Raw genomic sequence first — 50,822 nt, forward strand, 5'->3', positions numbered from 1 at the left:
GATCAGGCCGGTCCCGGCCTTGAGGACCAGCATCTTCTTGGCCGAGGTGAGCACCGGAGCCGGTGCGTCGAGCAGCCGGCTGCTGTTCATCTTCGACGCGATCGTCGTCGAGTCGAGCAGTTGCTGCTGGACGAACTTCACCTTGTCCTGCGCGGCGTTCAGCCGGGTCATCTCCGGGCTGCCCGGCCGCTTGGGCTCGACCGGGTCGTCGCCGGCGGCCACCACGGCCTGCCGGGCCAGCGTGGCCTCGTTCTGTGCGGCCGTGAGGTCGCGCCGCAGCGGCACGTCCTGCAGCGCGATCTGCTCGCGCCGGAACTTCAGGAAGGTCTGGGCGATCGAGGAGGCCAGCGCCGTGGCCTCGACGTCGGACTTCGCGCCGGCCTTGATCTCGAGGATCCGGCTGGTGACCGGTACGACGGTGTACCGCTTCAGCAGCACGTCGGGAGTATCGGTCAGCTGCAGCGAATCGATCACTCGGTTCGCCACGGTCCGGGTGGTGGCCAGACTGACCTCGGTGGCCATCGCCTTCGCCGGGTCCTCACCTTCGCGGGTGGTGACCAGGATCCGGGCGGTGGCGGAGTGCGCCGAGGGCAGGCCGAACTGCACCGCCACGCCGCCGATCAGGCCGAGAACCGCGAGCAGCAGCCACACCCAGCGGTGCCGGACGAGCGCGTCCCGCAGGAAGCGGAAGGTGACGAGGCTGTCGGGTGGGTACGCCGCCGAGTGCTCGCCGTCGAACAGGCCGTCCTGGTCGTCCCACGTGCTGGCGGGGCTGGTTCGCTCCTGGAACTGCTGGTTCGTCATCGAGTCCGCCTTGCCGTTCCGGTGAGCAGCGTCGGGAACCGGGATCCGGAACGGCGCTGAGACTGTGCAACCCGCCCGATGGTCCGGTCGAGAGGATCGGGATCGGTGACCACGATGCCGTCGATGGTGCGGTCGTCCGCGGTGGTCGCGACCGCCAGCCGGGCCAGTTCCTCGGCCGTCACGGTGCCCGCGGAGAGCGCGATGATCGTGCGGGTGGTTCGTTGGTCGCCGGCCAGCTGCGGGTCCTCGCGGTCGACCAGGTTCAGATGGATGTCCAGGGTGGCCGAGCCGTGGATGTCGGAGCGGATCTGGTCGATCACCAGCGAGCTGGCGACACCGAACGTCGACGCGAACGCGGCGAGTTGCGGGCCGAGCGACCGCGCCTTGGTGTCGTCGGCGAACGAGATGACGGTCAGCGAGGTGGCCTGGCCGCCCTTCTGGTCCAGCTCCAGGTGATGCAGCGTCTTCCGCAGGCTCCACGCATCGACAGCCGTCGGGTGGTAGTTCTCCAGTAGCTCGGCCCAGTCGGAGGGATCGCGGGCCGGGTACGACGAGACTGACGCGAGCACGGGCAGTCCGACGGCGTCCGCGATCTCGTCGCGCAGCCGCAGGCGGCGGTCGCCGCGTGCGCGGGCCAGCACGAAGATCGCTCCGCCGATAGCTCCGAGCAGCGCGCCCAGGCCGCCGTACGTGCCGGCGTGCAGGAGCATGCTCCCGCCGTGCGCCTCGGTGGCGCCCTCGAGCAGCCGGGCGCCGGTGCGCTTGCCGAGGTCACCGGGCAGCTGCTTGTCGGTGGTGACGAAGACCAGGTAGACCTGCGCGACCGCGTTGGCCAGCTGGACCGACTGCTTGGCCGACGTGCCCTTGGCATCGATCCGGATCACGTCGTCGGTGACCGCGCTGGCCTTCACCCGGTCGCGCACCACCTCGGTGGTCAGGGTCGGCTGCAGGTTCTGGCCGGCGCTGTGCAGGACCGGACCGCTCTCGGCGATGTAGACCTGGGTCTCGATGCTCTGCGAACCGGACGTTGTTCCGGCCACCACTGGCGGCGGCGGAAGCACGACCAACGCACCGGCGGTGTACATCGGCGGCTGCACGAAGGCGTAGGCGACGCCGAGCAGCAGGCCGATGGCGGCGCCGATGATCACTAGTAGCCGGTGCCGCCGAATTGCCTGCCAAGACTTCTTCACGTCGAGCTGCTGCGCGCTCATGCCGTTACGGCCCCCCTCAAGCGAACGTCGTACAGGTGTTCGCAGTAATAGAGGCGCTAGGACGTGACCTGATACACCGGTCAGCGGAAACGGAACGTGCTGACGGCCGGCGTGCCCGGGCCGATCTGCCCGGCGCCGATCAGTGTGGTGACCGGGACCTTACGGCCGAATCGCGGGGAGTACCACCCCAGTAGCGGATCGTCACTTCCACGGTGCGCGGTCCACGTCAGTCCCGTCGGCAGCTCGGCGCTCGCCGTACCGTCAGGCCACGTCAGGAGAGCTGTCGATCCGTCGAGTTCGGCGGTGACGTCCGGACCGAGATGCCACGCGATCCGTACGTCGGCCGCCGTGTCGAGGTGGTCCTCGACCTTGAGCGTTCCGGCCTCCAGTACGGCGTTCCGCCGGTGCGTGACCGGGGTGTCGCCGACTCGGTACCCGTCGTGTTCGGCATCCCAGGTACCCGTGGAGGCGTCGTACTGGCGGACCTGTCCGGTGGCGCCGCGCAGCCAGAGGAATGCGCCGCCCCAGATGGACTGCTCGGCGCCGTTCACCTCGACAGTGTTGTGGCCGATCGTGGAGCGGAAGTAGTTCCGCCACTCCTCTTCACCGTGGTAGCAGTACGTGCCCGGGTCGGCGAGGACGTCGATGCCGCCGACGCGAACCTCGAGCGAAAGGGCGTCGCAGTGGGCGTGCGCGGCGATCGAGAGGAAGCCGTGCGGGCCGGCGTCGCCGCGGACCCAGATCTCCGGGCCTTCGTCATGGCTGCGCAGGATCGTCAGGCCGGCGTCGTTGAAGTGGCCGGGGCGTTCGGCTGGGCGGTCGCCTTGGGCGCCTTGGAGCAGTGCGCTGACCAGAGTGGACGTAGCGGTGGCTGGGACCTCAGGCCACCAGTCCGCTGGGCCGACTGCTGCTGCGCTGAGTGCGAGGTAGGCGGACCAGCTGTGGATGTTGGGCGGGTCGAGTACCAGGACCATGCCCTCGTCGTCGTCACCTTGGCGGGGCGGTCTGAGCGTGCTGTCCACGATCGCTGCCGAGACGTCGGCGGTGCGGGTCAGCAGTGCCCACGTGGAGGGCGTGAGCGGGTGTCCGGCGAGGTCTGCCTCCAGAGCGGCGTACAGGCCGAGCTCTGAGACGAAGCGGTGGTAGTCGGTCGCTAGCTCGCGGTTGACGCCGGAGGGGAAGGTGTTGGCGTCTAGCTCGCGCTCCAGGAGCGCAGCGGCGTCGGTGCGCCATTTGGGGCTCTCGCGGAACCACGGGAACGCGCTGGCGCCGACGAGTTGGCCGGCTGCTTCGGCGATGACGTGGTTGTTGGCTGACGAGCCGCGGCTCTGGAAGGCGGCGAGGTAGCGCTGGTGCCAGTAGAGCTGGTTCAGCGCGAGTTCGTTGTGCTCGAACAGGTCGGTGATGTCCGGCCAGTCGTTGAGCAGCCGACGGATCCAGGTCCAGCTGATCAGCCGGATGCCGACCTCGATCCCACTGGCCCAGTGCACGCCGGACAGGAACGGGTTCGTCCGCCACCAGTCGGTGAGCTGCTCCGCGACGCGGTCGGCGTACTTGTCGTCGTGCGTCAGGTACCAGGCGGCGGCGAGCTGGGTCAGGTGGTGGTGGCGGGACAGCTCCCACACCTGCTTGATGTTGCCGACCAGGTCCTCGTTGCGGTGGTTCAGCTTGAACGTGTACTGCGCCGGATCGGAGCGGCGACCGGTGATCGGGTCGCGGAACCAGTCCGGTGCGCCCAGGTCGGTGCGGTCGGTGCCGAGCACCTCGAGGTTGCCGGCCAGGATCGCGTCGGCGGTCTCGATGACCGCCGTACGTGCCACCTCCGGTACGGCGCAGGCCGCGTGCGGCGGGAGCGTCGTACCGAAGGTGCGGTCCTTGCGCAGGCTTGACGGCGCTTCGGGGTGCTGCCCGGGCTTCACTTGCTGGTAAGCCCAGGCAGTACGTCGTGCGTGGTCGGTGCTGCGCCAGATCAGTTCGGTGGGGGACATCCGGCGGAGCCTCCGGACGTACCACCCGAGGGGCTGACGGCTCATACCTTTTCCGGCGAACCGGAGGCGAGGCTGCGGTCGACGGCGATGGTGGCGCGGGTGGTGGCGATGATCGAGTCGAAGGAGATCGGCATCCTGGTGCCGTTCTTGACGGCGCTGACGAAGGCCTCAAGCTCGGCGCGCTGACCCTTGTCGGTACCGCGGGCCTTCTGGGTGGACGGCTTGCGGCCGGTCCAGACCGACGCGCTCGCGAAGTTGTCGAGACGACCGTTGCGGCCGCCGCCGGTGATGTCGATCGTCTCCTTCGGGAACCGTGAGTTGCCGCCGGCAACATAGTTGATGCTGCCGACCGAACCGTTGGCGAACTTGAGCGTGACGATCACGTCGCCGGCGTCCGGTCCCGGTACGGCGTACACATCGGTCGGAAGGCTGTCGAGCCACCAGCTCAGGGTGTCGATGAAGTGGCCGCCCTCACCCGCGAACCGGCTGCCCTCCTTGCCCTGGTCCAGGTACCAGCTCGACGGATCGAGCTTGCCCGCGTTCACCAGGTAGCGCAGCGACTGGGCACCCTGCTGCCCGAACCGGGTCTTGAGGTCGGTGAGCAGCGGTGCGAAGCGACGGTTGAACCCAACCATCAACCGGTCGTTGCCGGTCGCCTCGACCGTGGCGACGATCCGGTCCACCTCGTCGTACGTGAGTGCGAGCGGCTTCTCGACGAAGACCGCCTTGCCTGCCTCAAGCGCCTGGCAGGTGAGGTCCGCGTGGGAGCTGTGGCGCGTCACCACGAAGATCGCGTCAAGCGTGTCGTCGTCCAGCACCTCCTGCGAGCTGGTCGAGATGTTCTCAAACCCGAACTTCCGCTGAGCATTCGCCGCGGACAGCGACTTGTTGGTCGCCACCCGGGCCAGCTTCGCGTCCCCGTTGTTCTGCAAGTGCGGCAGCAGCATGCTCGACGCGTAATTGCCCGCACCAATAAACCCAAGCCGAGCCGCGCCACTCGTACTTGATGCCTGCGAGGCGACGTGCGGCGCGACCTGCTTCAGCTCTTCAGTGGGTACCTCGGGGTATTCGAAGAGGAAACCTACGCCGGGGAGGGAGCCGGTGCTGAGTTTGGCGTAGGCGTCGGTGGCGTCGGCGATGGGGAAGGTGCCGGCGATGAGGGAGGCGATGTCGATCTGTTCGCGGGCGATGAGGTCGACGAAGCACTCGAGGTTGCGGCGTTCGGTCCAGCGGACGTAGCCGGCGGGGTAGTCGATACCTTGGAGTTCGTAGCGGTCGTCGTACCGGCCGGGGCCGTAGGAGCGGGAGAAGCGGACGTCGAGTTCTTTGTCGTAGTAGGCGTTCCAGGGCAGGTCGAGGCGGGTCTTGCCGATGTCGACGACGCGGGCGCGGTCGCGGGCCAGGCGGGCGGCGGTTTCGACGGGGCCGTTGGAGTGGCCGCCGGCGGCGAGCAGGATGTGGTCGGCGCCGAGGCCGTTGGATGCCTCGAGCAACGAACGCTCCAGCGACGCGACGCCGGCTTCGTCGGGGGAGGAGCAGGCGAGAGCGCCGGCCTTCTCCGCCATCCGGCAGCGGTCCTCGACGGTGTCGATGCCGAAGACGCGGACGCCGGCCGCGACCAGCAGCCGCACGCAGAGCTGACCGACCAGGCCGAGTCCGATCACCACGGCGGTCTCGCCGAGCTGGACCTCCGCCTGGCGCACACCCTGCATCGCGATCGCACCGACGGTCGAGAAGGCGGCCTGCTCCGGCTGCACCCCATCGGGTACGGGCACGCACAGATTCACGGGGACCCAGTTGTACTCCGCGTGCAGCGCGAACTCGTTGCCTGCGGCAGCGACCAGCTGCCCGACGCTGAACTCCTCGGCCCCGGCGCCGACCTCGACGACGACACCACACAGCGAGTAGCCGAGCGGCGTGTAGGAGTCGAGCTTGTTCATCACCTTCTGGTAGGTGCTCCGCAGACCCTGCTGGGCAACGGTGTCGAGGACCTTCTTCACCTGGTCCGGCCGGGCCTTCGCCTTGCCGACCAGGGAGAGCTTGGCCTCGCCGACCTTCATCAGCTCGGTACCGGTCGAGATCAGCGAGTACAGCGACCGCACCAGCACCCCACCGGGCTGGCAGCCGGGCGGCGGTACGTCGAGCACCGCCAGCTCACCGGACTTGTAGTTCTGCGCAACCTGCTTCATATGTTCAAGTCCTTAAGAGGTGATCGAGACGCCCAGCGTCCGCATGTTGCGGGTCCAGGTCTCCAGGGTCAGCAACTGCCAGATCTGCTTGGAGTAGTCCTCGCGCCCGGCCCGCTCGTCGTCCACGAGCCGTTGTACGGCGGCCTGCTGCAGGAATCCGCTCCCGACGAGCTCACCGCGGAGCAGTGTGTCGTCGACCAGCTCCCGCAGGTCGTTGCGGATCCAGGCCCGCAGGGGAGCGCTGAACGACGCCTTCGGGCGGTAGATGATCTCCTTCGGCAACCAGGCCTCGGCCGCCTTCTTCAGCGCCAGCTTGCTGACCCGCCGATGGATCTTCTGACTCCCCGGGATCGAGAACGCCGCCCGCGCGACGATCGGATCCACGAACGGCGTCCGCACCTCGGTCGACGCGGCCATGCTGGCGCGGTCGGTGTAGGCGAGGTTCAGCCCCGGCAGGAACATCCGCGAGTCGGCCAGACACATCCGGTTCACGTGTTCGTCGAGGGTGGTGTCGTGGTAGATGTCGCTGTGCTCGCCGAGCAGCTTGCCGACGTACGGCTCCAGGTCCGGACTCAAGAGCCCGGCCAGCTGGTCCCCGTCGTACATGGTGTAGCTGCGCCGGAACGCTTCTTCCTCGGGGAGGTTCGCGAACGTCTCGAACCGTTTCGCCCACCGCGCGTACCGCAGGCCGCGACCGCGCACGGTCACCGGCAACCGCCGTACCGTCGGGCCGATCAGGCCGTTGCGCAGGACGCCGGGAAGCGACTGGTACTGCGCTCCCATCACGCACGCGAGGTGTTTGCGATAGCCACCGAACAGCTCGTCGGCGCCCATCCCGGACAGCAGCACCTTGACCCCGGCATCGCGCGCGGTGTCGCACATCAGCAGCGTGTTGATCGCGGCCGGGTCACCGATCGGTTCGTCCAGAATGTCCACGACCCGCGGCAGCAGGTCGACCACGTCCGGAGCGATCTCGATCTCGTGCAGGTCGATGCCGAACTGCTTGGCCACCTTGCGCGCGTAGATCGCGTCGTCCGGCATCGCTTCGAGCTTCTGGTCCTCGGACCGGAAGGTGATCGTGTACGAGTCGACGGCCGAGTCCATCTGCTTGGCAAGCACGGTCACCAGGCTGGAGTCCAGCCCACCGCTCAGGAACGTCGACACCGGTACGTCGGCCACCATGTGCGCGGCGACCGACTCCTCGATCACCTGACGCAGGTCAGCCGGGGGACCCGCCGCGGCCTCGGTCGCGACGTCCGTCACCCGCCAGTACGTGTCCTGCCGGCTACTGCCGTCCGGCCGGAACTCGGCCCACGACCCCGGCGGCAACTTCTCCACGCCATCGATCGAGCAGCGCTGTTCCGGCAGCCAGTAATAGAGCATCGACGAGATCAACGCGCCCGGCTCGGTTCGCAGCTCAGATCCGAGAGCCGTGACCAGCGCCTTCAGCTCGGACGCGAAGACCACACCACCCTGGCGGCGCAGGAAGAACAGCGGCTTGATGCCGAGCGGATCGCGGGCCAGGAACAGGCTCCCGCTCTCCTCGTCGAGCATCGCGAACGCGAACATGCCGCGGAAACGCTGTAGTGCGTCCGGACCCCAACGACGCCAGGCCTCCAGCACCACCTCGGTGTCGGAGTTGGTCCGGAACGAGACGCCCGACTTCGCCAGCTCGGACCGCAGTTCCTTGTAGTTGTAGAGCTCGCCGTTGTAGCAAAGCGTCAGTCCACGCTTGCTGAACGGCTGGTCCGCGCTGGACGACAGGTCGATGATGGAGAGCCGTCGATGCGCCAGTACGGCGAAGACGTCGTCCTCCTGGAACCGGTACGTCGCCGTCGCGTCCGGACCGCGATGAGCGATCCGATCGCTCATCGCCTCGGCGAGCGCCGTACCGTCGTGCTGCTGGTAGCAGCCGGCGATCCCGCACACGTCAGGACCCCGTGGCCCGGACGACGCTGATCGGCGTCACATGACCGGTCAGCTGCCCGAACACTCCGAGGTACGCCTTCTGCTGGTGCTTCCAGGCGAGCACCTGCTCGACCCGCTCGCGGCCGAACCGGCCCATCCGGCGCCGGGCGACCTCGTCGTCGAGCAGGTCGACGATCGCCTGCCCGTACTTCGTGACGTCGTTCGGCTCGACGTAGACGGCGGCCTCGGCGGCCGACACCCTGGTCTCGATCAGGTCGAAGGCGACGACCGGCAGCTCGAACGCCATGTACTCCATCGTCTTGTTCATCGTGGAGACGTCGTTCAGCGGGTTCTTCGGGTCCGGCGACAGGCCGAGGTCGGCGGTCGACATCACCGCGCGCACGGTCTCGTCCGGCACCCGGCCGGTGAACTCGATGTGCTGCTGCAGCCCGAGCTCGTCGCGCAGGGCAACGACCTCGTCGAACGAGTCGCCACCGCCCATCAAGGTGAACTTGATGTCGGTGCGGCCGAGCTGGTTGACGATGTGGTCGGCCGCGCGGACGACGATGTCGACGCCGTCCTGCGGGCCCATCACGCCGATGTAGGTGACCAGGTAGCGGTGACCGTCGCGGAGCGAGTCGTCGGCCTGGACGCGCTGCAGCTTCTCCGGGTCCGGCCCGGTGCGGACCACGGTCACGTCGTGGTTGGCCTTGCCGCTGCGGGTGATCGCGATCCGCCGGTACGAGTCGTTGGTCGACGTCACGTGGTCGGCGGTCCGGTGCGTCATCTTCTCCAGGAACCGCAGTCCCTTGTACGGGAGCGACGTCGTACCGCCGAAGCGTGACTGGAACAGCTCGGGGCACAGGTCGTGGTGGTCGAAGACGAACTTCGTCCGGTCCAGCCGGCGCAGCAGGATCGCGATCGGCCAGAAGATGTCCGGCGGGTTGCAGGCCTGCATGACCTTGAACTTGCCGGCCTTACGAGCGCGCAGGACCAGCATCAGGGTCATCAGGAACGAGTAGGCGTACTCGACGATGAAGCCGAGCTTGCTGCCGCCGGGTGCGTACGCCTTGTACTGGTGGACGGCGACGCCGTCGATCACCTGGTACGACGGATCGCCCGGTCCCTTGGGGCAGACGACCGTGACGTCGTACCCGGCGCCCTTGAGCGCTTTGCACTCCTCCCAGACCCGGCGGTCGAACGGGACCCACAGGTTCTGGATGATGATCAGAACGCGGGTGGCGCTCACCAGCCGACTCCTTCGTATCCGTGCAACGCCTCGACGGCGCCGCCGAGGCGGCCGCTGAGGTCGATGGTCCTGGCGGGTGGGGTGGCCAGCAGGGCCTCGATCGCCGCGGGGTCCGTGGCACTGACCAGCGCGACGTCGGCGCCACGCAGGGCCTGGGCCGGGTCGTCGGTCAGCACGCGCTGCAGGTGCGGCAGCTTGGACTCGACGTGCCGCAGGTTCGCGCCGACCAGGCGGCTCGGGTTCACGATCGCGTCGTAGATGCGCAGGTTGTAGCCCTTGCCGATCAACCGCTCGGCGAGCTCGACGTTCGGGCTCTCGCGCAGGTCGTCGGTGGAGACCTTGAAGCTCAGCCCGAGCAGTGCGACCTCGCGGCCGGGACCGGCAATGACCCGGTCGACCACGTCACTGACGGCGCGCTCGTTGGTGGCCAATGTCCCGGACAGTAGCGGCAGCTCGGTGTCGTTGACCCGGGCCAGGTGCAGCAGCGAGCGCAGGTCCTTCGGCAGGCAGGAGCCGCCGAACGCGAACCCGGGCTTCAAGTAGTACGGCGAGATGTTCAGGCTGGTGTCCTGGACGAACAGCCGCATCACCTCACGCGAGTCCACGTCGTAGTGGCGGAAGATCCGGCCCATCTCGTTCGCGAACGAGACCTTGGTCGCGTGGAACGCGTTACAGGCGAACTTGAGCGCCTCCGCGGTCCGCACGTCGACCACCTGAACCTCCTGCCCGAGGAACCCGAGTAGCTCGGCCAGTTGCTTGCCGACGGTCGGGAACTGGGTGCCCACCACGACGAATGGCGGCTCGTAGAAGTCGGCCAGTCCGGACCCTTCCCGCAGGAACTCCGGACACATCGCCGTACCGAACGTCAATCCAGCCGGCGGCGGTACGTCGGCCAGCACCTTCGCGACCACCTCGTCCACCGTCCCCGGCGGCACGGTCGACCGGATCACGATGCTGTGGAACCCCGACTCCGGCGGTACGACGACATGCGCGGCCTCCGCGATGTCGCGGACCGCGCGCTTGATGTACGTCAGGTCGGTACTACCGGCCGGAGTGGACGGCGTACCGACACAGATCAGCGACACGTCGGCGCGATCCAGCGCGAGCCGAGGATCGGTCGTGGCATGCAGCCGCCCCCCGGTCACCCCACTCGCAACCAACTCGTCCAGCCCGGGCTCGACCACAGGACTGTGCCCCTCGGTGATCGGCCCGACCTTGGCGGTGTCCACATCGACACCCCACACGTCATGCCCGGCCGCGGCCAGACAAGCCGCAGTCACCGACCCCACATACCCAAGACCGAATACGGCAACCTTCATAACGCCCCCCACAGGCTCAGAACACGGCAGCGCCCAAAAGAGCACCCACCCCCACCCCCTGATACACCCAGCCCAGAAATTGGCCGAAACTCCTCACCACCGAGGACCGGCCCGGTGGTGGACTTGCCGGACGGTAGGGTCTGGCGGTGACTGAGCGCAGCTTGGCCAACGGCCGGTACGTCTTGAGCGAGCAGCCGATCGGCGTGGGCGGGATGGGCACTGTCTGGAAGGCGCTCGACACGGTCCTGCGCCGCGAGGTCGCGGTGAAGGAGCTGCGGATTCCCGAAGGGTTGAGTCCGGCGGATCGCGACAGGTTGCGAGCCCGGGCGATGCGCGAAGCCCAGGCTGCCGCTGGGTTGGACCACCCGGGCATCGTGACGATCTACGACGTGGTGGACGAGGGCGGCCGGCCGTGGATCGTGATGCGTCTGCTCAGTGGCCGGTCTCTCGACCAGGTGGTTCGCGCCGATGGGCCGCTGAGCCCACGCCGTACCGCCGAGCTCGGTCTGCGGCTGCTCGACGCGTTGACAACCGCGCACGCCGGCGGCGTACTGCATCGAGATGTCAAGCCGCAGAACGTGATGCTCGGCGCCGACGGCCGCTGGATGTTGACGGACTTCGGCATCGCATCGGTCGCCGGCGCCACCCGTACCCTGACCGGCACCGGCACGGTGTCAGGCACGCTCGGCTATATCGCACCGGAGCGCCTCTCGGGCGCCGAGGCCGGTGCGGCGGCAGATCTCTGGGCGCTGGGCGCGACCCTCTACTTCGCCGTCGAGGGACGGCCTGCGCATGATCATGACGACGTCCCTGCGATGATCGCCGCGATCCTGACTCGTGATCCCGCTCCGCCGCACCATGCCGGGTCGCTGGCGCCGGTCATCGCGGGTCTGCTGGAGCGCGATCCCGGCCGGCGGCTGGATGCCGGCCCGGTCAGGGAGCAGTTGCTCGCGGTCGCAGACGGGTACCCGACCTTCGAGAGGCCGGCCCCTCGGCCCGGAGTCGCGAACCGGTCGACAGAGGAGTTCGGCGGACCTACCCAGGTACTGCCGGACGGCGGTACCCGGATCGACCAGGGCGATCATCGACCGGAACCGTCGACCGAAGGGATCACCTTCGTTCGGGGCAATCGCGTGCTCCGGGCGCTTGGGTGGCAATTGGCCGCGCTCAACGGGGTGCTCGGGGCACTTGCGGTCCTCCTCGTCTACGGCGGGGCCGATGGCCGGACAAAATATCTGCCCGAGGTATTGCCGGTCGCGGCCATCGTGCTGGTGATGACCGGGGCCGTCGGAGGGCTCGGCGCCTTGCTGGCCCCGCGCTTGATGGCATGGTTCGGTCTGCGCACGGTCCTGGTTGGGAACGCGCTGCTCGCGGGCGGCTCGCTGGTTACCGGGGCTTTCGTCGCAGATCTGGGTTTGGACGTGCCGGGGATCGTCCTGGCCGTGGTCGCCTTGGTTGCTTTCGGAAGTTGGTACCGATCGTCCGGCGCGCTGCGGAAGCGGATCGTGCCTGCGACGCTGCTGAGTCAGGTCAGCGTGGTCTATCGGGAGCTGGGCGCGGTCACGATCCTGCTCGGCGTCGCTGCCGCGGTCGGCTACCTCTGGCTCGTGGACCCGCAGGTCAGGCCCCAGTGGGGTGGCGACTACTTCATCGCGCCCTTCATCGGCTGCGGCAGCCTCGTGATCGCCGCCGCTCTGCTGGTCCTGTTCGCCGTACGGGCCGCGGGCAGTACCGGGACGAACAAGCCGGCGAAGCGTTAGGTCTTGGTCACCACGGGGACAGCCGCGCTGGTCATGGCGGTCTTCACCGGCTGCCTGACTACCGTGCGTTACGTCGACGGACTGAACGACCTCACCGCTTTACCCGACGTCTGCGCGTCGCCTGCCTTGTCGCGGAACCGCCTTGCGCGCTTCGAGACGCCTCTCGGGATGCCACGGACGGTCGACGCCGACAGCGTCTCCTGTTCTTTTCACAGTCCAGGCAACGGCCGGACTGAGGTCATGATCGACCTCACGAAGTTGGCCGGCTCCCGCAGCGCCACCCGCCGTCTGAAGGGTGAGGCGCCCGACAGCGGTACGGAGAGTACGCAACTCGGCGACGAAGGCATCCGCTATCCCTTCGAGGAGTTCAGGTCCGGGGAGATCCTCGGTATCGCCGTCGAGAGCCGGATCGACAACATCCTGCTCAGGGTCAGGTTCGGGCGCGATGAATCCCTCGGCACCCCCGAATTCGCCGGACTGCAGGCGCTGGCCTCCGAACTGGTCCAGGAGCTCGAGGCCCAGAAACCCCGCTGAGATCGCCGCTGCTCACCCTCGCACAGGCCGGCTGCGGACGGCGGATCTTCGGACGTTGTGGATTGGCTGTATCAGAACGGCTTCCGGCTGATCTGTAGAGGCGACAGGGGAGTGTCGGGGCGAGGGAGCGTACGGATGAGAGTGCTGGTCACTGGCGATCGGGGTTACATCGGGGCCGTGATGGTGCCGTTCCTCCGGGGTGCGGGTCATGTGGTGGACGGGTTGGACACCGGGCTGTACGAGGGGTGCGACCTGCTGGGTGGGCCGGAGCCGATCGGGGACCGGAAGCCGCGGGACATGCGCGATGTCACGGCGAAGGAGCTCGAGGGGTACGACGCGGTGGTCTGTCTGGCCGCTTTGTCGAACGACCCGCTGGGCAACCTCGACAAGGAGGCGACGTACTCGGTCAACCTGCGCGGCACGCTGAACGTGGCCCAGGCCGCCAAGGACGCCGGCGTCGAGCGGTTCCTGTTCGCGTCGAGCTGCAGCCTGTACGGCGCGGCCGGGTCCGAGGCGGTCGGTGAGGACGCCGAGATGTTCCCGGTGACGGCGTACGGGGAGACCAAGGCGCTGGCCGAGCAGGAGCTGTCGAAGCTGGCCGACGACAACTTCAGCCCGACGTACCTGAGAAACGCCACCGCGTACGGCGCCTCGACGCGGCTGCGGCTGGACATCGTGGTCAACAACCTGACCGCGATCGCACTGACCACCGGGCAGGTCCGGTTGGAGAGCGACGGCACCCCGTGGCGGCCGCTCGTCCACATCGAGGACATCAGCCGGGCGTTCGGCGAGGTGCTGGAGTCGCCGCGGGACGTGATCCACGACGAGGCGTTCAACGTGGGCCGCTCCGAGGACGTCGTCCAGGTGCGCGACATCGCCGAGATGGTCCGTGAGGTCGTGCCGGGCTCGACGCTGTCGATCGCCGACGGCGCCGGCCCGGACCTGCGCAACTACAAGGTCGACTTCAGCAAGCTGAACGACACCTTCCCGGGCCTCAAGCTCGAGTGGACCGTCCGCAAGGGGGTCGAGGAGATGTACGACGCCTACCAGCGGCACGGCCTGACCTACGACGACTTCACGTCGGCCCAGTTCGTCCGGCTGCGCCGGATCCAGCAGCTGCTCGACAAGAACCTCGTCGACAGCCAGCTAGTCCGCCAGACCGACGAGCAGTTCCCCGGCCCGAAGGCTGACTTCTTCTTCGAGAACAAGAGCACGGAGGCCAACTGACATGGCTGCCACTGTTTCGTGCCGCCTCTGCGGCGAAGACCTGAACCGCACCTTCGTCGACCTCGGCATGTCGCCGCCGTGCGAGAGTTTCCTGCGCGCCGACCAGATCGACGCCGGGGAGACCTTCTACCCGCTGAACGTGCGGATCTGCGACAACTGCCTGCTCGTCCAGCTCCCGGCGTACGTGGCCGCTGACGACGTCTTCTCCGACTACCTGTACTTCTCGTCGTACTCGACCAGCTGGGTGGAGCACGCCCGCCGGTTCGTCGTTGACATGCAGGAGCGGCTGAACCTCGGTCCGGACAGCCTGATCGTCGAGGCCGCCAGCAACGACGGCTACCTGCTGCAGCACGCGGTGGCCCTCGGCATCCCGGTGCTCGGGATCGAGCCGGCCGGCAACATCGCCGAGATCGCGAACGAGAAGGGCATCCGGACCGAGAGCTACTTCCTCGGTGAGGCGACCGGTACCGACGCGGCCGCCCGGCACGGCAAGGCCGATCTGGTGGCCGGGAACAACGTGTTCGCGCACGTCCCGGACATCATCGACTTCGCCAAGGGCCTGCGCGCGCTGGTGAAGGACGACGGCTTGGTGTCGCTGGAGTTCCCGCATCTGCTGCGGCTGATCGAGCGTCGTCAGTACGACACGATCTACCACGAGCACTATTCGTACCTGAGTCTCAAGACCGCTTCGCTCGCGCTGGAGAAGGCCGGCCTCAAGGTCGTCGACGTCCAGGAGCTGGCCAGCCACGGCGGTTCGCTGCGGGTCTTCAGTACGCCGATCGAGACCGCGGGCGAGCCGACCGAGCTCGTCGGCAAGGTGCTGAAGGACGAGGCCGATGCCGGCCTGCACACCGTCGAGGGCCACGCCGGCTTCGCGAACGAGGTCTTCACGATCAAGGCCGAGCTGGTCGAGTTCCTGATCCAGGCCCAGCGCGACGGCAAGACGGTCGCCGGGTACGGCGCTCCTGGTAAGGGCAACACGCTGCTGAACCACTGCGGCATCCGCGAGGACCTGCTGCCGTACACGGTGGACCGCAGCCCGCACAAGCACGGGCTGTTCCTGCCGGGGACGCACATCCCGATCCACGCCCCGGAGCGCCTGGCCGAGACGCGCCCGGACTACATCCTGATCCTGCCGTGGAACCTGCGCGACGAGATCGTCCACCAGCTCGGCTATGCACGGGAGTGGGGCGCGAAGTTCGTCGTACCGATCCCGCGTCTCGAAGTTCTCTAAGAAACGCAGTAGGGGGGAAGGAACAGCGATGAAGGTCGTGATCTTCTGTGGAGGCTTCGGGCTGCGGATGCGCAGCGGCGTCGACTCCGCACCGAAACCGATGATGACGATCGGCGACCGGCCGGTCCTGTGGCACGTGATGCGGTACTACGCACACTTCGGCCACACCGAGTTCATCCTCTGCCTGGGCTTCGGCGGCTCGGCGGTCAAGGAGTACTTCCTGCGTTACGAGGAGACCGTCTCCAACGACTTCGTGATGACGAAGGGCGGGCAGCGGATCGAGCTGCTCGACTCCGACATCAGCGAGTGGAAGATCACCTTCGTCGACACGGGTATCGACACCAGCATCGGGGAGCGGCTGCGCCGGGTCCGGCCGTACCTGGAGGACGACGACGTCTTCCTGGCCAACTACGGTGACGTGCTGACCGACGCGCCGATGGACAAGATCGTCGACCACGTCATCAACAGCGACGTGACGGCGAGTCTGCTCGCGGTCCCGCCGCAGGCGTCCTTCCACGTGGTCGAGTTCGGTACCGACTCGCGCGTCACCGGGCTGCGAAGCGCAGCCGATCTGAACGTCTGGATCAACGGCGGCTACTTCGTGATCAAGAAGGAGATCTTCGACGTCCTGAACGAGGGCGAGGATCTGGTCGGCGACGCGTTCCCGCGGCTGTCCGCGGTCGGCAAGCTCGAGGCGATCCCGCATCACGGGTTCTGGGCACCGATGGACACCCTCAAGGAGCGCAGTCAGCTCGAGGAGCTGTACCGCTCGGGCAAGAAGCCGTGGGCGCTGTGGGCGCACGAGAACCGCCGCTCGTTGAGCAACAGCAACAGCAACGGATCCGACCCGGTCGTGGTGGCGCTCTGATGCTTCCGTTCCAGCTCGGCCTGATCGACGGGCCGGTTCACCTCGTCGCGCTCGGCGCGCACCCGGACGACATCGAGATCGGCTGCGGCGGCACGCTGCTCAAGCTGGCCGAGTCGGTGCCGGAGCTGACCGCCGAGTTCGTGATCGCGACCGGTACGCCGCAACGCCTCGAGGAAGCCCGCCGGGGGGCGGAACTGTTCCTGCCCGAGTGCGAGGTGACCGTCACGTCGGCCGAGCTGCCGGACGGCCGGCTGCCGGCGCACTGGAACGAGACCAAGGAGTTGCTCGAGGCAACGGCCCGGGGAGCGGTCCGGACCCCGGTCCTGGTCTTTGCCCCGAGCAAGCACGACGCGCACCAGGACCACCGGCTGATCGCCGAGCTGGCCCCGACGGTCTGGCGCAACCACCTGGTGCTGCACTACGAGATCCCGAAGTGGGACGGCGACCTCGGCCGCCCGTCCCTGTACGTCGACCTGTCCGAGGAGCAGATGCGCGAGAAGGTCGCTCGCCTGCACAAGGCGTATCCCTCGCAGGTCCCGCACGACTGGTTCGACGAAGAGACGTTCACCGGACTCGCCCGGCTGCGCGGGATGGAATGCCGGGCCCGGTACGCCGAGGCCTTCACGACCGGCAAGGCGATGCTGACATGGTGACTGGGGGAGACGACGTGGGCTTCAGATGCCGCGGCTGTACGGGAGCGAACGTCGTACAGGTGGTTGATGTCGGCGACCAGCCGACCGCGGACCTGTTCCCGACCGCAGACACGCCTGGTCCGGATCCGCGCCACCCGCTGTCGTTGTGGCTGTGCCGCGACTGCACGCTCGTCCAGCTCGGCCCGGTCGAGGCGCAGATCGCCGAGGAGCCGCTGGCGGTCGAGTCGGCGACGAGTCTCGCGCACGCCGAGTCGTCGGTGAAGGAGATCCTGCGCGATTATCCGGAGCTCGCCGGTGGTGTGGTGTTCGAGTTCGGCAGCCCGCACGGCGGTTCCTGGCTGGACCACCTGTACGCCGCTGGGTCGCGCCTGGCCGGCGACGGCGAGAAGGCTGACCTGGTCGTCGATGTCCATGGCATCGTGCACGACGAGCAGTTCGGTGAGTCCTTCAAGCTGCGGGCCGAGCGGCTCGCACCCGGCGGCCTGCTGGTGATGGAGTTCCACCATCTGCTCCCGCTGTTCGTCGGCAACCAGTTCGACACCATCCGGCACGGGCACTGGTCGTATCAGTCGCTGCGCGCGGTCGGGAACATCGCCAAGCTGAACGGCCTGACGGTCGAATCCGTCAAGCAGGTGGAGATGTACGGCGGCAGCCTGATGGTGATGCTGCGGCACACCGCGGAGGCCAAGCCGGATGCTTCCGTCGACGTTGTCCTGGCCGACGAAGAGGCAGCCGGGATCGCGGACGAGATCCAGCTGGCCAGCCTGCAAGAGGCCGCGTGGCACGCCGCCGGTGCGCTGCACGAGGAGCTGACCCGGCACAAGGCTGCTGGCCGCAAGGTCCTCGGGTACGGCGCTCCGTCGAAGGCACCGGTCCTGCTCGACCTGAGCAAGGTCGGCAACGACCTGCTCGAGTTCACCGTCGACAAGGCGCCGGGCAAGCACGGCCGCCGCATCCCCGGTGGTTGCATGGTGCCGATCCGCCCGGTCGAGGACCTCAAGGCGGCTCGGCCGGACGTCGTACTGGTGCTCACCTGGGACATCGCCGAAGAGGTGATCGCCCAGCTCGAGGCCGACGGTGGTTGGGGTGCGACGTATCTGGTACCGCTTCCTGAACCACATGAGCTGAGGCGATGAGCCCATGCAGGTAGAACAAGTAGCCGGTATCGCCGGTGCATTGATCTTCCGGCCGACGCCGCATGTCGACGAGCGCGGGTTCTTCTCGCGCACGTTCGACCGCGACATCGTGAAGCAGACCGGTCTCGATCCCGACGCGTTCGTGCAGGACAGCATCTCCCGGTCGCGCCGCGGTGTCGTACGGGGCATGCACATCCGTGCGGGTGTCGGCGAGGCCAAGCTCGTGCGGTGCTCGTACGGCGCAGTGCTCGACGTGGTCGTGGACCTGCGCCCCGACTCACCGACGTACCGGCAGCGGGAGACCTTCGACCTGACCGGCGAGAACCAGGTCACGATCTACGTACCGGCCGGGTGCGCGCACGGGTTCCAGGCGCTCACCGAGCCGGCCGACGTGTCGTACCGGATCGACCGGGCGCACGACCCGTCCGAGGACGTCTCGATCCGTTGGGACGACCCGGATCTCGACATCCACTGGCCGCTGCCGGTCACGCTCATGTCCGAGCGCGACCTCGCGGCACCGTCTCTGGCCGAGGCCATTGCGAGGCTCACATGAAGTCCTTCGAGAAGTCGATCGCGGCCAACGCCCGGCTGCACAAGGCGATCCCCGGCGGCGCGCACACCTATGCCAAGGGTGACGACCAGTACCCCGAGGACATGGCGCCGGTGATCGAGCGTGGCCTCGGTGCCCATGTCTGGGATGTCGACGGTAACGAGTACATCGAGTACGGCGCCGGCCTGCGCGCGGTCAGCCTCGGTCACGCGCACCCGCGCGTCGTCGAGGCGGTCCGGCGTGAGCTCGACCGCGGCAGCAACTTCGTCCGGCCGAGCATCATCGAGGCGGACGCGGCCGAGCGGTTCCTCGCGTCGGTCCCGACGGCCGAGATGGTCAAGTTCGCCAAGAACGGTTCGGATGCGACCACCGCCGCGGTGAAGCTGGCCCGGGCGATCACCGGCCGGACCAAGGTCGCGATCTGCTCCGACCACGCGTTCTTCTCGACCGACGACTGGTTCATCACGCGCACTCCGATGGCCGCCGGTATCCCGGACGCGATCGGCGACCTGACCGTGGCCTTCCCGTACGGCGACCTGGCCGCGACCGAGGAGCTGCTCCGCCGGTACGACGGTGAGATCGCCTGCCTGATCCTGGAGGCAGCAACCCAGCAGGAGCCGCCAGCCGGCTATCTGGAGGGCCTGCGCGACCTCGTGCACTCGTACGGCGCACTGCTGGTCTTCGACGAGATGATCACCGGCTTCCGCTTCTCCGAGGCCGGCGCCCAAGGCATGTACGGCGTGACGCCGGACCTGTCCACCTTCGGCAAGGCACTCGGCAACGGGTTCGCCGTGTCGGCGCTGGCAGGAAAGCGCGAGTTCATGGAGCGCGGCGGTCTCCGCGACACCAACGAGCGCGTCTTCCTGCTCTCCACCACGCATGGCGCCGAGACGCATTCACTCGCGGCCGCGATGGCCGTCATGGATGTGTACGCCGAAGAAGGTATCGCCGCGCGGTTGCACGAGCGCGGTGAGAAGCTCGCGGCCGGCGTACAGGAGGTCGCGTTGGCGGCCGGTGTCGAGGACCACGTGCTCGTTCGCGGTCGGGCGAGCAACCTGGTCTTCGCGACGCTCGACGAGAGCTTCGCGCCCTCGCAGCCGTACCGGACGCTGTTCCTGCGCGAGCTGCTCCTCGGTGGGGTGATCGGCCCGTCGTTCGTCGTGAGCAGCGCACTCACCGACGCGGACATCGACAAGACCGTCGATGTGGTCGCCCAAGCCTGCACGGTCTACCGCAAAGCCCTTGAGGCACAGGACGTCTCGGCCTTCCTGCCCGGCCGTCCGGTGCAGCCCGTCTTCCGCAAGTACGCATAAGGAGCAGTGTGAGTTCGAAGTTGTCAGTGGCGCGCCGGTGGGCACTCATCTGCCTGGCGGCGTTCCTGGCGTTGGCGGTGTTCGTCACCCTCGAACCGACCGACAGCTTCGACCGCACGCTGCGCGAAGTATTCCGACCCGACGACGTCTGGGGGCCGTGGCAACTGGTCTTCGGCAACGTCGTCGACGGTGCCGGCCCACCGGTCGCCCTCGCCGCGCTCGCGGTGGCCGGTGTGGCCGCATCGGTACGGCGGAAGTCGTGGTGGCCGCTCTTCTACGTCGGCCGGCTCGCCGTGGTGACCGTGCTGATCACGCAGGTCACCAAGGCGATCTTCAGCCGGCCGGACCCGCACAACGACGTCGGCATGTTCAACGGTTCCTACCCGTCCGGCCACATGGTCATCCTGCTCAGTTGCCTGGGCGGGATTCTGCTTGTCTGGCGGCAGTGTCCACCGCTGTGGGCCTGGTGGCTCGTGCTGGTGGCCGAGCTGACCATGGGCTTCTCGCTGCTGCTGCTGTCCATGCACTGGTTCACCGACGTGATCGGCGGCGGACTGCTCGCCGTGGCGATCGTCATCTTCGCGGCGTCGCCGCGGTTCCTTCGTCCGGTGCACCGGACAAAAGCCAACGCCGTCGACTCGGTTGGGAGCCCGACATGACGTACCCCAGACTCAGCATCGGCCTGCCGGTCTACAACGGCGAGGAGTACCTCGCGCAGTCGCTGGACGCGGTGCTCGGCCAGACGTACACCGACTTCGAGCTGATCCTGTCCAGCAACGCGTCCACCGACAGCACGGACGACATCTGCCGGGACTACGCCGCGCGCGACGAGCGGATCACGTTCTATCGCCAGGACCACAACGTCGGGGCCGCACCGCATCACGACTTCGTCTTCCAGAAGAGTCACGGCGAGCTGTTCAAGTGGGCCTCCGGTGACGACCTGTGGGGTCGTGACTTGGTTGCCAAGTGCATCGAGTTGCTGGACGCGAACCCGGATGCCGTCCTCACGCACACCTACACCGCGGCGATCGACGGCGAGGACAACGTCATCCAGGCGCTGAAGTACCCGCTGCACACCGACGCGCCGGATGCGCCCGAGCGGCTGCGCAGCCAGCTGCGCGACGCCGATCTTCCGGGCGCGATCCAGGCGGACGATTTCTACGGCGTGATCCGGTCCGACGTACTGCGCAAGGTGAAGCCGCACGGCAGCTTCTACCACGCAGACCAGGTGTTCATGGCCGAGCTGGTGCTGCACGGCCGCTTCCTCCAGGTACCGGAGTGGCTGTACTTCCGCCGTCACCACGACGGCCGTGCGCTGCAGGCGAACCCGACGATCAGCAGTTGGTCGCGCAACCTGGACCCGAAGCGCTCCAACAAGCTCATCCACCCGCCGGCCCGGCTGGTCGCCGAGTACATCCTCGGCTACTACACCGCCGTACGGCGGTCGCCGCTGAGCGCCGCGGACAAGCGGGCGTGCAACCGGCACATCCGCGACTGGCTGACCAGCCGCGTCACCCGTCGCCTGCCGGGTGCCGAACGGCCGGAGCCGATCCAGCACTTCGGTGCGATCGACAGCTTGTCGGTTCAGGCCGTCGTCGCCGGATCCGAGGGACGCTGACGTGCGGATCGGACTGTTCGGCCGCCTCGGCTCGGGGAACATCGGCAACGACGCCACCCTCGAAGCCGTCCTGGCCTACTTGAAAGCCGAGCGACCGGACGCGGAGCTCGACAGCCTCTGCTCGGGACCGGAGCGAGTCACCGAACGGTACGGCGTACCGGCGGCGCAGTTGGGTTGGCTGGACGGCTCAGGACCTGTCACCGGCCCGAAGCCGGTCCGCCTGGCGCTGACGCTGGCGCGACTCGTCCTGGGTTCGCTGATCGACACCTGGCAGATCGCCACCTGGGTACGGCGTCATGACGTCGTGATCGTGCCGGGGATGGGCGTACTGGAGTCGACCCTGCCGCAGCGACCGTGGGAGCTGCCCTGGGGCCAGTTCGTGATGTCCCTTGCAGGCAAGGCTTTCGGGGTCAAGGTCGCATTCGTCAGCGTGGGAGCGAACGTGGTCCGGCAACGCGCCACCGGGTGGTTGCTGGCCAAGTCCGCCAAGCTGGCGTACTACCGGTCGTTCCGTGACGAGCAGTCGCTCGGCGCCGCGCAGCAGATGCGGATGGCCGGACCGTCCGATCACGTCTTCCCGGACCTCGTCTTCGCCCTGTCGTCGCCACCGGTGCCGACGGGCGACGCCATCGGTGTCGGCGTGATGGCCTACTCCGGAGGCACGGAGGACCGGGCCGATGCCGAGCGCATCCAGGAGTCCTACACGGTCGAGATGACGCGGTTCGTCGAGCGTCTCCTCGCGGACGGGCGGAGCGTCCGGCTGCTGATCGGCGACGAGGCCGACGAGGCCGTCGCCCTCGACGTACTCTCCCGGGTCCAGTCCGCGCGCGTGGTGTACGAGTCGTTCACGTCCGCCGACGAGCTGATGAACCAGCTCGGCACGGTCGACACCGTCGTCGGCACCCGCTTCCACACCGTGCTGTTCGGGCTGAAGCTCGGCAAGCCCACCATCGCGATCGGCTACGGCCGCAAGCACTTGGCGCTGATGGAGCAGTTGGGCGTCGAGGAGTGGTTCCAGGACATCCGCGAGCTCGACGCCGACCGCCTCTACACGCAGTTCGTGGCCTTGCAGGGTGAGCGCGGTCAGGTGGTCCGCACCATCGACCAACGCCTGCAGGTGATTCGTGAGCGGCTGGACGAACAGTTCGCCGAACTGAACGCCGTACTGTTCGGAGGAAGCTCGTGAGCCGCGTCAACGTCGTACGGCGGCAAGTCCTTGGCCGGCTGAGCTGGGGGATCGCCGATCAGGCGGTGTCGAGCCTCGGCAACTTCCTGCTCGGCGTCTTCGTCGCCCGCCTGATGGGCGCCGCGAGCCTCGGCGCGCTCGGCCTGGCGTTCGTCGCCTACGCCATCGCGCTGAACTGCTCGCGCGCGTTGTCCACGGACGCGGTGATGGTTCGCTTCAGTGCCGCGGGCAAGGAGAACTGGCGCGATGCCGTCTCTGCCGCCGGTGGTGTGGCGTTGATGGTCGGCGCGGTCACCGGTGCGATCTGTGTCGTGCTGGGGCTCGTGCTCAAGCACCTCACTCCTGGCTCGGAGGCCGGTGCCGCGTTCGTTGCCCTGGGCATCGTTCTGCCGGGGTTGATGTTGCAGGACAGCTGGCGATCCGCGTTCTTCGCCGCGGGCGAGGGCGCGAAGACGTTCCTCAACGACACCGTGTGGAGCGTGCTGATGGTCGCCGTCCTCGCGGCCGGCTACGCCGCGCACCTGCGCGGCATCACCTTTGCCCTGCTCGTGTTCGGCGGTACGGCGTGGATCGCGGGACTGTTCGGGATCTGGCAGGCACGGGTCATGCCGCGGCCGGCGCTCGCGATCGGCTGGCTGCGCAAGCACCGTGACCTGGGTGCACGGTTCCTGGTGGAGAACGTCGTACTGGGTGCCGGTGGTCAGATTCGCGCGCTCGTCGTCGCTGCGACCGGCGGCCTGGCGGCGGCCGGTGCGATCCGTGGTGCGGAGATGGTGATCGGTCCGGTGGCCGCGCTGCTGATGGGTGTCGGCCAGGTAGCCGTTCCGGAGGCGGCCCGGGCGCTGATCCGTGGGCAGCGAGCCCTGCTGCGCCTCGGCGCTGTCCTGAGCGCGGGGCTGGCGACGGTCGCCCTGGCGTGGGGAGTGACCGTGATCGTGACGTTCCCGCTGGGGATCGGACGGCTGGTACTCGGCGATGTTTGGACCGAGGCCCGTGGTCTGGTGCTGGGCGTCGTCATCAGTTGCGCGGCGGGCTGCACTCAAGTGGGTCCGTCCGCAGCCCTGCGTGCACTGGGCCGCGCCGACCTGACAATGCAGTGCCAGATCGTGGTGACCACATTGTTCGTCGGTATGGCGACCGCCGGTGCCGTGCTGTGGGGCGCTCAGGGAGCAGTGTGGGGTACGGCGATCTCCTCGATCCTCGGCGGGATCATCTGGTGGAGCCGGTTGCTGAAGGCGCAGCACGCACACTTCGCGGCAGCGAACCTCGAGCCTGAGGGAGCGCCGGCATGAGTGAGGTGGTCATCGCGACGCTGATGCGGCTCGAGGGACCGTCCGGTCTACAGAGCCACGTCCGCACCTTCGACACCTATCTGCAGGACCAGCACGAGCCGGTCAGTGTGATCAGCCCGTTCTCGGCGCGGTCCCCGTTCGTACTGCCGATCTTCGCGGCCCGGATCGGCGTTCGGAAGCTCAGCCGACCGGCGGCGATTCGCTGGCACGAGTACTGGCACGCGCACTACCTCGAAGCAGCCTTGCGCCGGCACCTGGCCTCGCGGCCGGATGCGGTGATCTACGCGCAGTGCCCGATCAGCGCCGGGGTCGCGCTGCGCGTCCGCACCACCCAGCCGGTGGTGATGGTCGCTCACCTGAACATCTCCCAGGCCGACGAGTGGGCCGACAAGGGGGAGATCCCGCGGGACGGCGCGCTGTTCCGGGCGATCCGCGACCACGAGGCCGACGTACTGAGCCGGCTGGACGGGATCGTCTACGTCTCCGGCTTCAACAAGTCACAGCTCGAGGAGCGGATCCCGGCACTGCGGAAGGTGCCGAACGCGGTCATTCCCAATCCCGTGCCGGACAGCACGCAGTCGGCCGACGCGACCGTCGTTGCGGACCTGGTCAGCGTTGGTGGCCTCGAGCCACGCAAGAACCAAGCGCAGCTGCTCCGAATTCTCGGTGCGGCCGCCGCACGTGGACACCGCTACACGCTGTCGCTCGTGGGCGACGGTCCCGAGCGCGGTGCGTTGCAGAAGCAGGCGGCCGACCTCGGCATCGCCGATCTGGTCCGTTTCCTCGGCTACCAGCCCGACCCACGGCCGATCCTGCGGCAGCATCAGGTCTACTGCCACACCGCCACGATGGAGAGCTTCGGCATCGTGCTCGTCGAGGCGATGGCCGAAGGCCTTCCGGTCCTGACGGCTCCCGTCGGCGGCATCCCGGACGTCGTGCAGCCGGGCGTCGAGGGACTCTTCTGGCCCCTCGACGACGCGGCCGCGGGCGCGGATGTCCTGATCGGGTTCATGGAGGATCCTGGCACCAGGTCCCGGATGGCAGCCGCGGCCCGCACCCGCTTCGAGCACGACTTCGCCGCCGAGGTGGTCGGCCGCCGGCTGCACACCTTCTTGCAGGAGACCGACCTCAGTACGACCGCGCCGGCGCGAAGCGAGCGATCGGGTTCGTGAGGTTCCCGGCGAATTGGAGTGCGCCGGCGGGGTCCTGAAGGTCGAGCATCTGCTGGTTGTTGCGCAGCTGCAGCCGGTTCAGGCAGGAGAGCTCGAACTCTTCGGCGAACAAGTCGTCCGCAGCGAAGCGGTCGGCGAGCTCGGGTGCCGACTCCTGGTAGTCGCGGATGCAGGCGGCGACGGTCGCGAAGAACTCGTCCTGTGACAGCAGGCCCTCGGTGTGCAGGGTCGCCGACAGGAAACGGAAGAAGCAGTCCACGACATCGGTGAAGATCGAGAGCACCCGCATCTCCTGCGGAACCTCGGCCTGAATGCGATCGACACCCGGCGGCAGCTTGGCCGCGGTGTTCAGGACCGCCACCTCTTCGCCGATATCCTTCAAAATCACCCGCTGTACGGCGCCTGTCTCGTCCAGCACCAGGATGACGTTCTCGCCGTGCGGCATGAAGACGAGGTCGTGACCGTAGTAGCACTGCAGCAACGGGACCAGATACGCATCGAGGTACTGACGCAGCCACTCGTTCGCAGGCAGCCCCGACTTGGTGATCAGCGCGCCAACGAACGAGGCACCGTCCCGATCCACGTGCAGCAGCGACGCCATGGTCGCCAGCCGCTCACCCGGCTGCAGCTGCGGGATCGGGCTCTCCCGCCAGAGCGCAGCCAGCATCTTCAGGTACGGCGACCCCTTGGCGCAGGCCGCGAGATATTGCTCGTGGTGATACCCGATCGCGGCCTGCTCACGCAGTACAGAGACCTTCGTCCGCCCCAGAACCTCATCACCCGCGACCAGGTCCGCGACCCAGTCGTTGATGGCAGGCGTGTCCCGCATGTACTCCGACGACAACCCGCGCAGGAAGCCCATGTTCAGTACGGACATCGCGGTCTTCACGTAGCGGCGGTGCGGCGCGGACGTGTTGAAGAAGGTACGGATCGACTGCTGGGCCTGGTAGTCGTCGGCGCTCTCACCGAGCAGGACAAGGTTGCGCTTGGCAAGCTCTCCGGCGAACGTCACCGCGAGCCGGTTCGCCCACTGCCACGGGTGCACCGGGATCAGCAGGAAGTCCGCCAGGTCGAGTCCCCGCTCAGCCAGTGTTCCCTTGAACCGGGCCAGAGTCTCCGGGCCGAGCTCTTCGGAGAGAAGCGTGTCGTAGTCGAGGTCGGCGCAGCTGGAGAACGTCGCCAGCTCTCGCCGGGCGGCCAGCCAGATCAGCCGCACGGGTGCGCCCGCCTCCGGTGCATAGGCGCGGTACTCGTCGATGCTGAAGCCGATCCGCCCGTTGTTGGCCACGAAACAGGGATGCCCCTCGGTCATCCCGCGTTCGACGGCCTGGAAGTCCGCGCCGGCCAGCTCGGCAGCCGACGTCCGCGGTCCGGCGAGTTTGAACGCCGTACTGGCCAGCGTGCTGGTGATCTCTTCCAGGTACGTCGGCAGGATCTGCGCGCTGAGGCCGAGGGTCTCGCGCAGCTCGATCACGAAGTCGAGCATGTCGAGCGGCAGTGCCTTGCCGTCGCGAGTGCGGGTGATGCTGTCGGCGTCGACCGCCCAGTGGTTCAGCTGAAGAACCTCCGCCGCGAAGCCGTACGAGGTCTGGCCGTCGTCGCTAGCTACGACGTACTGCCCCGGCCTGCTGGAAGCCGGAGTCAGCAGCCGCTCGTGGCTGAACTCGGCGAGTGCCTTGCGGACGAGCAGCCGGTTGGCGTGGTCCCAATGCTCGGGGGTGAGGTGGTCTGTGGTGCTCATGCTGCTCCTCGCTTGGTCAGATACTGATCGCGCGTACAGACGGACAGCAGGGCTGTCTTGACGGGAAGGACGACCTCGCCGACGACCTCGAAGCCGACCGCGGCGTTCAGCGCGTGGACAGCGGTGTTGCGGACATCGGGCTCGACCACAACCCGCCGTACCGACGGATCGGCGAACAGCGACTCCATCACCGTGGTGATCACCGCGCGGGTGAAGCCGTGTACCGGTCGAGTCGTCGGCGCGGTCAGGAAGTGCATGCCGACATCACCAGGCTGGTGCGCGTAGTGCGCCCCGAGCTCGCCGTGCGGGTCGTACCGCTCGACCAGGAAGTCGGGCGTGCCGTTGCGCAGCCCGAGGAACGCCTGGTGCGTCGGATGCGCCGCGATCGACTGCGACTCCTTCAGTACGTCGTCCCGGCTCGCGTCCTGCATCATCCAGTACGACGCCTTCGGGTCGGTCACCCAGTGATAGAGCAGCTCGTTGTCGCCGACCGGGTCGACCGGGCGCAGGGCGAACTCACCCAGCACCGGGTCGTCGTACCGGAAGACGATGTCGTCGGTGCGCGCCGTCATGACCGCACCGACGCCAGCGGCGCTCGGTCGGCGACCGGTGCGCCGAACTCCTGGAAGGCGATCGACCGCTCGATCGGGTAGTACTCGCGCCCGAGCAGATCGCGGATGATCCAGGAGTTCCGGTACGCCGCCATTCCGAGGTCGGGGGCGACGAAGCCGTGGGTGTGCAGCTCCGCGTTCTGCACGTAGATCGCGCCGCCTGACCGGTCGATCCGGTAGTCCCGCCGTACGGCGAAGCGACCGGCGTCGTCGAAGTCGAGGTGCTCACGGATCGGGTCGAGGAAGGTGGGCACATGCTGTGAGTAGCCGGTGGCCAGCACGAGTGCGTTGGAACGCAGGCTGAACTCCGCGTCCTGCTCTTCCTGGTGCAGGTCGAGCGTGAATGTGTCGGTAGCTGCGTCGTACTCGGCACCGGTCAATGCGGTGCAGGTGAGCAGTCGCGTGCGGCAGGGACCGGCGAGGTTCTTCTGGTAGAGCAGATCGAAGATGTCGTCGATCAGGTCGGCGTTGATGCCCTTGTACAGATTCTTCTGCGACTTGTTCAGCCTGTCGCGGGTGCCGGCCGGCAGCGCGTGGAAGTAGTCGGTGTACTCCGGCGACGTCATCTCCAGCGTGAGCTTCGTGTACTCCAGCGGGAAGAACCGCGGCGACCGCGTGATCCAGGTCAGCTCGTAGCCGTAGGTATCGATCTCGCTCAGCAGGTCATAGTAGATCTCGGCCGCGCTCTGGCCGCTACCGAGGACAGTGATCCGTTCCTTGGTCTGCAACGCGGCCTTGCGCGGCAGATACGCGCTGGAGTGCGCGATCTCGCCGGGCAGTTCGCGGCACGCCTCGGGGATGAACGGGGGAGTGCCGGTCCCGAGCACCAACCGCCGGCCCCGGTACGTCGTGATCTCGCCACTGCCGATCGCCCGCGCCTGCACGTGATAGACGTCGTCGACGTACTCGACCGAGACGACCTCCTGGCCGAACCGGATCGTGTCGAGCTTGGAGGCTGCCCATTGGCAGTAGTCGACGTACTCGCTGCGCAGCGGGAAGAACTTCTCCCGGATGTAGAACGAGTACAGCCGGCCGGACTCCTTGAGGTAGGCCAGGAAGGACAGCGGCGAGGTCGGATCGGCCAGGCTGACCAGGTCGGCCAGGAACGGCGTCTGCAGGGTGGCGGACTCCAGCATCATGCCGGGGTGCCAGTCGATGCCGGGTTTGCGTTCGAGGAAGACTCCGGACAGGTCCTCGATCGGCGCCGTGAGGCAGGCCAGACCGAGGTTGAACGGGCCGACCCCGATCCCGACGAAGTCGAGGATCTCGGGGCGCATGACGTCGACCTCGGTCTCAGCAGGCTGCAGGGACAAGGTTCTCTCCGAGGTAGTCGCGGGCGTGCCCGGCGATCAGGTCGAGGACATCGGCGATGTCGTCGAGCGTGGTCGCGGGATTCAGCAGGGTGAACTTCAGGTAGTGCCGGCCGTCGACGACCGTGCCGGCCACCACCGCCTCGCCGGACGCGGCCAGCGCCTTGCGGGCGTGCCGGTTGGCCAGGTCGATCTCGGCATCCGTGTTACCACCGGCGGCCGGCAGGTAGCGGAACACGAGCGTGCTCAGCCGAGGCCGCACCAGCACCTCGTACCGGCGGTCGGCGTCGAGGAGCGTCCAGGCATCGGCGGCTCGGTCGATCACCTCGTCGAAGAGCTGACCGATCGCGTCGGCGCCCATCGTCCGCAGCGTCAGCCACAGCTTCAGGGCGTCGAAGCGACGCGTGGTCTGGATGCTCTTGTCCACCTGGTTCGGGATCTGCTCGGCCCGGGTGTGCGCCGGGTTGAGGTAATCCGCGTGGTAGGTGACATGACGCAGTACGTCGGCCTCGCGCACGATCAGCGCGCTCGCGGAGACCGGCTGGAAGAACGACTTGTGGTAGTCGACGGTCACCGAGTCGGCGGCCTCGATCCCGGCGAGCAGATGCCGCCGACGCGAGACCAGCAGACCGCAGCCGTAGGCCGCATCGACGTGCATCCAGACGCCCGCCTCCGCGCAGATCAGTCCGATCCGTGGGAGCGGGTCGATGCTGCCGAAGTCCGTCGTACCGGCGGTGGCGACGACTGCCATCACCACCTCGCCGCGAGCGCGGCAGCCGTCGATCGCCTCCTGCAGCGCGACCGGCGACATCCGCTTGTCCGCATCACAGGCGACCTCGATGACGGCGTCCGCACCCAGGCCGAGCATCGTCGCGGCCTTGGTCACGCTGAAGTGCCCGCAGGAGGAGGCGAGAATCCGCAGCCGCGACAGCTCTGCTCCGGTCTCCTCCTGCACGTGTTGCCGGGCGAGCAGCATCGCCTGCAGGTTCGACTGGGTACCGCCGCTGGTGAAGACGCCGTCGGCCGACGGGCCGAACCCGATCCGGGCGGCGGTCCAGTCGACGAGCCGGCGCTCGATCAGCGTGCCGCCCGCGCTCTGGTCCCAGGTGTCCATCGAGGAGTTGATCGCGGACAGCACGGTCTCCCCGACGAGCGCCGGGATGACGATCGGGCAGTTCAGATGCGCGAGGTAGCGCGGGTGGTCGAAGTAGACCGCGTCGCGCAGGTACACCTCGCCCAGTTCGTCCAGGGCGGCCGAGGTGTCGCCGAGCGGGGCATCCAGGTCGATCGCGTCGATCTCCTTGGCCAGCTGCTGCGGCGTCGTACCGGTGAAGGGTCTGTCGTTGGTTCCGATCCGGGCGGCGACGACCTCGACCGCGGCACCGACGAGTTCGCGGTAGCGCTGGGCGTTCTGCTCGTTGAGCAGATGGGTCGTAAGGGAGAGCTGACGGGGATCCGCAGAGGTTGCGGTCATCGCTCTTTTTCCTCCTGAGGGAGAGCAGGGGCCTGAGCGATGATTAGGTTAGGCTTCCCTTACTCAATGCGTCCATCCAATGTTGGCTGGCTCACGTCCCCGGCGGTCCCGCGGCCCGGCCCGCGCGGCGGCCCGATCGTGCTGTGCAAGTTCTCTGCAACGGTTCCGCGTCGATGGTCGCCCTACCTCGCGGCCCGTAGTAACCTGCCGTGACTCGCCGTCAACGAGCGAGTGAATTTTGGGAGTGAGGAAACCAGGATTTCACCGTCACTTAGTGCGGTGATCACCGTTTGACAGGTATGACGCGCAGACACGAGGAAGCGGAGTGAGCGGAGCTGAGGCGCCGGACGCGGTCGACGGCCGTCGTCCGTTCTGGGTCGTTCCGCACGAGGTCCCCGCGATCGTTCCGCGGTCGTCGCGCTCGACCGAACCCCGCTGGGTCGGGGTGTACCGGTGGGCCGCCGTCGGTGGTGACTTCCTGGCCGCGATGCTCGGTGTCTTCGTCGCCCTGCTGGCCCGGTTCGGTTCCGGCGTCGGCAGTGGCTACCTGATCGTCAGTGCGTTGCTGCCGCTGGCGTGGGTCGCCGCGGTCGCCTTGTCCAAGGGCTACGACCCCCGGTACTTCGGAACCGGGCCGGACGAGTTCCGTTCGCTGCTGCGGTCCGGGGTCGGTCTCACCGCGGCCGTGGCGATGGCGTCGTACGTGACCAAGACTGAGATCGCGCGCGGCTTCGTCGTACTGGCGATTCCGGTGATGTGTGCGGCCGCGCTGTTCCTGCGGTACGCGCTCCGCAAGGACTTACACCGGCACCGCGTTCGAGGTCGTTGCATGCATCGGGTTCTTGTGGTCGGGCACAGTGGCCCGGCCGCAACCTTGTGTGAGCACCTCGAGAGTCGCCCGACCGACGGCTTCCGGGTCGTGGCGACCTGCCGGCCGCGCGACGAGAAGGACGCCGAAGGGCCTTTGCAGGCTGACGAACTGGACGAGGCGGACATCGTGGCCGCCGCCGACCGGCACGCTGTCGACGTCGTTGCCATCTCCACTGATCCGGAGTTGGTCGGGCACTCGCTGCGCCGGCTGTCCTGGGCGTTGGAGCAGCGTGGCATCGAGCTCATCGTCTCGCCGGGCATCATCGAGGTGGCCGGTCCGCGGATCTCGGTCCGGCCGGTCGCCGGCCTGTCGCTGCTGCATCTGGAGCGGCCGTCGGTCAGCGGTGGACCGCACCTGATCAAGGCCGTCTTCGACCGCGTCGTCGCGCTCGGCATGATCATCCTGCTGGCGCCGCTGCTGATCGGCCTGGCCCTCGCCGTTCGGCTGTCCAGCCCTGGGCCGGTGCTGTTCCGGCAGCAGCGCGTCGGCCGGGCCGGTGCCGAGTTCACGATGCTCAAGTTCCGCAGCATGTACTCCGACGCGGAGCAGCGGCTCGGCGACCTCTACGCGCTGAGCGACGGCAACGGCGTGATCTTCAAGATGCGCGACGATCCCCGGATGACCCCGCTCGGTCGCTGGATCCGGCGCTTCTCGCTCGACGAGCTGCCGCAGCTGTTCAACGTCGTCCGCGGTGAGATGTCGATGGTCGGCCCGCGCCCGCCGCTGTCCGAGGAGGTCGCCCTGTACGCCGCCGACGACTCCCGCCGGATGCTGGTCAAGCCCGGCATCACCGGCCTGTGGCAGGTCAGCGGCCGCAGCGACCTGTCCTGGGACGAGTCGGTCCGGCTGGACCTGCGCTACGTCGACAACTGGTCGATGACCCTTGATCTGCTGGTTCTCTGGAAGACCGTGCGTGCGGTGATCTACGGCGCGGGAGCGTACTGAGATGGATAAAGACGCGACCGTCTATGTGGCAGGCCATCGCGGCCTCGTCGGCTCGGCCATCTGGCGGCGGCTGGATGCGGCCGGGTTCACCCGGCTGATCGGTGCCTCGTCGTCCGAGCTGGACCTGCGGGATCGCGACGCGACGTTCGCTTTCTTCGCCGAGCACAAGCCAGACGTGGTGATCGATGCCGCCGCTCGGGTGGGTGGGATCCTCGCGAATCGGGATCACCCGACCGAGTTCCTGAGTGACAACCTGCGGATCCAGGTCAACCTGATGGACGCGGCGCTCGACGTACGAACGCCGCGGTTGCTGTTCCTCGGGTCGTCGTGCATCTACCCGAAGTACGCCGAGCAGCCGATTCGTGAGTCGAGTCTGCTGACCGGTGAGCTGGAACCGACCAATGACGCGTACGCGATCGCGAAGATCGCCGGCATCATGCAGGTGCAGGCGGTCCGGCGGCAGTACGGCCTGCGGTGGATCTCGGCGATGCCGACGAATCTGTACGGGCCGAACGACAACTTCGACCTGACCTCGTCGCATGTGTTGCCGGCGTTGATCCGCCGGTTCCACGACGCCAAGGCCGCGGGTGCGTCGGAGGTGGTGTTGTGGGGGACAGGGACTCCGCGCCGGGAGTTCCTGCACGTGGACGACCTGGCGGATGCGTGCCTGCATCTGCTGGAGCACTACGACGAGCCGGAGCCGATCAACGTCGGCGTCGGTGAAGACGTCACGATCCAGGAGCTGGCCGCTCTGGTTGCCCGGGTCGTCGGGTACGAAGGGGCCATCAGCAACGACTTGTCCAAGCCGGACGGGACGCCGCGCAAGCTGCTCGATGTGAGCCGGTTGCGGGCGTCGGGGTGGAAGCCGACCATCGACCTCTCCGACGGAGTGGCCGCCACCTACGCCTGGTACTTGGAGCACTCTGCGTGACACAGACACCGAAAAAGGCTTTCATCACTGGGATCACGGGGCAGGACGGGTCGTATCTCGCTGAGCTTTTGCTGGCCAAGGGCTACGAGGTGCACGGCCTGATCCGGCGGGCGTCGACGTTCAACACCAAGCGGATCGACCACCTGTACGAGGACCCGCACCAGAGCGATCAGCGGCTGTTCCTGCACTACGGGGATCTGACCGACGGGTCACGGCTGGTGACGCTGCTGGCCTCGATCCGGCCGGTCGAGGTGTACCACCTGGCGGCGCAGTCGCATGTGCGGGTGTCGTTCGACGAGCCCGAGTACACCGGTGACACGACCGGGATGGGGACGACGCGGCTGCTCGAGGCGATCCGGATGATCGGGCTGGACTGCCGGTTCTACCAGGCGTCGTCGTCGGAGATGTTCGGTGCGACGCCACCGCCGCAGAACGAGTCGACCCCGTTCTACCCGCGCTCGCCGTACGGGGCGGCGAAGCTGTACGGGTACTGGATGACGCGGAACTACCGCGAGGCCTACGAGATGTTCGCGGTGAACGGGATCCTGTTCAACCACGAGTCGCCGCGGCGCGGTGAGACGTTCGTGACGCGCAAGATCACCCGGGCGGTGGCCGCGATCAAGCTCGGCAAGCAGGACCGCCTGTACCTGGGCAACCTGTCGGCCTGCCGGGACTGGGGCTACGCCCCGGAGTACGTCGAGGGCATGTGGCGGATGCTGCAGGCCGACACTCCCGACGACTACGTGATCGCGACCGGTACGTCGTACTCGGTGCGAGACTTCGTCTCCTTGGCCTTCGACCACGTCGGGCTGGACTGGGAAGAGTACGTCGATCACGACTCCCGCTACGAACGGCCGACCGAGGTCGACTCGCTGATCGGCGACGCGTCCAAGGCCAACACCGAACTGGGCTGGAAGGCCCAGACCCACGTACCCGAGCTGGTCCGCATCATGGTCGACGCGGATCTGGCCCTGCTGACCCCGGAGGACGACCGATGACCGACCTGGAAGCCCCCGCGACCGCAGCGGATCGGGTCGACGTACTCGGCATCCATGTCAGCGTGACGAATCTCGACGACACGGTCGCGACGTTCGAGCGCTGGATCGACAACGGCGAACGGCAGCTGGTCTGCGTCACCGACATGAACGCGCTGCTACACGCGCGGGCGGATGAGCGGCTGACGGCGGTCTACAACACGGCCGGGCTCGTCGTACCGGACGGGATGCCGTTGGTCTGGGCCGGCAAGAAGGCCGGCTTCGAGCAGATGGATCGGGTGGCCGGGCCGGACCTGCTGGAGCGGGTGATGTCCGAGGCTGCGGATCGTGGCTGGACGCAGTACTTCTACGGCGGCGCGGAGGGCGTCGCCGACGAGCTGCGGATGACGTTCCAGGAACAGCACCCGGCGCTCAAGGTGATGGGGGTCGAGTGCCCGCCGTACCGGGCGCTGACCGAGGCCGAGGAGGCCGAGACGGTGGACCGGATGAACTCGGCGCAGCCGGACATCATCTGGGTCGGACTCGGTGCTCCGAAGCAGGAGCGCTGGATGGCTCAGCACCGCGAGCAGCTGAACGCGGCGATCCTCATCGGTGTCGGGGCTGCCTTCGACTTCCACACCGGCCGTCTGGACCGGGCACCGCTGTGGATGCAGCGTGCCGGGCTGGAGTGGAGCTATCGGTTGTACAAGGAGCCGCGGCGGCTCTGGAAGCGCTATCTGATCGGCATCCCGCGTTTCGTGTTCGGCATCCTGCGCCGCCCGCCGCGTGCTGTGTAACGTGCACGGGTGAGGATCCGGCGGCCGAAGCTCAGTCGACTCGCCGGACCCGCCGGTCGCGCCGGGTGGGGGTTGGCCGATCAGGCGCTGTCCAGCCTGAGCAATCTGGCGGTCGGTCTGGTCGTCGCACGCTCGAGCTCGGTCGCCGACTTCGGTGTCTACGCACTGGCCTTCGGCGGCTACACGATCGCGCTCAACGTCTCCCGGGCGGTCGCCACCGAGCCCCTGTCGGTCCGCCACTCCGGTGACCGCACCCCAGCGTGGGAACGTGCGGTGCGAGCCAGTACGGCGACCGCGGTCCTGATCGGGTTCCTCGGCCTCGTGGTCGCGCTGGCGATCGCTCTGTTCCCGGGGGTGCCCTCCAAGGGCGTCCTGATCGCCTTCGCGGTCACGATGCCTGGCCTCCTGCTACAGGATGCCTGGCGCTGGGCGTTCTTCGTGATCGGTGAGGGACAGAAGGCGTTCCTGAACGACCTGATCTGGCTGCTGGCCATGCTCGCGATCTTCGGCGGGCTCTACCTGACCGGCGCTGCCTCCGCGTTCTCGCTCACGTTGGCCTGGGGGCTCGGCGCGGTGATCGCCGCGGTGGCCGGACGTTTCCAGGCCGGCCTCGCTCCGCGCCGGCAGCTGATCCGGGAATGGGTACGTCAGAACTGGGACCTGACCCCGAAGTACGTCGGTGAGCTGCTCGCTGTCTCCGGCACGATCCAGGTCTACATGCTCGGGATCACCGCCGCGGCCGGCCTGGTCGCGACCGCGGGAATCCGGGGCGCCCAGGTCCTGCTCGGGCCGGTGAACGTGCTCAACCAGGGCATCCGGATGATCTCGGTCCCCGAAGCGACCCGAGCGCTGGCCCACTCCTACCGCCGGCTATGGCTGGTCGGTCTGGCCATCTCACTCGGTGTCGGGGCCGGCGCCTTCGCGTGGGGTGCCGTCTTCCTGCTGCTGCCACCAGCCGTCGGCCGGGAGCTGCTGGGTCCCGGGGTCTGGGCGCAGGCCCACGCCGTACTGGTTCCGGTCATCCTGCTCCAGGCACTCGGTGCCTCGAACGCGGGTGCCTTCGCCATCCTGCGGGCCTTGGCGGCCGCCTCCCGTGGTCTGGGCGTCCGGCTGGTGTCTTCGGTCGTCCTGATCGTCTGTGGCGTCGGAGGCGCCTATCTGGGCGGTCCCGAGGGCGCTGCCTGGGGGCTGGCCGGCGCATCCTTCTGCACTCTGCTGCTCTGGTGGTCCCAGGCCCGCCGAGCGATTACCGCCCACCGCCGGGCAGCAGGTCAGCGACCGCATCCGGCGTGACGGCCTTGCCGCGGATCTGCGCGGCCAGGGTGATCGTGATCGACGCGGCCGTCTTCCAGAGCCGGGACTCCGGCTGGTGGTGGCCGATCAGCAACGCGGCCAGGAACGCCGTACCGGCGAGGACTGTTCCGATCAGCTGGAGGGCTCGGCGCGTGCTGCGTGTCATACCCACAGCATCGCCGGACCGTGGCCCGCGGGGCATCCGCCGTCGGACTCAACTTCGCTGACGAAAGTAGTCCCTCGGTATGACACATGACCGAGCCCCCGGTCAGGTCGACCGGGGGCTCGGAGGTGCGGTGCCTACTACTTGACCGTGATGGTGGCGTAGCCACCGCGAACGGTGTTGTGCCCGTCGTAGACCTCGATGCGGTACATCTGTGAACCGACCGGTGCGGTCGGGTCGGTCAGCGTGACGGTCGGCCGGCTCCAGAAGGTCGAGTTCGCGGTCGTGGTGGCCACGACCGTGTTCGTCGACCCGCGCAGCAGCCGGTAGGTGAGCGTGACGTCGTCGTTGTCGAGTGACGTCTGCACGGTCGCCTTGACCTGCTTGGTCACGGCGTTGGACAGCGTCGGCAACGCCGGGCCGAGCGGTACGGCGCCGTTCCCGAGACCGGTGAACCGGGTCAGACCCTGCTGGCCGGCCCCGTTGACCGTGGTGAAGTCGCCACCCACCCACAGGTCGGTGCCACCGGTGGCCGAGACGAGCGGGCCCACCTGGGTCGGTGCGGCGGCGTTGGTGTTCGGGAACCAGGACCCGATCTTGCCGTCGGCCGGGTTCTGCAGCAGCAGGTAGTGGTTACCGTAGCCCTCCGGGAAGGACGGACCGGCGGTGGCGGCGCCGCAGTCGTGGGCGTGCGAGCCCTTGAACAGCCAGCCCTGCACCATCGTGATCGCCTCGGTGGCGCCCAGGCAGGTGTTCCGCCACTTCAGGTTGCCGGTGGCAACATCCGCGGCCCAGGTGCCGTCGAAGCAGCCGCCGCCGTCACCGGCGTTGGCGAAGTAGACCGTCGTACCGACCGTCTCGATGTCCTTGACCCGGCTCTTGCAGGTCGAGGTCGGGGCCGGTACGGCGGAGGCCGCGGACAACGGCAGGATCGCGCCGGTCGAGTTGTTCACGCTGGCCACGGCCCACCGGCTGGTGGTGCCGACCTTGGTGAACGTGCCGCCCAGGTAGACCTTGGAGTTGTCGTCGGCCGCGTCGATCGCGTACACGTCGGAGTCCAGGTTCGGGTTCCACGGCTGCAGGGTGCCGTCGACCGTGCTGATCGCTGCCGCCCGGTTGCGGGCGACGCCGTTCACCAGTCCGAACGAACCACCGAGGTACAGGCTGTTGCCGCCGATGGCGAGCGCCTTCACCCGGTAGGACACGCTGGGCTTGATGTTCGCGATCAGGGCGCCGGTGGTGCTGTCGAAGGCGGCCAGCCGGTTGCGGGTGACACCGTCGACCTTGGTGAAGTCACCGCCGACGTAGATCTTGGTGCCGTCGGCCGAGGCGACGATCGACCAGACGATGCCGTTCAGGACGTGGTTGAAGGTGGTGTCGAGCGCGCCGGTGGTCGCGTTGAACGCGGCCAGGTAGGTCCGGCTGGTCTGGCTGGCACCAGGTGCGGCGCCCGGCGGACGGACGTTCAGGAAGCGGCCACCGACGAACGCCTTGTTCTTGGCGACGGCCAGTCCGAGCACACTCGCGTCGGTCTGCCAGGCCGTGGCCGGCAGCGCGGTGAGCGGACCGGCGGTGGTGACAGCGGTTTGGGCCGGCTGCAGGGCGACCAGGAGCCCGGCGACGCCGAGACCTGCCGCGCTGAGCGCAGCAATCAGTTTCCTCACGTGGATGAACCCCCCTTGGGTTCACTGTAGATCGGGCCGCCCCGTGCGGCCTATGGGCAGATCGGGCAGAAGGAAGAGCGGGGACCGGCGGGCGGCCGGTGGGCGAAGACGAAGGGTCTGCCCGGTTGGGCAGACCCTTAGTTCTAGTGCACCTTCACGGATGCTGTCGAGCTTTTGACGGTGTTCCTGTCGTCGGTGACTTCAATTCGATATCCGACGGTCTGGCCGGACTTCACGCCCGTGTCGGTGACCGTGTAGGACTTCCGCGGATCCCAGTAGTACGAGTTGTACTTGTAGGAGCCGATCCGGGTGTTCCCGCGGAAGACGTTGTACGTCAGCGTGATGTTGTCGACGTCGTAGACATCGGTGAACCTGAGCGTGACCTTGGCCTTGCCGGCCGTCAGAGCCGGTGCCTTCGGTACGGCGGGGAACGCGCCGCCCGGTGCGCTGCTGAACCGGGTGAGCCCCTGCTGGGGTTTGCCGGCCACGTGCAGGAAGTCGCCACCGGCCCACAGGCCGGTGCTGTCCCCGGCGAAGGCCAGCGGACCGACCTTCGTGGTGCTGTTCTGGTCGGCGTCGGTGTTCGGGAACCAGGGGCCGATCTTGCCGTTGGCAACGCTCTGGGTGAGCAGGAAGTGCGTGCCGGTGCCGTCGCCGAACGAGCCGTCCTGGCTGCAGTCGTGGGCGTGCGAGCCCTTGTAGAGCCAGCCGTCGATGACCTTCAGCGCCTCGTTGGCGCCCAGGCACTTGCTCTGCCAGACCACCTTGCCGGTGGCCGAATCGGCGGCGAGGATCCCGTCGTAGCAGCCCTGCCCGTCACCGCCGTTGCCGACGAAGACCCGGTTGGCGGAGGTGGTGATCACCTTGACCCGGGTGGTGCAGTTCCAGTCCGGCTTCGGGATCAGCGCCGCGGCCGGCATCGAGAGGGCCGCGCCGGTGGTGCTGTTCACCATCGCGAGCGAGTAGTGGTCGCGGCTGTTGATCGTCTCGAACGGGCCGCCGACGAACACCCGGGTGCCGTCCGCGGACGTGGCAACGGCGTACACGTCGTCGTCGGCGTTCGGGTTCCACTTGAGCAGGGCACCCGTGCTCAGCGTGACAGCGCCGAGCCGGTTGCGGACCGTGGCGCCGATCTTGGTGAACGCACCGCCCAGGAAGACGCTGTTGCCGTAGATGGCCAGTGCCTTGACCCGGGCCGAGACCACCGGCGCCCAGGATGCGGCCAACTGGCCGGTGGCCACGCTGAACATGGCGATCTTGCTGCGCTTGACGCCGTTCACGGTGGTGAAGTCACCGCCGAGCACCACCCACTTGCCGTCCGGGCTGGTGGCGACGCTGTAGACGGCGCCGTTCAGCTTCGGGGCGAAGGTGGTCGGCGCGCCGGTGGTTTTGTTGAAGGCGGCAACATACGTGCGCACGGACTCCCGCACGCCCTTGGCCGCGCCCGGCGGGCGGATCCTGGTGAAGAGGCCACCGGCGTAGACGGTGTTGCCGGCGATCGCCAGCGCGTTCACGCTGCTGTTCGTCTGCCAGGCCGTCTGGCGCACGGCAGAGACCGCGGAGCCGAAGCCCTTCGAGGCGGCCTGAACCGGTGGGCCGGACGGGATCAGCGCCGCGGCGACAACGGCCGCGGCGGTGACTACGGCCAGAACTAGCTTCTTCATCAAGTTCCTTTGACTGGGCGGGGAGCATCAGTCATAGCGCATGATGACTTTGAGCGACAACTCCCCGACAGAATGCTCACCGTGCACTGTAGTGGCTCTGCACCTGCGAAGCGGTCAGGGCATACGGGTAAACCGCCGCCTCGTCGATCGCCAGTCCGGTCTGGGTGGCTCCGCCGCCGGTCCACGCGCTGGTGTTGTCGTACCCGATCCGCCACCAGCCGTAGTACAGGGACGCCGTACCGGTGCTGGTGCTGCCGGACAGGACGCCGTCGACGTACAGCTTGAGCAGGCCGTTGTCGAAGGTGCCCACCACGTGGTGCCACTGGTTGTCGTTCTTGCCCGACGGGCTGGTCACGGTCCGCTGGGCACCGTCGTTGACGCCGAACAGGATCGCTCCGGTCGACCGCATGTAGAGCATCCGGTCGCCGCCACCGGTGCTGTTGCCGGTCTTGGAGTTGCCGAAGCCGAGGATGCGGCCGCCGCGCGTCGAGCTCTGCTTGACCCAGGCCTCGACCGTGAACTGCTGCGGCATGCTGTACGCCTTCTCGCCGACCATCCGGCCAGTGCTCGAGCTGGTCGTGGCCGCCGTGTTCCCGGCGATCGCACCGGCCGCGCCGAGCGTCATACCGGTGAAGGTGCCGTTGTTGCTCTGGCCGGACGCGTCGACCGAGGTCGTCGTACCGGCTGGTTCGCCGAGCCGCCAGTACGCCTGCGGGCCGTCGGAGCTGACGATCTGGTCGTACGCCGTGGACTTCGCCGCAGCCACCGTCACCGGGTCGGAGTAGTTGCCGCGCAGCGTCGTACTGCCGTCGGTGACCTCGACTCGGTAGTTCGTCGACTCGCCGGGCGTGACGTTGGTGTCGGTGTAGTGCAGCCAGGGCCGATCCCAGGGCGTCGACTTGGCGGTCCAGGTCGCGATGGTCGTGTTGCTGAAGCCCTTGAGCAGCCGGTAGGTCAGCGTGCTGTCGTCGTTGTCGACCACGGTCGGGAAGTGGATCTGCACGGTGCCCGGCTCGACGCTGTACGGCGTCAGTTTCGCCGGCTTGGCGGGTGCCGCACCGGGGCTCGCGTTGGTGAAGCGGGTCAGGCCCTGCTGGGCGACGCCGTTGGTGATGGTGAAGTCGCCACCGGCCCACAGGTCGCTTCCGCCGGTCGCGAAGGCCAGCGGGCCGACCTCGGTGGGCGGGCCGGCGTTGGTGTTCGGGAACCACGGACCGAGTGATCCGTCGCTGAGCTTCTCGCTCAGCAGGAAGCGGTAACCGAAGCCCTGCGGGAAGCCGCCGGCGCCCTGGTTCGCGCAGTCGTGGGCGTGCGAGCCCTTGTAGAGCCAGCCGTTGACGACCTTGACCGCCTCGGTCGCGCCGAGACACTGGTTCTTCCACTTCAACGCGTTGGTGGCGATGTCGACGGCCCAGGTGCCGTCGAAGCAGCCGCCGCCGTCACCGCCGTTCCCGAAGTAGACGGTGTCCCCACTGGCGTCGATCGTCTTGACGCGGGTCGTGCAGCTGCCGTTCGGCGGCGGTACGGCGGATGCTCCGGGGAACGGCAGGACGGCACCGGTCACCGGGTCGAGGCTGACCGCGGTGTTCTGGCTGGTGCCGTTGACCTGGCTGAACTGACCTCCGGCGTACACCTTCGAGCCGTCGTCGGCGGCATCGACGGCGTACACGTCGCCGTTGACGTTCGGCGCGAACGGCAGCAGGGCGCCGGTGTCGGCGGTCACCGCGGCGAGGCGCGGCCGGTCCTGGCCGTTCACCAGGCCGAACGAGCCGCCGAAGTACACGGTGTTCCCGGAGACGGCGATCGTCTTGACCCGGTAGGAGACGCTCGGCTTCCAGCTCGCGACCAGGGTGCCGGTCGCGGTGTCGAAGGCGGCGATCCGGTTCCGGGTGACGCCGTCGACCGTCGTGAAGTCACCGCCGACGAAGATCCGCGAGCCGTCGGCGGACGCGGCGACGGCGTACACCTGATCGTTGAGGACCGGCGCGAACGAGGCGGCCAGCTCACCGGTGCTCTGGTCGAAGGCGGCCAGGTAGGCCTGGGCGACCTCGCTGGTCCCGACGGCGGCGCCCGGCGGGCGGACGCTGGTGAACCGGCCTCCGGCATACGCCTTGCCGCCCGCGACGGCCAGGCCCTGCACGCTGCCGTTGGTCTGCCAGACCGGGCTGTCGGTGGCCGCGAGCGACGTCTCGGCGCTCTGCGCGCTCGGTGCGAGAACCAGCGATCCGGCGACCAGAGCGGCGGCGGTCGCGGACGTGACGAACCATCTCTTCATGCTGTGATGTCCCCCCTAGGACATTGACGGTCTTCCACTTGCCCCCGAAGACCTGGGGAAGAGAGTAGCGCCTCGGGTCTGGCACACTGCGAGACCGACTCGCCACGCCTTGCCGTCGTGGCTATCCTGAGGCGCTGGTCGACGGAATGAGGTTGGGATGGAACCGGGCACTGTGGTCTGGCGGGAAACCGCTCAGTCACTGCTACGGCAGAAGTGGCTGATTCTGGCCTGTGTCGTGCTCGGTCTGGTGGGTGCGTCGGTGTTCGCGCTGTCCCAGACCCCGCGCTGGACGGCCTCCAGCCAGCTCGTCATCGGTCCGGCGGTGCCACCCGCCCTGGTCGGCAAGCTGCCCAGCAGCACCGACAAGACCGGGCCGCTGGGCATGGACCTGCCCGCCGAGACGCAGGCGCGGGTGATGGCCAGTCCGCGGCTCCTGCGCGGGGTCGCGCAGTCGCTCGGGATGTCGACCACCGACGAGACCATCCAGGCGCTCGCCTCGGTGACCCGGGTGAAGGCGGTCACCGACAACGCGTACCTGGTGACGACCGACGGCCCGACCTCGTCCCAGGCCGTGCAGCGGGCGAACGCGATCGCGACCATCTACCTGAAGCAGCGCAACGACGCGGCCAAGGTGCTGCTGACCACGCTGGCCAGCCAGGCGCAGGACCGGGCGAAGACCGCGACCACGCAGTCCAAGTCGCTGGTCAGCCAGATCGACGAGGCCGTCCAGCGTGGTGACACCCAGACCGCGAGCCAGCTGCGCGACCAGCGGGTCGGTCTGGCCACAGAGGCCCGGCAGGCCGCCGACGACGCGGCGGCGATGCGCAAGGCGCTGACCGCTGTCGGCGCCGGAAGCGAGCTGGTTACCCCGGCCACGACCGATACTGCTTCCTCGTCGCCGATGGTGGCGCGGGACATCCTGGTCGGCGGCATCCTCGGACTGGTGCTCGGGCTGGGTCTGGCGCTGCTGCGGACACATCTGACGCCGTACATCCTGACCCGTGACCAGGCGGCGCGGGCGTCGAGCTCGCCGGTGATCGCAGCCTCCGAAGGGAACCGGCGGCGGATCTGGCACCGGTCGGCGCCGGAGCTCCCGCAGTACGAAATCACCGCGCTGGGCGCCGAGGCGAGCGGTGCGCTGGCCCGCCGCGAGCTGAACCCACGCGCCTTCGCCAGCGGCGGACCCGGGGCCCTGCTGGTCGTCTCCGCCTCGCCGAGCCCGAACGCGGCCGGTATCGCCCTGGCCATGGCCGAGGCGAACGCCCGCGACGGCCGCGAGACCCTGCTCGTGCTGGCCGACGTCGAAGGGACGCCGGTCCTGCCGCACGTGACCGGGCACGAGGGCCTGACCGACCTGGTCCTGGAGCCGGCCGCCACCCGTGCGGTCCGGGCCCGCAAGCTCTTCCGGCCCGGCCCGGTCTCCGACCTCTACGTGCTGCCGCCGGGGATGAACCACGAGGAGACCGCTTCAGCCGTCGGCCCGTCCCTCGTCCCCGGTATCGTCGCCGACCTTCCGCCGGGCTACTCGGTCGTCATCCACGGCCCGGCTGCCGTGGGCAGGCACGGCATCTCGCCGTTGGCGGCCGCGGTGGACGCGTCCGTCCTCGTCGTCCAGGTCGGGCACGACAAGGAGATGGACGTCGCCCGGCTCACGGGCGCTCTGCACTATGCCGGCGCGCCGGTCCTCGGCGTCGTACTGATCGGTGCCTCCGACCACGACGAGACGCTCGGCATCCCGCTCAACTACTCGCCTGCGGAGTCTGCAACCCCGCACGTGCGCTGACCTTGGCCAGACAACCAGCGGCGGAGCTGTTCCGGTCCGGCGCGGAGTACCGGATCGGACGGGGCTGGGGGCCACGCCGGGACCGGCTGGCCCAAGCGGTCCCGGGCACGGTCGAGACGCCGTCGGAGAAGCCGGCCTGGTTCTGGCTGATGCTGTGGTGCCTGTTCGTGCTCGGCGTCCAGCCTTGGTCCTCCCGGGTCGCCGCACCGCAGGGCACGACCGGCTCCACCAACAGCGTGATGAAGGGCCTGCTGCTCGGCGCGCTCTTCCTGATCGCGATGGCCGCGACCAAACCCGGCTTCCGGACCCGGGTCAACCCGACCGCAAGCCTGTACGTCGGCTACGTGCTGTTCGCGACCGCGACGGCGTTCCTGCTGGCCGAGCCGATGGGCCCGCTCACCCGGCTGGCCCGCTTCCTGATCGGCCTGGTGCTGGTCTTCCTGCTCTGGCGCCCCCTCGTGCAGGTGCCGGAGCGCCTGATCCGCGCGCACCTCTGGGCCCACATCCTGCTCGCGATCACGGTGGTCGCCAGCCTCGCGTACGCACCCAGCCTGGCCTGGCGTCCGCTCAGCTCGCTCGGGACCGGCTCCCGGCTGCAGGGCGTCATCATCCCGATGCTGCCGCCCCGCGTCGGCGAGGTCGGCGCGATCATGCTCGGACTGGCCCTGATCGGCTACCTGTGCCGCAAGCTGTCCTTGCTGTCCGCGGCCGCCCTGATCGGCCTGGGCGGGATCCTGGTCGCGGCCAGCCGGACGCGCACCTCGGCCGCGGCCGTCGCCTTCGGGCTGGTGCTGGCCTTGCTGCTCACCCGGAAGAGCTGGTTCGGCCGGCTCGCGACCCTCGGCGTACCGGCGTTGCTCGGGGTCGCCTTCCTGACCATCGGCTCGCTGCACACCTGGCTCCTGCGCGGCCAGGGGACGCGACAGATCAGCTCGCTCAGCGGCCGCACCACCAGCTGGCAGGCGGTTCTCGACGAGAAGGTCTCGGTCCAGACCGCGCTGATCGGCCACGGGCTCGGCAACAAGCGGATCCTGCTCCGCCGCGGCGAGGGCGACATCGACGTGATGGCGATCGACAACAGCTGGCTCGGCCTCTACTGGGAGACCGGCCTGATCGCCGTCGTCATCGTCGCCCTGGCCCTGCTGCTGGCCTGGATCTCCGTGCTGCGGGCCCCGACGCCGTACGTGCGCGCCTGTGGTGCCCTGCTGCTCGGCTACGTCACCGCCGCCTCGCTGAACGAGAGCGGCCTGTCCGACCTCTCCTCGATGACCGTCCACCTGCTGGTGGCCGCCGCCATCTGCGACGCCGACCGAATACGGCGTCGAAGACTGAGTATGGCTTAGCTGCTGACCGAGTCCTGGTCGAAGCCCGCTTCCTGCCACTGCGGCCAGGTGAGCGACTTCCCGCGGTACCCGAAGCGGGTACTGCTGGGCAGCTGGTAGCTGTTGCGGCGGAACGTGACAGCGCCCGACTGGGTGGGGGAGTCCTTGTTCTCGACCACGCCAGTACTGGCGTCCGGGCCGCCGAGCACGATCAGATTCCCTTCGACGACCACATCACTGAGCACATAGCGGCCGCGTGGTCCGTCGCCACGGGTCCGGGACTGGATCGAGATGCCATTGCGGTTGTCCTTGACCAGGTTGCCGCGGACCTGGACGCCGGCCGACGTGTTGACGTTGATCCCGCCGCCGTCCCAGAGGCTGCCGCCCGAGCCACGGCCGGTGCCGAAGCCGTTGCCTTCGACAACGTTCTGGTCGATCACGCCGTTGTAGCTGATCTCGTAGCGGATGCCGTCGGCGGCGTTCCGGGTGATCCGGTTCGCGCTGATCCGCCGGTCGTACTCGGCGATGTCGCTCCAGATCCCGACGCCGCGGTTGGCGACCACGTCGTTCCCGGAGATCTCGCCGGACGAGCGCGTCGACTTGATCCCGCCGGACTCCCAGTCGGCGATCCAGAAGCCGTCGGTGTTGTTGCGGGTGACCAGGTTCGCGGTGATCCGGACGCCGGCCGACTGGTACTGGCCGAGGCCGAGCTGCCCGTTGTCGGCGATCGTGTTCCGGCTGACCTGGGCGCCGTCGGCCTCGATCAGCATCACCCCGACCGCGTGGTTCCAGCGCACCTCGTTGCCGGTCACGTGCCAGCCGGGACCGGCCTCCAGCGCACCGCCTTGCGCACGGGACGCGAAGTGTTCGATCGTCAGCCCGGTCACGGTGACCCGCTGCGCGCCGCCGGCGAACGCCGTCGTCGTCCGCGACAGCTCGGCGGCGCGGCCGGCCGGATCGGTGGCGACGTACACGGCGTTGGTGGCGTAGTCGGCGAAGAACGTGCGCGGCTTGAGCTCCGCCAGACTCATCACCCGGGTCAGGTGCACACCGGCGACGAACAGTTGCTCGCCGAGCTGGCACGGGTTCGTGCGGTTGTCCTCGCACTGGCCCTTGAGCTGGTACGCCGCCGGCAGCACGCCGCGCACCACCCAGTTCGAACCCTCCCGGGCCCATCCGGTCAGCGGCACCGACCCGGTCAGCACCGCGCCGGAACCACCACCGAAGGTGTCTCCGTCGTGCGGTTTGATCGGCCGGCTGATCCGATGCACCCCGGGCGCGAAGCAGTACGTCGTACCGGCCGGGCTGCTGTCGATGACGCCCTGCGGATCCGCGCCGACCGCGATCGCGGTCCCGCGACACGGAGCCGCCGTACTGGGGCCGGTCGGGCCGAGGACCGCTGCCGCTGCAGCCGGCGGTCCGGTCGGCACCGTCACGGTCGGGTCAGCCGGTTTCGGTCCACCACTGTCGGTGCACCCGGCCAGCAGCAGCCCGACCACGACCGCCGTACCGATCCCAACCCCGCGCCTCATCCATGTCCCTTCCAGGCCCCCGCCGTACAAGATCTGGTGGAGACTACCGCTAGCCCAGGTACGTGTCCCGGGCGAGGTTGTAGGCGAGGTCCTGCGCGACCTGGAAGGCATCCTCCTCGTCGAGGCGATGCTGCGTAACCAGGTCGGCCAGATAGCCGGCGTCGATGCGGCGGGCGAGGTCGTGCCGGGCCGGGATCGACAGGTACGCGCGGGTGTCGTCGACGAAGCCTGAGGTGTTGTAGAAGCCGGCGGTCTCGGTCACCAGCTCGCGGAACCGCCGCATCCCACCAGGGCTGTCGAGGAACCACCACGGCGCCCCGAGCCGCACGGCCGGGTACACGCCGGCCAGCGGCGCGAGCTCCCGCGAGTACGTCGTTTCGTCGACCGTGAAGAGCACGATCCGGAAGCCGTCCGCGTGCCCGAACCGCTCGAGCAGCGGCCGCAACGACCGGGTGAACTCGGTCGTCACGGGGATGTCGTGTCCCTGGTCCGGCCCGTACGTCGCGTGGATCGCCGGATCGTGATCCCGCAACACCCCTGGGTGCAGCTGCATGACCAGTCCGTCCTCCGCCGACATCACTGCCGACTGGAACAGCATGTGTCCGGCGAACGCAGCCGCGTCCTCTGCCGACGCCTGAGCCTTCAGCGCCTCGGCGTAGATCCGCTCCGCCTCGCCGTCGGTCAGCGGTGTTGTGGACGCGCTGAAGTGCCCGTGGTCGGTCGCTCGGGCTCCCGCCTGCACGAACACCTGCCGCCGCTTCCGGATCGCCTCGAGATAACCGCCGTACGTCGAGGTGTCGACCTCGGCGAGCTGTCCGAGCTGCTCGATCAAGAATCTCCAGCCGGGGCGATCGACGTGCACTACGGCGTCGGGGCGGAAGGTCGGGATCACTCGGCCTGGAAGCTCGGCGTGGACCTGTGCGTGCTGAGCCAGGTCGTCGGTCGCGGCGTCGGTGGTCGAGAGCAACTCGATGTTGAACCGGTCGAGCAGCGCTCGCGGCCGGAAGCCGGGCTCCGCGATCCGCGCGGAGATCTGGTCATACAGCTCGTCAGCTGTCTCGGGTGATGGGTGCACGGTCAGGCCGAGTACCTCGGCGAACTCGTGCTCCAGCCAGTACCGGCTCGGGGTTCCACGGAAGAGATGCCAATGCGCGCAGAACTCGCGCCAGACCTCTCGCGGATCGGCGGTCCGGTCGCCGTTGCGGCGTGCCAGGCCGAGTCGGTCGGGGGAGACGCCCTGCGAGACGAGCATCCGAGTGACGTAGTGGTCCGGGATCACCAGCAGCTCGGCCGGGTTGCCGAACGGCGCATCGGCCGCGAACAACCCGATGTCGACGTGCCCGTGCAGACAGAGCAGCGGCAGGTCCTTCGTCGACGCATGGATCCGCCGCGCGAGATCGCGGGACTCTCCGGGCGGCAGGGCGCGATCGGGATGGGGCTGCAGGGCCTTGGGCATGTGGGCCTCCGGTGGTGATCGACTGCGGCGAACACTGAAAAGGATTGCAGTCGTTCCTTTGTTAGGCAAATAGTGCATCGCTCGGCGTAGTTTGACACTCTTCTGAAACAAGTTGCAGACTGATTCGCAGCCAGACCGGAGGAGGTGACGATGCCCGCGACGATCCGTGACGTGGCCCGGCTTGCCGGCGTCTCGCCGTCCACCGTGTCCCGCGCGCTCTCGATGCCGGAGATGGTGAACGAGGTGACCCGGGCCCGGGTGGCCACGGCCGTCGATCAGCTCCGCTATCAGCCGAACCGGGCGGCCCGCGGCCTGATCACCGGCCGCACCGGAAACGTCGGGCTCGTCGTCCCCGATCTCGCCAACCCCTTCTTCGCCAGCATCGCCAAGGGAGTCCAGGCCCGCGCTCGGCGGGACGATGTCGCGGTCTTCGTAGCCGACACCGACGAGGAGCCCGCTGTCGAGGCCGGGCTGTTCCGGGCTTTGTCCAAGCAGGTCGACGGGCTGATCCTGTGCTCGCCCCGCTCGGGCCCCGACGACCTCACTGCGATCGCCGCGGATACGAACGTCGTACTGGTCAACCGGCGAGTGCGCGGGATCGCCGGAATCACCTTCGACGACGAAGACGCGATGCGTCAGGCGATGGCACACCTGGTCGCGCTCGGGCACCGCCGGATCGCGTGGGTCGGTGGTCCGGAGGCGTCCTGGTCGAACCAGCATCGCGAGCTCGGTCTGCGGACCGCCGCCGAAGCCCGCCAGGTCGAGCTGATCGCGGTCGGAAACTTCGCGCCGACCTACGAGGGAGGCGTCGCGGCCGCGGACCAAGTGGTCGCGACCGCTGCGACCGCGGTGGTGACCTACAACGACCTGATCGCGATCGGCCTGCTGACCCGGCTGCACGCGCGCGGCATCTCGGTGCCGGACGACCTCAGCGTGCTCGGTGTCGACGACATCGAGATGTCCCGGATGGCGATCCCGGCGCTCAGCACGATCCGCCTGCCGAAGCAGCGCGCCGGCCAGATCGCCGTCGAGGTCCTGCTCAGTCTGATCAGCAGGCCCGAGTCCGAGCCACCGATCCTTCGCGAGAACGCACTGACCGGTGAGCTGATCGTGCGCAACTCGACCGGCCCTGCACCGTCCGTCCAAGGTTGAAAGAGGTCGTCCCCGTGAACAGGTTGAGCCTTGCCCACCTGCCCGTTGCGCCAGCCGTCGATCCGCGGTCGCTGTCGGTCGGTGTTGTCCACCTCGGTCTCGGCGCCTTCCACCGCGCGCACCAGGCCGTGATCACCGAACGCGCGGCCGCGCAGACCGGTGACACCCGCTGGGGCATCAGCGGCGTCAGCCAGCGTTCTGCCACCGTCCGCGAGCAACTGCAACCACAGGACGGCCTGTACGCCGTTCTCGAGCGTGGCAACGGGGACCCGACGGTCCAGGTGATCGGGAGTATCCGTGAGGTGCTCACCGCCCCGGAGGACCCCGAGGCCGTGGTCGCGCGGATCGCCGATCCAGCAGTGTCGGTCGTGACGTTGACGGTGACCGAGAAGGGCTACCGCGCCAAGAGCGGTGCCCTCGACCTCGACGACCCGGAGATCCAGGCCGACCTCACCGGTCGCCCGCCGCGGACCGTCGTCGGCCAGTTGGCCGCCGCGCTGGCTCGCCGGGAGTCGCCGCTCACGATCGTGTCCTGCGACAACCTGGTTGCCAATGGCCCGTTCCTGCGCCGGCTCGTCGCGGAGTACTTCGATGCGCTCGGCAAGGTACCTGACGTGTTCGAGGCGTCCCGCTTCCCGGCCAGCATGGTGGACCGCATCGTGCCCGCGACCACGGACGCGGATCGAGACGAGGCGGCCCGGCTCCTCGGCGTACGGGATGAAGCGGTTGTCGTCGCGGAACCGTTCCTGCAGTGGGTGATCGAGGACGACTTCGCTGGAGAGCGTCCCGCCTGGGAGCAGGGCGGCGCTGTGCTCACCACGGACGTGGCGCCTTGGGAGCAGGCGAAACTCCGCATCCTGAACGCCACGCACTCGATGCTCGCGTACCTGGGAGCGTTGCGTGGCTACGAGACGATCGCCGAGGCGGTACGCGACGAGGAGCTGGCGCGGTTGGCCCATGCGCTGATCACCGACGACGTCATCCCGACCCTCACGCCGCCGGACGGCCTCGACCTGGCGTCGTACGGCGACTCAGTGCTCGAGCGTTTCGCCAACCCAGCCCTCAAGCACCGCACAGCCCAGGTCGCGATGGACGGCTCAGTGAAACTCCCGGTCCGCCTCCTGGGCACCGTCGAGGACCGCCTGGCCGCCGGCGCCGAACCCACGACGCTAGCCCTGGCCGTCGCCGCCTGGATGGTCTACGTCGACACCGCCCCCACCCTCGACGACCCCCAGGCCCCCCTCCTCACCGCAGCCCTGGACGGCGCCCAAACCCCCACCGCCATAGTCGACAGCCTGCTAGCCCTCAACTCCGTCTTCCCCCCACCCCTCCAGAACTCGCCCCCCTTCCGCAACCTCCTCATCCACCACGTAACCACCCTCCGCTAACCACCACCCACGCCACCCCTCCACCCTTGCGTCCGAAGGACCCGCGCACGTGGTCGGCGTGCTTTCGGACGCTAAGGGTGCTGACCACGATCGGAACCCGGTTTGCGGTAGTTCGCTGCTGCCATTCGGCAGTACTCCGCTGATCCTCCCGACGTGCATCGCCCCGGACTGCTCCGCCAACGTCCGAAGGACCCGCGCACGTGGTCGGCGTGCTTTCGGACGCTAAGGGTGCTGACCACGATCGGAACCCGGTTTGCGGTAGTTC

The 50,822-nt window shown here is 68.3% G+C and carries 40 protein-coding genes (1 of these 40 only partly in view); 23 read left to right on the forward strand and 17 right to left on the reverse strand.

The window, feature by feature from the left end:
• The 7 genes from ACIA49_RS14345 to ACIA49_RS14375 form a co-directional block, all read right to left on the reverse strand.
• Window positions 1-804, reverse strand: partial view of a Wzz/FepE/Etk N-terminal domain-containing protein gene (locus ACIA49_RS14345; protein WP_396377590.1) — the beginning only. Its footprint begins 822 nt before the window's first position; only the first 804 of its 1,626 coding nucleotides appear in the window; the start codon lies at window positions 802-804; its stop codon lies off the left edge, out of view.
• Window positions 801-2,015, reverse strand: coding sequence for a Wzz/FepE/Etk N-terminal domain-containing protein (locus ACIA49_RS14350; protein ID WP_396377591.1), 1,215 nt, complete (start codon window positions 2,013-2,015; stop codon window positions 801-803). Before ACIA49_RS14350 ends, ACIA49_RS14345 begins: the two co-directional genes overlap by 4 nt.
• A gap of 80 nt (window positions 2,016-2,095) precedes the next feature.
• Complete coding sequence (locus ACIA49_RS14355) at window positions 2,096-4,003, reverse strand: alginate lyase family protein (protein WP_396377592.1); 1,908 nt, start codon at window positions 4,001-4,003, stop codon at window positions 2,096-2,098.
• A 41-nt stretch (window positions 4,004-4,044) separates the two neighbouring features.
• Window positions 4,045-6,192 (reverse strand): bi-domain-containing oxidoreductase, encoded by a 2,148-nt coding sequence (locus ACIA49_RS14360; RefSeq protein WP_396377594.1) that lies wholly within the window; start codon window positions 6,190-6,192, stop codon window positions 4,045-4,047.
• A 12-nt stretch (window positions 6,193-6,204) separates the two neighbouring features.
• Window positions 6,205-8,121, reverse strand: coding sequence for an asparagine synthase (glutamine-hydrolyzing) (gene asnB / locus ACIA49_RS14365; RefSeq protein ID WP_396377595.1), 1,917 nt, complete (start codon window positions 8,119-8,121; stop codon window positions 6,205-6,207).
• A 1-nt stretch (window position 8,122) separates the two neighbouring features.
• Window positions 8,123-9,349, reverse strand: a complete 1,227-nt coding sequence (locus tag ACIA49_RS14370) for a glycosyltransferase family 4 protein (RefSeq protein ID WP_396377596.1) — start codon at window positions 9,347-9,349, stop codon at window positions 8,123-8,125.
• Window positions 9,346-10,668, reverse strand: a complete 1,323-nt coding sequence (locus tag ACIA49_RS14375; protein ID WP_396377597.1) for a UDP-glucose dehydrogenase family protein — start codon at window positions 10,666-10,668, stop codon at window positions 9,346-9,348. Before ACIA49_RS14375 ends, ACIA49_RS14370 begins: the two co-directional genes overlap by 4 nt.
• Before the next feature lie 146 nt (window positions 10,669-10,814).
• Between ACIA49_RS14375 and ACIA49_RS14380 the strand changes: the two genes are divergently transcribed.
• The 14 genes from ACIA49_RS14380 to ACIA49_RS14445 all read left to right on the forward strand — a co-directional run bounded on the left by ACIA49_RS14380 (window position 10,815) and on the right by ACIA49_RS14445 (window position 25,211).
• Window positions 10,815-12,428 carry a bifunctional serine/threonine protein kinase/MFS transporter gene (locus ACIA49_RS14380; protein ID WP_396377598.1) on the forward strand — a complete coding sequence of 538 codons (1,614 nt, stop codon included), beginning with the start codon at window positions 10,815-10,817 and terminating at the stop codon, window positions 12,426-12,428.
• Window positions 12,429-12,431: 3 nt separating this feature from the next.
• Window positions 12,432-12,962 (forward strand): hypothetical protein, encoded by a 531-nt coding sequence (locus ACIA49_RS14385; RefSeq protein WP_396377599.1) that lies wholly within the window; start codon window positions 12,432-12,434, stop codon window positions 12,960-12,962.
• Window positions 12,963-13,097: 135 nt separating this feature from the next.
• On the forward strand, window positions 13,098-14,189 hold the full coding sequence (locus tag ACIA49_RS14390; RefSeq protein ID WP_396377600.1) for an NAD-dependent epimerase/dehydratase family protein: 1,092 nt from the start codon (window positions 13,098-13,100) through the stop codon (window positions 14,187-14,189).
• Window position 14,190: 1 nt separating this feature from the next.
• Entirely contained in the window at window positions 14,191-15,423 is a 1,233-nt protein-coding gene (locus ACIA49_RS14395; RefSeq protein WP_396377601.1) for a methyltransferase domain-containing protein, read from the forward strand.
• A gap of 28 nt (window positions 15,424-15,451) precedes the next feature.
• Window positions 15,452-16,291, forward strand: coding sequence for a sugar phosphate nucleotidyltransferase (locus tag ACIA49_RS14400; protein WP_396377602.1), 840 nt, complete (start codon window positions 15,452-15,454; stop codon window positions 16,289-16,291).
• The gene (locus ACIA49_RS14405) at window positions 16,291-16,944 is read left to right on the forward strand and encodes a PIG-L deacetylase family protein (RefSeq protein WP_396377603.1); all 654 of its coding nucleotides are present in this window, start codon (window positions 16,291-16,293) and stop codon (window positions 16,942-16,944) included. The genes ACIA49_RS14400 and ACIA49_RS14405 overlap by 1 nt, the downstream gene beginning before the upstream one ends.
• Window positions 16,945-16,958: 14 nt before the next feature.
• A complete protein-coding gene (locus ACIA49_RS14410) occupies window positions 16,959-18,080 on the forward strand; it encodes a hypothetical protein (RefSeq protein WP_396377604.1) in 1,122 nt (373 codons plus the stop codon).
• A gap of 4 nt (window positions 18,081-18,084) precedes the next feature.
• On the forward strand, window positions 18,085-18,633 hold the full coding sequence (gene rfbC / locus ACIA49_RS14415; RefSeq protein WP_396377605.1) for a dTDP-4-dehydrorhamnose 3,5-epimerase: 549 nt from the start codon (window positions 18,085-18,087) through the stop codon (window positions 18,631-18,633).
• Window positions 18,630-19,943, forward strand: coding sequence for a glutamate-1-semialdehyde 2,1-aminomutase (locus ACIA49_RS14420; protein ID WP_396377606.1), 1,314 nt, complete (start codon window positions 18,630-18,632; stop codon window positions 19,941-19,943). The genes rfbC and ACIA49_RS14420 overlap by 4 nt, the downstream gene beginning before the upstream one ends.
• Before the next feature lie 8 nt (window positions 19,944-19,951).
• Window positions 19,952-20,602: a phosphatase PAP2 family protein gene (locus ACIA49_RS14425; protein WP_396377607.1), complete on the forward strand. Its 651-nt coding sequence runs from the start codon at window positions 19,952-19,954 to the stop codon at window positions 20,600-20,602.
• Window positions 20,599-21,561, forward strand: coding sequence for a glycosyltransferase family 2 protein (locus ACIA49_RS14430; protein ID WP_396377608.1), 963 nt, complete (start codon window positions 20,599-20,601; stop codon window positions 21,559-21,561). The genes ACIA49_RS14425 and ACIA49_RS14430 overlap by 4 nt, the downstream gene beginning before the upstream one ends.
• Before the next feature lies 1 nt (window position 21,562).
• Complete coding sequence (locus ACIA49_RS14435) at window positions 21,563-22,747, forward strand: polysaccharide pyruvyl transferase family protein (RefSeq protein WP_396377609.1); 1,185 nt, start codon at window positions 21,563-21,565, stop codon at window positions 22,745-22,747.
• The gene (locus ACIA49_RS14440) at window positions 22,744-24,039 is read left to right on the forward strand and encodes a hypothetical protein (RefSeq protein WP_396377610.1); all 1,296 of its coding nucleotides are present in this window, start codon (window positions 22,744-22,746) and stop codon (window positions 24,037-24,039) included. Before ACIA49_RS14435 ends, ACIA49_RS14440 begins: the two co-directional genes overlap by 4 nt.
• Window positions 24,036-25,211, forward strand: a complete 1,176-nt coding sequence (locus ACIA49_RS14445; protein ID WP_396377611.1) for a glycosyltransferase family 4 protein — start codon at window positions 24,036-24,038, stop codon at window positions 25,209-25,211. The genes ACIA49_RS14440 and ACIA49_RS14445 overlap by 4 nt, the downstream gene beginning before the upstream one ends.
• Here the strand turns inward: ACIA49_RS14445 and ACIA49_RS14450 are convergent.
• The 4 genes from ACIA49_RS14450 to ACIA49_RS14465 are packed head-to-tail and all read right to left on the reverse strand — an operon-like array spanning window position 25,168 to window position 30,347.
• Window positions 25,168-26,952 (reverse strand): IucA/IucC family protein, encoded by a 1,785-nt coding sequence (locus ACIA49_RS14450; RefSeq protein WP_396377612.1) that lies wholly within the window; start codon window positions 26,950-26,952, stop codon window positions 25,168-25,170. The two genes, ACIA49_RS14445 and ACIA49_RS14450, sit on opposite strands and share 44 nt — an antisense overlap.
• Window positions 26,949-27,524 carry a GNAT family N-acetyltransferase gene (locus tag ACIA49_RS14455; RefSeq protein WP_396377613.1) on the reverse strand — a complete coding sequence of 192 codons (576 nt, stop codon included), beginning with the start codon at window positions 27,522-27,524 and terminating at the stop codon, window positions 26,949-26,951. The genes ACIA49_RS14450 and ACIA49_RS14455 overlap by 4 nt, the downstream gene beginning before the upstream one ends.
• Complete coding sequence (locus ACIA49_RS14460; RefSeq protein WP_396377614.1) at window positions 27,521-28,876, reverse strand: lysine N(6)-hydroxylase/L-ornithine N(5)-oxygenase family protein; 1,356 nt, start codon at window positions 28,874-28,876, stop codon at window positions 27,521-27,523. Before ACIA49_RS14460 ends, ACIA49_RS14455 begins: the two co-directional genes overlap by 4 nt.
• Window positions 28,857-30,347 (reverse strand): pyridoxal phosphate-dependent decarboxylase family protein, encoded by a 1,491-nt coding sequence (locus ACIA49_RS14465; RefSeq protein ID WP_396377615.1) that lies wholly within the window; start codon window positions 30,345-30,347, stop codon window positions 28,857-28,859. Before ACIA49_RS14465 ends, ACIA49_RS14460 begins: the two co-directional genes overlap by 20 nt.
• A gap of 325 nt (window positions 30,348-30,672) precedes the next feature.
• Here ACIA49_RS14465 and ACIA49_RS14470 point away from each other — a divergent pair, with 325 nt between their 5' ends.
• The 5 genes from ACIA49_RS14470 to ACIA49_RS14490 are packed head-to-tail and all read left to right on the forward strand — an operon-like array spanning window position 30,673 to window position 36,158.
• Complete coding sequence (locus tag ACIA49_RS14470) at window positions 30,673-32,163, forward strand: sugar transferase (RefSeq protein WP_396377616.1); 1,491 nt, start codon at window positions 30,673-30,675, stop codon at window positions 32,161-32,163.
• Between the two features lies 1 nt (window position 32,164).
• Entirely contained in the window at window positions 32,165-33,094 is a 930-nt protein-coding gene (locus tag ACIA49_RS14475; RefSeq protein WP_396377617.1) for a GDP-L-fucose synthase family protein, read from the forward strand.
• Window positions 33,091-34,092, forward strand: coding sequence for a GDP-mannose 4,6-dehydratase (gene gmd, locus ACIA49_RS14480; protein WP_396377618.1), 1,002 nt, complete (start codon window positions 33,091-33,093; stop codon window positions 34,090-34,092). The genes ACIA49_RS14475 and gmd overlap by 4 nt, the downstream gene beginning before the upstream one ends.
• Window positions 34,089-34,865, forward strand: coding sequence for a WecB/TagA/CpsF family glycosyltransferase (locus ACIA49_RS14485; RefSeq protein WP_396377619.1), 777 nt, complete (start codon window positions 34,089-34,091; stop codon window positions 34,863-34,865). The genes gmd and ACIA49_RS14485 overlap by 4 nt, the downstream gene beginning before the upstream one ends.
• 9 nt (window positions 34,866-34,874) lie before the next feature.
• Window positions 34,875-36,158 (forward strand): hypothetical protein, encoded by a 1,284-nt coding sequence (locus tag ACIA49_RS14490; RefSeq protein ID WP_396377620.1) that lies wholly within the window; start codon window positions 34,875-34,877, stop codon window positions 36,156-36,158.
• On the opposite strand, the gene ACIA49_RS14495 is transcribed toward ACIA49_RS14490, so the two are convergent.
• The 4 genes from ACIA49_RS14495 to ACIA49_RS14510 all read right to left on the reverse strand — a co-directional run bounded on the left by ACIA49_RS14495 (window position 36,112) and on the right by ACIA49_RS14510 (window position 41,924).
• Window positions 36,112-36,324, reverse strand: coding sequence for a hypothetical protein (locus tag ACIA49_RS14495; RefSeq protein ID WP_396377621.1), 213 nt, complete (start codon window positions 36,322-36,324; stop codon window positions 36,112-36,114). The genes ACIA49_RS14490 and ACIA49_RS14495 overlap by 47 nt on opposite strands.
• Before the next feature lie 137 nt (window positions 36,325-36,461).
• The gene (locus ACIA49_RS14500) at window positions 36,462-37,985 is read right to left on the reverse strand and encodes a fibronectin type III domain-containing protein (RefSeq protein ID WP_396377622.1); all 1,524 of its coding nucleotides are present in this window, start codon (window positions 37,983-37,985) and stop codon (window positions 36,462-36,464) included.
• A 143-nt stretch (window positions 37,986-38,128) separates the two neighbouring features.
• Window positions 38,129-39,649 (reverse strand): fibronectin type III domain-containing protein, encoded by a 1,521-nt coding sequence (locus ACIA49_RS14505; RefSeq protein ID WP_396377623.1) that lies wholly within the window; start codon window positions 39,647-39,649, stop codon window positions 38,129-38,131.
• A gap of 76 nt (window positions 39,650-39,725) precedes the next feature.
• Window positions 39,726-41,924, reverse strand: a complete 2,199-nt coding sequence (locus ACIA49_RS14510) for a LamG-like jellyroll fold domain-containing protein (RefSeq protein ID WP_396377624.1) — start codon at window positions 41,922-41,924, stop codon at window positions 39,726-39,728.
• Between the two features lie 157 nt (window positions 41,925-42,081).
• Here ACIA49_RS14510 and ACIA49_RS14515 point away from each other — a divergent pair, with 157 nt between their 5' ends.
• Complete coding sequence (locus tag ACIA49_RS14515; RefSeq protein ID WP_396377625.1) at window positions 42,082-43,707, forward strand: Wzz/FepE/Etk N-terminal domain-containing protein; 1,626 nt, start codon at window positions 42,082-42,084, stop codon at window positions 43,705-43,707.
• A 2-nt stretch (window positions 43,708-43,709) separates the two neighbouring features.
• Window positions 43,710-45,050: an O-antigen ligase family protein gene (locus ACIA49_RS14520; RefSeq protein ID WP_396377626.1), complete on the forward strand. Its 1,341-nt coding sequence runs from the start codon at window positions 43,710-43,712 to the stop codon at window positions 45,048-45,050.
• On the opposite strand, the gene ACIA49_RS14525 is transcribed toward ACIA49_RS14520, so the two are convergent.
• Together ACIA49_RS14525 and uxaC are read right to left on the reverse strand one after the other, a co-directional pair.
• The gene (locus tag ACIA49_RS14525; protein ID WP_396377627.1) at window positions 45,047-46,561 is read right to left on the reverse strand and encodes a right-handed parallel beta-helix repeat-containing protein; all 1,515 of its coding nucleotides are present in this window, start codon (window positions 46,559-46,561) and stop codon (window positions 45,047-45,049) included. The two genes, ACIA49_RS14520 and ACIA49_RS14525, sit on opposite strands and share 4 nt — an antisense overlap.
• 49 nt (window positions 46,562-46,610) lie before the next feature.
• Window positions 46,611-48,017, reverse strand: a complete 1,407-nt coding sequence (gene uxaC / locus ACIA49_RS14530; RefSeq protein ID WP_396377628.1) for a glucuronate isomerase — start codon at window positions 48,015-48,017, stop codon at window positions 46,611-46,613.
• 150 nt (window positions 48,018-48,167) lie between these two features.
• Here uxaC and ACIA49_RS14535 point away from each other — a divergent pair, with 150 nt between their 5' ends.
• Together ACIA49_RS14535 and ACIA49_RS14540 are read left to right on the forward strand one after the other, a co-directional pair.
• On the forward strand, window positions 48,168-49,169 hold the full coding sequence (locus ACIA49_RS14535) for a LacI family DNA-binding transcriptional regulator (RefSeq protein ID WP_396377629.1): 1,002 nt from the start codon (window positions 48,168-48,170) through the stop codon (window positions 49,167-49,169).
• A 14-nt stretch (window positions 49,170-49,183) separates the two neighbouring features.
• Entirely contained in the window at window positions 49,184-50,557 is a 1,374-nt protein-coding gene (locus ACIA49_RS14540; protein ID WP_396377630.1) for a mannitol dehydrogenase family protein, read from the forward strand.
• The last annotated feature ends 265 nt before the right edge of the window (window positions 50,558-50,822 follow it).

This window comes from Kribbella sp. NPDC051587 (assembly GCF_044453945.1).
GTDB lineage: Bacteria > Actinomycetota > Actinomycetes > Propionibacteriales > Kribbellaceae > Kribbella.

What these genes read in the sequence shown, in the direction of transcription:
- ACIA49_RS14485 (WP_396377619.1), top strand. Translation starts at nt 34,089, where the DNA reads ATGACCGACCTGGAAGCCCCCGCGACCGCAGCGGATCGGGTCGACGTA.
- ACIA49_RS14390 (WP_396377600.1), top strand. Translation starts at nt 13,098, where the DNA reads ATGAGAGTGCTGGTCACTGGCGATCGGGGTTACATCGGGGCCGTGATG.
- ACIA49_RS14455 (WP_396377613.1), bottom strand. Translation starts at nt 27,524, where the DNA reads ATGACGGCGCGCACCGACGACATCGTCTTCCGGTACGACGACCCGGTG.
- ACIA49_RS14350 (WP_396377591.1), bottom strand. Translation starts at nt 2,015, where the DNA reads ATGAGCGCGCAGCAGCTCGACGTGAAGAAGTCTTGGCAGGCAATTCGG.
- ACIA49_RS14445 (WP_396377611.1), top strand. Translation starts at nt 24,036, where the DNA reads ATGAGTGAGGTGGTCATCGCGACGCTGATGCGGCTCGAGGGACCGTCC.
- ACIA49_RS14475 (WP_396377617.1), top strand. Translation starts at nt 32,165, where the DNA reads ATGGATAAAGACGCGACCGTCTATGTGGCAGGCCATCGCGGCCTCGTC.
- ACIA49_RS14465 (WP_396377615.1), bottom strand. Translation starts at nt 30,347, where the DNA reads ATGACCGCAACCTCTGCGGATCCCCGTCAGCTCTCCCTTACGACCCAT.
- ACIA49_RS14360 (WP_396377594.1), bottom strand. Translation starts at nt 6,192, where the DNA reads ATGAAGCAGGTTGCGCAGAACTACAAGTCCGGTGAGCTGGCGGTGCTC.
- uxaC (WP_396377628.1), bottom strand. Translation starts at nt 48,017, where the DNA reads ATGCCCAAGGCCCTGCAGCCCCATCCCGATCGCGCCCTGCCGCCCGGA.
- ACIA49_RS14505 (WP_396377623.1), bottom strand. Translation starts at nt 39,649, where the DNA reads ATGAAGAAGCTAGTTCTGGCCGTAGTCACCGCCGCGGCCGTTGTCGCC.
- ACIA49_RS14525 (WP_396377627.1), bottom strand. Translation starts at nt 46,561, where the DNA reads ATGAGGCGCGGGGTTGGGATCGGTACGGCGGTCGTGGTCGGGCTGCTG.
- ACIA49_RS14375 (WP_396377597.1), bottom strand. Translation starts at nt 10,668, where the DNA reads ATGAAGGTTGCCGTATTCGGTCTTGGGTATGTGGGGTCGGTGACTGCG.
- rfbC (WP_396377605.1), top strand. Translation starts at nt 18,085, where the DNA reads ATGCAGGTAGAACAAGTAGCCGGTATCGCCGGTGCATTGATCTTCCGG.
- ACIA49_RS14515 (WP_396377625.1), top strand. Translation starts at nt 42,082, where the DNA reads ATGGAACCGGGCACTGTGGTCTGGCGGGAAACCGCTCAGTCACTGCTA.
- ACIA49_RS14495 (WP_396377621.1), bottom strand. Translation starts at nt 36,324, where the DNA reads ATGACACGCAGCACGCGCCGAGCCCTCCAGCTGATCGGAACAGTCCTC.
- ACIA49_RS14430 (WP_396377608.1), top strand. Translation starts at nt 20,599, where the DNA reads ATGACGTACCCCAGACTCAGCATCGGCCTGCCGGTCTACAACGGCGAG.
- ACIA49_RS14355 (WP_396377592.1), bottom strand. Translation starts at nt 4,003, where the DNA reads ATGTCCCCCACCGAACTGATCTGGCGCAGCACCGACCACGCACGACGT.
- ACIA49_RS14510 (WP_396377624.1), bottom strand. Translation starts at nt 41,924, where the DNA reads ATGAAGAGATGGTTCGTCACGTCCGCGACCGCCGCCGCTCTGGTCGCC.
- ACIA49_RS14395 (WP_396377601.1), top strand. Translation starts at nt 14,191, where the DNA reads ATGGCTGCCACTGTTTCGTGCCGCCTCTGCGGCGAAGACCTGAACCGC.
- ACIA49_RS14450 (WP_396377612.1), bottom strand. Translation starts at nt 26,952, where the DNA reads ATGAGCACCACAGACCACCTCACCCCCGAGCATTGGGACCACGCCAAC.
- ACIA49_RS14400 (WP_396377602.1), top strand. Translation starts at nt 15,452, where the DNA reads ATGAAGGTCGTGATCTTCTGTGGAGGCTTCGGGCTGCGGATGCGCAGC.
- ACIA49_RS14535 (WP_396377629.1), top strand. Translation starts at nt 48,168, where the DNA reads ATGCCCGCGACGATCCGTGACGTGGCCCGGCTTGCCGGCGTCTCGCCG.
- ACIA49_RS14405 (WP_396377603.1), top strand. Translation starts at nt 16,291, where the DNA reads ATGCTTCCGTTCCAGCTCGGCCTGATCGACGGGCCGGTTCACCTCGTC.
- ACIA49_RS14420 (WP_396377606.1), top strand. Translation starts at nt 18,630, where the DNA reads ATGAAGTCCTTCGAGAAGTCGATCGCGGCCAACGCCCGGCTGCACAAG.